The following is a 57,671-nucleotide window of genomic DNA, read 5'->3' as shown; positions in this document are numbered from 1 at the left end:
ATCGAAAAACGTCTGGCCGACCTCAGTGTCGTGCACTTGCACGATGTGCTTGCGCAACGTCTCGAGTTTCGCCGCAGTGCGCGCCAGCACCAGGGTTCTTTTCGAGCGCAGGCATTCAATCAGGGCACTGAGCATGTAGCTCTTGCCGATGCCCGCATAACCCTGAACATGCAGGTCTTCGTCCAGATTGGCACGAAAGGTTTTGAGCAGTTTGTCTTGCGCAGCGCTCAACCAGTGCTCGCGCTCGCGAGGGGTGACCATTTGCTGACTGAACGGATTGTTCTGCTTCTGGTGGCGGATCTTGTAGTCCACATCCCACTGCCCACCGGGCAACAGATACTCCTGCGCCGCCACTTCATCGGCCATCAAAAACCGCAGATTCAGGCGTTTGAGCGCATTGAGCCCGAAATACAACTTGCGCGAATCGAACAGACGCAGCGCCTCTGAAACCAGCCCAGCCGAGCCCGAACGCCGGGATGTGACGGACCAATCGATGAGTCTGGCGAGAATTTTCTCCGCTGCGCTGGCGCTCAGATCCTTTTCCGTGGCCTGAGCCAGGTTCTGAATAACCAGTACCGCTGCCAGTTCCGGGTCGCTCAGATTGCCCAGGGCTGCATCGCCACCGGGCTGCAGCAACGCCGTACACACATCGTGGGTGATGGGCAAAAATACCGGGGTGGCCAAATCAAAATGTTCCGGGTGCATACAACCTCGCCGCCTGGGCTTTGACACATCACCAGATTAGTCCTGGTCATTCTCGTCGTGCATTTCATGGGTGTGCGGCAAGTAGCCCTCATTGCCGGCCTCGGGATTGATACGAAGCTCGAAGGAGTAGTCGCCCAGCGTCCCCGCCATGCCGCCCGGATAGCGTCGATCTGCGTCGCCAGCCATCGAGCCTGTATCAAGCTGCGCCTGCACTTCGTAGAGCGCCATTTCCAGAAGCCTGCGCAGGTGTTCAGGGCTTTTAGCGGTGGCGTGCAGTTGCAGGTCGTACTTGCCGGGCATCGAGGCTGGTTCGTGCGCGACGATGGCCGGTTGAGTCTCTAACGCGTTCGGCTGTTCGGTCTCTTCGGCCGCGTTGAAAACAGCAGATGCCGCCAGAATCGCGGCGTGCTCGTCATCCATCAGGTCGAGCAATCGCGACAGCTCCAGCGTCCGCTCGGGCTGCTCCTGCATCTGCTCTTTGACTTGTAGACGACGTAACTGCCATTCACGCAGTTTTTCCCGGGTCAGATCGTCAATTTCACCCACTTGCCTTACCTCTCGATGCCTGGCGAGGGAGTATGCCACTGTTCAGCTTCGACAGCCGAACGGGCACCGGGACGTGCGCTGCTGATGACGGATCAACGTCAAACGCCAAATCACAGGCATAAAAAAACCGCAGTGGGCGAAACCCATGCAGTTCTGTCTGAAGCCTTCAATGGTTCGTTAAGGTGGTGCCCCCACCAGCCACACCCCGGCACACAATGTTCCCGCTGTGGCTGCTTCCTTCCGGATCTGACCAGGTTCACGGGTAATCGTTGCGGGGGGACCGATGGGGTCACCATAACGACGCTTGCCTGTCGGCGAGCCGCGCCATTGTACCTGTCTGAGATGAAGTTACAACCGTTGGTTGCAGATTAAAAATACCAACAGGTTCAAAGACATGCGGTGACGGCAAAAGATCGCAGCCTGCGGCAGCTCCTACAGGGCCAGGACTTCGTCTGCGCGACCGCCCGCCTGCTGGATCACCAGATGAATGAAGTGCAACTTGGCAATCGCCGCTGCCGGCAGCACGAACGGGTAGAAATCCGGCTGGCCCATGCTGCGCGACAGTTCGTTGAGCATGCCGGCCAGTTCGATCCACGCGTTGACGAATGACAGGAACGCCGTGCCGCCCGGGTGCTCCGGGTCATACAGGGTGCTGGTCGGAAAGGGCTGGTAGTCAAAGTCCATTTCCCGCGCGCTCATGCCGAAACCCAGTGCCGTATCCACTGCATCCATCATGTGCAGGTAATGCGCCCAGGTTTCCGCCCAGTCTTCCCACGGGTGCATGGTGGCGTAGGCACTGACGTAATGCTGCGGCCAGTCCAACGGTGCGCCTTGCCGATAGTGGCGATCCAGCGCGTCGGCGTAACTGGCGCGCTCGTCGCCGAACAGGTTACGGAATGCGTCCAGCCACGGGCCGTTGGCGATCAGTCGATCCCAGTAATAGTGGCCGACCTCGTGGCGAAAATGCCCGAGCAGTGTGCGATAGGGTTCGTGCATCTGCGCCCTGACCTGCTCGCGGTGGGCATCGTCGGCTTCCTGGATGTCGAGGGTGATCAGGCCGTTGGCATGACCGGTCATCGGTGCGTTGCCTTGCAGATCGACACCGATGAAATCGAAAGCCAGGCCGATTTCTTCGTCCGCGGTTTTCGCAATGACCGGCAGTCCGAGGGTGATCAATTGCGCGACCAGTCGGCGCTTGGCGATTTCAACCTTGCGCCAGCGTTCAGGGTTCTCCGGGACAGAAAGATCGGGGATGGTGCGATTGAGGCTGCAGGCGAGGCACAAGGTGTCGTGATCGTTGGCCGGCAGCAGCCAGTTGCACGCGGCGGGCATGTCCAGGTTGGCGCAACGGCGGAACAGTCCGGCGTCGGGGTCGACGTCGAGTGTCCAGGTGCCCTCCTCCGGTCCCGGTTGCAGCGAGGTCAGGCGACTTTCTTGCGGCTGATAGCCGAGCAAGGCGTTACAGGCCAAACACTGACTGTTGCGAAAGAACAGAGACTGGCCGCAACGACACGGCCAGACTTTGCTGTTGCGTGAGGAGCCGGCCACGAACGGCGCGATGATGCGGGAACTGAGCTGCTCGAAAAAGCGGTGCATGGCGATCTCTCCCTGGGACTGGCCAAGACTAGATCATCCCCGCGCGAAGATCGTTCCCACGCTTTTGCGGGGTGCAGAGCAAAAGATCGCAGCCTTCGGCAGCTCCTACAGGAGATCAGAGAACACCCGCGCTATCGTGGTGGAACACTAGCCCTGTAGGAGCTGCCGAAGGCTGCGATCTTTTAATCTTAAACCGTGACGCCATGGGTTTTGAGGAAGGCGATAAACGCCTCTTCATCCATGACTTTCACGCCCAGTTCGTTGGCCTTGGTCAGTTTTGAACCGGCACCCGGGCCGGCGACCACACAATGGGTTTTTGCCGAGACGGAACCGGCAACCTTGGCGCCCAGGCTTTCGAGGTGATCTTTCGCCACATCGCGGCTCATCAATTCGACCTTGCCGGTCAGCACCCAGGTTTCGCCGGACAAAGGCAGACCTTCGACGACTTTCTTCTCGCTCTGCCAGTGCATGCCGAAATCACGCAACTGCTGCTCGGTCTGCTCGGCCAGTTGGCGGTTCTCGGGCACGGCGAAGAACTCGCGCACCGAGTTGGCCTGTTTCTCGGGCAATGCCTGACGCATATCCAGCCAGTCAGCATTCATCACTGCGTCGAGCGAGCCAAACCTGTCAGCCAGTTTCTGTGCGCCACCGGGGCCAACGAACGGGATGTGCAGTTTGTCGAGCAAACCGCCCAGCGTAGTGCTGGCGGCAAACTCGGCGCCCAGTTCGCCCTCATCCTGGATCTGCAAACCATGACCCAGCAGTTGCGTGATCACCTGCCGGTTGTGCGCGTCCTCGAAGAAACTGTGAATCTCGTGCGCCACTTCCAGGCCGACGTCCGGCAGGTAGGTCAGCACATGCGGCAGTGCCTGTTGCACGCGATCGAGCGAACCCAGCGAGCGCGCCAGCACCTTGGCCGTCTCTTCACCGACATCGGGAATGCCGAGGGCGTAGATGAACCGTGCCAGGCTCGGTTGCTTGCTGTCTTCGATGGCTTTCAGAAGCTTGTTGCTCGAGACCTCGGCAAAGCCTTCCAGATCGACGATGTCATCGAACTTCAGCGCATACAGATCGGCGGGTGAGCTGACCAGACCTTCGTCAACCAGTTGCTCGACGCTCTTGTCGCCCAGGCCTTCGATATCCATGGCCCGGCGCGAAACGAAGTGGATGATCGCCTGCTTCAGTTGCGCGCCGCAGGCCAAACGGCCGACGCAGCGGTACACCGCGCCTTCGCTGACGGTTTCCTTGCCCTTGCTGCGCTTGATCAGTTGCGTGCGCTCGACGTGCGAGCCGCACACCGGGCAGCTTTCAGGGATGGCCACCGGGCGCGCGTTATCAGGCCGCCGCTCGGCGACCACTTGCACCACTTGCGGAATCACGTCACCGGCGCGGCGGATGATCACCGTATCGCCGATCATCAGGCCCAGGCGCGCCACTTCGTCCATGTTGTGCAGCGTGGCGTTGGCCACGGTGACGCCGGCGACTTTCACCGGTTTCAGGCGTGCCACCGGGGTAACGGCGCCAGTGCGACCGACCTGAAATTCCACAGCGAGCAACTCGGTAAGTTCTTCCATCGCCGGGAATTTGTGCGCGATCGCCCAGCGCGGTTCGCGGGCGCGGAAGCCCAGCTCACGCTGATCGGCAATGCTGTTAACCTTGAACACCACACCGTCGATTTCATAAGCCAGCGCATTACGCCGTGCGCCGATGTCGCGGTAGTACTCCAGACACTCGTCGATGCCTTTGGCCAGCTTCAGTTCGTGACTGATCGGCATGCCCCACTTCTGCAACTGCTTGAGGTTGCCGATGTGGGTGTCGGCAATATCGTGGGACACCTGGCCGATGCCGTAGCAGCAGAATTCCAGCGGCCGGTTGGCGGTGATTTTCGAATCGAGCTGGCGCAGACTGCCCGCTGCTGCATTGCGCGGGTTGGCGAACGTCTTGCCGCCGATCTCCAGTTGCGAAGCGTTGAGGCGTTCGAAACCGGCCTTGGACATGAACACTTCGCCGCGTACTTCCAGCGTCGCCGGCCAGCCTTCACCGTGCAGCTTCAAGGGAATGTTGCGCACGGTGCGCACGTTGACGCTGATGTCCTCGCCGGTGGTGCCATCGCCACGGGTGGCACCGCGTACCAGCAGACCGTCCTGATACAGCAGGCTGACCGCCAGGCCATCGAGCTTCGGCTCGCAGCTGTACTCCACCGCCGCGCCACCACCGAACAGATCGCCGGCCGGCACGTCGAGACCTTCGTTGACGCGGCGATCGAACTCGCGCATGTCGGCTTCTTCGAAGGCGTTGCCGAGGCTGAGCATCGGGATTTCGTGACGCACCTGAGTGAACGCGGTCAGCGCCATGCTGCCGACGCGCTGGGTGGGCGAGTCGCTGGTGATCAGCTCCGGGTTGGCCGCTTCCAGTGCCTTTAGCTCGTGAAACAAGCGGTCGTACTCGGCATCCGGAATGCTCGGTTCATCCAGTACGTGATAACGGTAGTTGTGCTGATCGAGCTCAGCGCGCAGCTCTAGAATGCGGGTTTTGGCGGCGGTCATGGGTGTTCTCTCATAAAGCAAAAGAGCAGCCGAGGCTGCTCCAGTTTTATTCCATTATCGGCGGCGGGGCCAGAAGATCGCAGCCTCGTTGCACTCGTCAGCTCCTACAGTATCGCGACCCTCTGTAGGAGCTGCCGAAGGCTGCGATCTTTTGATCTGGCCTTAGCGCTTCTGGGTCAATGCGCGGCGTTCGAATTCGACGATGCGCTGACGGTAGTGCTCGATCGTCTGCGCGGTCAGCACGCTGCGCTGGTCATCCTTCAGTTCGCCGTTCAACTCCTGGGACAGCTTGCGTGCTGCCGCCACCATCACGTCGAAGGCCTGCTTCGGATGACGCGGGCCTGGCAGGCCGAGGAAGAAGCTCACCGCCGGGGTACTGAAATGGTCGATGTCGTCCAGATCGAAAATGCCCGGCTTGACCGCATTGGCCATGGAGAACAGTACTTCACCGTTGCCGGCCATGCTTTCGTGGCGATGGAAAATGTCCATTTCGCCAAAGCGCAGGCCGCTTTCCAGAATGTTCTGCAGCAGCGCCGGGCCCTTGAAGCCGGCCGGGTCACGGCAGATCACGCTGATCACCAGCACTTCTTCGGCTTGCGGCTGATCTTTTTCCGCTGCGGCCGGTGCAGGCTTGCTGTCTTCGGCAAAATCGTCGTCACGGCTGCTGAAGCTCGGACCGCCGTCCAGGTCCAGGTCGAGGTTCAGGTCGCCCTGCGCCGGGCCATTACTGCCGCGCTTGCCGCGTTTGGATGCGGTTTCACGCGGCTCGCGGGCTTCGCGGGCCGGCATGCTCACCGACGGCAGATCATGCTCGTCCAGTTGCGGCTCTTTGTGCGTGTCCAGCACGCGGGCCGGGCCCAACAGCTCGGCGCTGGTGTCCTCGTCCGGCAGATTGGAAAGGCTCCGGTCGAGACGGAACTTCAGCTTTCCCTTGCCGCCGCGCATACGGCGCCAGCCATCGAAAAGAATACCGGCTATCACAATGATGCCGATGACGATCAGCCACTCGCGCAGACCGATTTCCATGTAATCCCGTGCCTCTATAAAAAATGCTGAAAAATAAGGGGTTTACACTGCGTAAACCGCTTTAAAACGTGGCGCCAACTCTATGTTCTGACAGGCGTTTTGCCCACGTATACGAAAAATTGACATTAAACTAGCACGACCAAAGACAACTTTACACCGTCTGTCTCATTTGGCTTGCGCGAATATGTCGATTGGCCATTCAGCCGGTGTCTGTAAAAAGTCCTACAGACCTCCAAAACTATTCCGACACCTCACCGACTCAGGCGTCCACCATCGCCATCGCCTCCTCGACATCCACCGCCACCAGTCGCGAACAACCCGGTTCATGCATGGTCACGCCCATCAACTGCTCGGCCATTTCCATGGCGATCTTGTTGTGGGTGATGTAGATGAACTGCACGGTCTGCGACATTTCCTTGACCAAGCGCGCATAGCGTCCAACGTTAGCGTCATCCAGTGGTGCGTCAACCTCATCGAGCATGCAGAACGGTGCCGGATTCAACTTGAAGATGGCAAACACCAGTGCCAGCGCGGTCAGGGCTTTTTCCCCACCGGAGAGCAAATGGATGGTGCTGTTCTTCTTCCCGGGCGGCTGCGCCATGATCGTCACCCCTGTATCGAGTAGATCTTCGCCCGTCAGTTCCAAATACGCCCGTCCGCCACCGAAAACTTTCGGGAAAAGTGCCTGTAAACCGCCGTTGATCTGATCAAAGGTATCCTTGAAGCGATTGCGGGTTTCCCTGTCGATCTTGCGAATGACGTTTTCCAGGGTCTCCAGCGCCTCGACCAGATCGGCGTCCTGCGCATCCAGATAACGTTTACGCTCCGATTGTTGCGTGTATTCGTCGATGGCCGCGAGGTTGATCGCGCCCAAGCGCTGAATCCGCGCGTTGATGCGTTCGAGTTCCTCTTCGGCTTCGCGTTCACTGGCTTGCGCAGTCAGTGTCGCGAGGACGCCGTTGAGATCGTAGCCGTCTTCGAGCAGTTGATCCTGCAAGGCCTTGCGGCGCACGGTCAGGGCCTGCCACTCCATGCGCTGCTGTTCGAGCTGGCCGCGAATCAACTGCGATTGCTGTTCGGCCTGAGTCCGGCGTTTTTCCGCGTCGCGCAGTTCGCGATCGGCATCTTCCAGAGCGATCTGCGCGGTCTTGAGTTCCTCGTCGACGGTCATGCGTTTGTCGAGCAGTTCTTCGAGTTTCAGGCGCAGCTCTTCCAGCGGCGCCTCACCCTCCTCCAGATTCAGACTCAATTGCTCGCGTTTTTCCGTCAGGCGTTCGGCCTGCATTTCCAGGCGCTCCAGCGCCTGACGCGTGGAGTCGTGCTGAGCGCGCAACGAGCCGAGACGCACGGCCAGTTGGTGGGCATGATCCTTGTGCTGCCGCGCTTCCTGGTGCACGCGGTCGAGGCGTTCGCGCAGGCTGTCGCGCTGGGCCAGCAATAGCTCGCGCTGCTCGGTGTCCAGCGCCATGGCATCAAGTGCTTCCTGCAATTGCATGCGCGCTTCGCCGACCTGCTCGTGCTCAAGCTCGCGCTGTTCGCCGAGCTCAACCAGCTCTTCATCGAGGCGGGTTCGACGCAACGTCAGCTGTTCGGCCTTGGCTTTGCCGGCGGACAGCTGCGCTTTCAGTTCACCTTGCTGGCGCGCTTCGTCCTGCAGCAAACGGCGCAGATGTTCACGGCCGTTTTCCTGCTGGCGCTGTTGCGCGCGCAGGGTTTGCAGGCGGTTTTCCATGGCCTCGACCGTGGCTTCGCGTTCTTCGCGTTCAAGCTGCAGGTCTTCGATTTCCTGGCCGCGGGCGAGCATGCCGCTTTCCGCTTCACTGGCACGGCGCACACGCAGAAAGTGCCGGCCGACCCAATAGCCATCGCGACTGATCAGGCTTTGGCCTTCGTTCAACTGACTGCGCAAGGCCAGGGCCTGCTCAAGACTGTCGACCGGTTTGACCTGGCCGAGCCACGGTGACAGATCGATCTGCGCCTCGACTTTATCCAGCAAGCTACCCGCGACGCGCACGCCATCGCCGGCCGGGCTGAGCAGGCGCAGATCGCCCTGGGTGAAACCGGAGAGATCAAAACCGCTGAAATCGTCGACCAGCACCGCTTGCAAATCGGCGCCGAGCACGGTTTCCACCGCCAACTCCCAACCCGCCTCGACCTTTAAACCCTCGGCCAGACGCGGGCGTTCGGCGAGGTTATGCTCGCGCAGCCATTCGGCAGTGCCGGTGCCTGGATCGAGCGCGGCTTGCTGCAAGGCTTCAAGAGAAGCCAGGCGACCGTTGAGCCGCTGCAAATCACCCTGCGCCTGCTGCTGGGCGGTCAACGCCTGCTGCAATTCCTGACGCAGTTGTTCAAGTTTTTCGACCTGCGCTTCTTCGCTGGTCTGCAAATCTTCCAGGGTCGCTTCGGACTCGGCGAGCTGCTCGTTGAGCGCCATGATCGCCGCATCTTCCGGATCGGCTGAAAGCAACGCACGTTCTTCGCCGAGGCGTTTCTGCCGGTCGGCCAAGCGCTCCATACTGCTTTCCAGCTGCTGGATGCGCGACTGCTGGACTTCGGCCTGACGGCGCGGTTCGGCAGCAGTGAGGTTGAAGGCGTCCCACTGCTCCTGCCAGCCGTGCATGGTAGTTTCGGCTTCTTCGAGGGCTGCGGCGGCTTCCTCGGCGGCGGCGCTGGTGACTTCCTGCTCGGGGGTGAGCATGTCCAGCTCTTCGCCGAGGGTCAGCAGCAAGGTGTGGTCGTGACCCAGGTGCGATTCGGTTTCCAGACGCGCCCGCTCGGCTTCTTTCAGATCATCCTGCAACTGGCGCAGGCGCTGCTGGCCGTGCTGGATGCTCTGCTCGACCCGGGCAATGTCGCCGCCGACCGAATAGAAGCGCCCCTGCACCAGATTGAAGCGCTCGGACAGGTCGTGGTGACCGTCGCGCAGGCGTTCGATGGCGGCGTCAGCGTTACGCTGCTCGGCGACCAGGGCTTCGAAACTGACTTCCTGATTGCCGATGATTGACTCGCGCTGACCGACCTGCTCGTTCAGATCCTGCCAGCGCAGGGCCGACAGTTGCGCCTTGAGCTGACGCTCTTCAGCCTTGAGTTCCTGGTACTTTTTCGCAGCCTCGGCCTGGCGGTGCAGGCGTTCGAGCTGGCGTTCGAGCTCTTCACGCAGGTCGGTCAGGCGCGCGAGGTTTTCGTGGGTGCGGCGGATGCGGTTTTCAGTCTCGCGCCGACGCTCCTTGTACTTGGAGATGCCCGCCGCTTCTTCAATGAAGTTGCGCAGATCTTCAGGCTTGGACTCGATCAGCTTGGAGATCATCCCCTGCTCGATGATCGAGTAGCTGCGCGGGCCGAGGCCGGTGCCGAGGAAGATATCGGTGATGTCGCGACGACGGCACTTGGTGCCGTTGAGGTAATAGGTGGTCTGGCTGTCGCGGGTGACTTTACGGCGAATGGAAATCTCCGCGTAGGCGGCATACTCGCCCAGCAGCGTGCCATCGGAGTTGTCGAACACCAGTTCGATGCTTGCCTGACTCACCGGTTTGCGGCTGGTCGAGCCGTTGAAGATGACGTCGGTCATCGACTCGCCACGCAGATTCTTCGCCGAACTTTCGCCCATCACCCAGCGCACGGCGTCGATGATGTTCGACTTGCCGCAACCGTTCGGCCCGACGACCGCCGCCATGTTACTGGGGAAGTTCACCGTGGTCGGGTCGACGAAGGATTTGAACCCCGCCAGTTTGATGCACTTTAGCCGCACGCTCAGGCAACCGTCAGGGCAGACACCACCAGATCGCAACTGCGCTGGGCGTACGCCGTGAGCACGATGCGGATCTGCGGCAAATCACGAGCGAGTACGGCGGCGAGCAAGCGCTCGAACAGATCGAGGAATTCGCTCATTTCCGCCTTGCGCTGTTCGAGGGCCAGAAAGTAGGCGCGACTCATGGCGGGTTGCAGGTTCTCGACGGTTTCTTGCAGGTACGGGTTGTTGGCGAACGGATAGGCGGCGCGCATCACCGCGAAGCTGTCATCGACGAAGCTGCGGATATCGCCGCGTTCGTAGCTGGAGGTCAAGCGCTGCTGGATCTGCACGAACGGCGCCATGTCCGACTGCACCTGCCAGCCGTTGGCCACCGAATTGCCGAGCAGGATGTACAGTTCGCTCATCAGGGTGCACAGACTCTGCACCTTGTGCGGCGTCAGCTCGGTGACGTGGGCGCCACGACGCGGCAGGATCGCGATCAGGTGACGGCGCTCGAGGATCAGCAAGGCTTCGCGAACCGAACCGCGACTGACGTTGAGCGCCAGCGTGACCTTCTGTTCCTGGATGCGCTCTCCCGGCTTCATTTCGCCACGAATGATGCGTTCGGCGAGGTGGTGAGCGATTTGCTCGGCGAGGCTGTCCGGCGCCTTGAACGTCATGGTTGTCCTTCAAACTCTGTCGATGTGCACAAGCGGCGCAGTGTAGCGCAAATGCACGGTCATGGCGGAGTGCCCACTCAGCGGTTTTTGGCACGAATCCCGCAAAAAAGCGCAGTGACCGATGAAGGTCAATACTCAATAGACACGCTGTTGATCGACGCAACAGATTTTCCTGACCTTTAAGTCAGAAAACCATTGACCGAAAAGTCAGACCTGCTAAATTCGGCTCACGTCGGTTAACAACAATAATGAGTCTGCGAGGCCTTCCGTGATCCAGTTTTTACTCAACCAGGAACTCCGTAGCGAGCACGCCCTGGACCCGAATCTGACTGTGCTCAACTACCTGCGTGAACACGTGGGCAAGCCCGGCACCAAAGAAGGCTGCGCCAGCGGTGACTGCGGCGCCTGTACGGTGGTGGTCGGCGAGCTGCAGACGGATGACGATGGCCGCGAGCACATTCGCTACCGCAGCCTCAATTCGTGCCTGACGTTCGTATCGTCACTGCACGGTAAACAACTGATCAGCGTCGAAGACCTCAAGCACAAGGGCGAATTGCACAGCGTGCAGAAAGCCATGGTCGAGTGCCACGGCTCGCAGTGCGGTTTCTGCACCCCCGGTTTCGTCATGTCGCTGTTCGCCCTGCAAAAGAACAGCGATGCACCGGATCAGGCCAAGGCTCACGAAGCGCTGGCCGGCAACCTCTGCCGCTGCACCGGCTACCGGCCGATTCTCGCCGCCGCCGAACAATCCTGCTGCGGCAAGCCAGCGGATCAGTTCGACGCTCGCGAAGCCGAGACCATCGCCCGTCTCAAAGCCATCGCGCCGACCGATATCGGCGAGCTCAACAGCGGCGACAAACGTTGCCTCGTGCCGTTGACCGTTGCTGATCTGGCCGACCTCTACGATGCTTATCCACAGGCGCGCCTGCTCGCCGGCGGCACCGACCTGGCGCTGGAAGTCACCCAGTTTCACCGCACGCTGCCGGTGATGATCTACGTCGGCAACGTCGCCGAGATGAAACGCATTGAAACCTTCGAAGACCGCATCGAAATCGGCGCCGCCACCGCCCTCTCCGACTGCTACGAAGCGTTGAACGCCGAATACCCGGATTTCGGCGAACTGCTGCACCGCTTCGCCTCGTTGCAGATCCGCAATCAGGGCACCCTCGGCGGCAACATCGGCAACGCCTCGCCCATCGGTGACTCGCCGCCGCTGCTGATCGCCCTCGGCGCGCAGATCGTGCTGTGCAAAGGCGCAACCCGCCGCACCCTGAACCTGGAAGATTACTTTATCGACTACCGCGTCACGGCGCGGCAGGAAAGCGAGTTCATCGAAAAAATCATCGTCCCGCGCGCCAGCGCCGAGCAGTTGTTCCGTGCCTATAAAGTGTCCAAGCGTCTGGACGACGACATCTCCGCCGTGTGCGCCGCGTTCAATCTGCGCGTGGAAAACGGTGTGATCAGCGATGCCCGGGTGGCCTTCGGCGGCATGGCGGCGATCCCGAAACGCGCCGCACATTGCGAAGCCGTGCTCAAAGGCGCGACGTTCAGCAACGCCGTGATCGAACGCGCCTGCGCCGCTCTGGCTGAAGACTTCACGCCACTCTCGGACTTCCGCGCCAGCAAGGAATATCGCCTGCTCAGCGCGCAGAACCTGCTGCGCAAATACTTCATCGAACTGCAAACACCGCACATCGAGACTCGGGTGACCGCTTATGTGTAACCATCACGCCGCAGAGAAGACTCAAGCTGAACTGGCCGAACTGTTCGCACGGGAACTGACCACCGGTGTCGGCCGCAGCGTCAAGCACGACAGCGCCGCCAAGCACGTGTCCGGGGAAGCGCAGTACATCGATGATCGTCTGGAATTTCCCAACCAGTTGCATCTGTATGCACGCCTGTCGGACCGCGCCCACGCGAAAATCATCAGCATCGATACCCGGCCGTGCTACGCCTTCGAAGGCGTGCGCATCGTCATTACCCACGAAGACGTGCCGGGGCTGAAAGACATCGGCCCGCTGATGCCGGGCGACCCATTGCTGGCGATTGATGACGTGCAGTTCGTCGGCCAACCGGTGCTGGCGGTCGCGGCGAAAGATCTGGAAACCGCACGCAAAGCGGCGATGGCGGCGATCATCGAATACGAAGATCTCGAGCCAATACTCGATGTGGTCGAAGCCCTGCGCAAACGCCATTTCGTACTCGACAGCCACACCCACCAGCGCGGCGATTCGGCTGGCGCGCTGGCCACGGCGGAGCATCGAATTCAGGGCACGCTGCACATCGGCGGCCAGGAACATTTTTATCTGGAGACGCAGATTTCCTCGGTGATGCCCACTGAAGACGGCGGGATGATCGTCTACTGCTCGACGCAGAACCCGACCGAGGTGCAGAAACTGGTCGCCGAAGTGCTCGACGTGTCGATGAACAAAATCGTCGTCGACATGCGCCGCATGGGCGGTGGTTTCGGCGGCAAGGAAACCCAGGCCGCGAGCCCGGCGTGCCTGTGCGCAGTGGTCGCGCACCTCACCGGCCAGCCAACCAAGATGCGTCTGCCGCGGGTCGAAGACATGCTGATGACCGGCAAGCGTCACCCGTTCTACGTGGAATACGACGTCGGCTTCGACAGCAACGGGCGTCTGCACGGGATCAACATGGAACTGGCCGGCAACTGCGGCTGCTCGCCGGACTTGTCCGCTTCGATCGTTGACCGTGCAATGTTCCACTCGGACAACTCGTACTACCTGGGCGATGCGACCATCAACGGTCATCGCTGCAAGACCAACACCGCGTCGAACACCGCTTATCGCGGCTTCGGTGGCCCGCAGGGCATGGTCGCGATCGAAGAGGTGATGGACGCCATTGCCCGCCACTTGCACCTCGATCCGCTGGCAGTGCGCAAGGCCAACTATTACGGCAAGACCGAGCGCAACGTCACCCACTACTACCAGACCGTCGAGCACAACATGCTCGAAGAGATGACTGCCGAACTGGAAGCAAGCAGCCAGCATGCCGAGCGCCGCGAAGCGATCCGCCGCTACAACGCCAACAGCCCGATCCTGAAAAAAGGCCTGGCGTTGACCCCGGTGAAATTCGGCATTTCCTTCACCGCCAGCTTCCTCAATCAGGCCGGTGCACTGATCCACATCTACACCGACGGGAGCATCCACCTGAACCACGGCGGCACGGAAATGGGCCAGGGCCTGAATACCAAAGTCGCTCAAGTCGTGGCCGAGGTGTTCCAGGTGGAAATCGATCGCGTGCAGATCACCGCGACCAACACCGACAAAGTGCCGAACACCTCGCCAACCGCGGCTTCCAGCGGCGCCGACCTGAACGGTAAGGCCGCGCAGAACGCAGCGCAAACCATCAAGCAACGCTTGGTCGAATTCGCCGCGCGACACTACAAGGTCAGCGAAGAAGACGTCGAATTCCGCAACGGCCACGTGCGGGTGCGCGAACAGATTCTGACCTTCGAAGCGCTGATCCAGCAGGCGTATTTCAATCAGGTCTCGCTGTCGAGCACCGGCTTCTACAAGACCCCGAAAATCTACTACGACCGCAGTCAGGCCCGTGGCCGTCCGTTCTATTACTTCGCTTTCGGCGCAGCCTGCTGCGAAGTGATCGTCGACACGCTGACCGGCGAATACAAGATGCTGCGTACCGACATTCTTCACGACGTCGGTGCCTCGCTGAACCCGTCCATCGACATCGGCCAGGTCGAAGGCGGCTTCGTTCAGGGCATGGGCTGGCTGACCATGGAGGAACTGGTGTGGAACAAGAAGGGCAAGCTGATGACCAGCGGCCCGGCCAGCTACAAGATCCCGGCCGTGGCCGACATGCCGCTGGATCTGCGGGTGAAGCTGGTGGAAAACCGCAAGAACCCGGAAGACACGGTGTTCCACTCCAAAGCCGTCGGCGAACCGCCGTTCATGCTCGGGATCGCCGCGTGGTGCGCGATCAAGGATGCCGTGGCGAGCCTGGGCGATTACCGGCATCAGCCGAAAATCGACGCGCCGGCGACGCCGGAGCGGGTGTTGTGGGGCTGTGAGCAGATGCGCCAGCTGAAAGCTGCGAAAGCCGTCGAAGCTGAAACCGAGCTGGCTCCGCTGTAAAGACCGAGGCGCGGCCATTCGCGAGCAGGCTCGCTCCCACAGGGCCATGCATTGCCAATGTGGGAGCGAGCCTGCTCGCGAAGATGCCGGCACAGACAACGAAGATGTCGAGGTGAACATGTACAACTGGATCGACGCCCTCGCCGACCTGCAGAACCAGGGCGAGCCCTGTGTGCTGGTGACGATTATCGAAGAACTCGGCTCGACACCACGCAATGCCGGCTCGAAAATGGTCGTCAGCGCCAATCGCTGTTTCGACACCATCGGTGGCGGCCACCTGGAATTCAAGGCCATGCAAATCGCTCGCGAAATGCTCGCGAGCGGCAAGCAGGACACACATCTGGAGCGTTTCAGCCTCGGCGCCAGCCTTGGCCAGTGCTGCGGCGGCGCCACGGTGTTGCTGTTCGAACCGATGGGCCAGGTGCAGGCACAGATTGCCGTGTTCGGTGCCGGCCACGTCGGTCGCGCCCTCGTGCCGCTGCTGGCCAGCCTGCCCTGCCGGGTGCGCTGGATCGATTCGCGCGAAGCGGAGTTCCCCGAACACATCCCCCATGGCGTGCGTAAAATCGTCAGCGAAGAGCCGGTGGATGAGGTCAATGACCTGCCCGCCGGCAGTTATTGCATCGTCATGACCCACAACCACCAGCTCGATCTTGAGCTGACCGCCGCGATCCTCAAGCGCAACGACTTCACCTGGTTCGGCCTGATCGGCTCGAAAACCAAACGCGCCAAATTCGAACACCGCCTGCGTGATCGCGGTTTCGACCCCAGCGTCGTGCAACGCATGCGCTGCCCCATGGGCATCGGTGAAGTCAAAGGCAAGCTGCCGGTGGAGATCGCCATCTCCATCGCTGGCGAAATCATCGCCACTTACAACGCCAGTTTCGGCCAGCACACTGCCAGCGCCGAACCGATTGCCCGACTGCTGCCCGTTTCGCGCCGCAGTCAGGCCGCCAAACTCAAAGCCTCAAACTGATTAGAGAACCCTCATGCCTCTGACTCGCAAAGCCTACCGCGCCGCCATCCTGCACAGCATCGCCGACCCCGCCGAAGTCGGCATCGAAGCCTCCTACGAATATTTCGAGGATGGTCTGCTGGTGGTCGATGACGGCAAGATCAGCGCCCTCGGCCACGCCAGCGACCTGTTGCCGACCCTGCCGGCGGAAATCGAGATCAACCATTATCAGGATGCGCTGATTACCCCGGGCTTTATCGACACCCACATTCACCTGCCGCAAACCGGCATGGTCGGCGCCTACGGCGAGCAGCTGCTCGACTGGCTGAACACCTACACCTTTCCATGCGAAAGCCAGTTCGGCGACAAGGCCCATGCCGATGAAGTGGCGGATATTTTCATCAAGGAACTGCTGCGCAACGGCACCACCACGGCGCTGGTATTCGCCAGCGTGCACCCGCAGTCGGCGAATTCGTTTTTCGAAGCCGCTGAAAAGCTCGACCTGCGCATGATCGCCGGCAAGGTGATGATGGACCGCAATGCCCCGGACTACCTGGTCGACACCGCCGAATCAAGCTACATCGACAGCAAGGCGTTGATCGAGCGCTGGCACGGCAAGGGCCGTCTGCACTATGCAGTGACCCCACGTTTCGCACCGACCAGCACCCCGGAGCAATTGACGCTTGCCGGGCAATTGCTGAGCGAATATCCGGATCTGTACATGCAGACCCACATCAGCGAAAACCTCAAGGAAATCGAGTGGGTCAAGGAGCTGTTCCCGGAGCGCAAGGGCTACCTCGACGTCTACGACCACTACCGGTTGCTCGGCGAACGCTCGGTGTTTGCCCACGGCGTACACCTGTGCGATGAAGAGTGCGCGCGGCTGGCGGAAACCGGCTCGGCGGTCTCGTTCTGCCCGACCTCGAACCTGTTCCTCGGCAGCGGCCTGTTCAACCTGCCGATGGCCGAGAAGCACAAGCTCAACGTCGGCCTCGGCACGGACGTAGGCGGCGGCACCAGTTTCTCGTTGCTGCAAACCCTTAACGAAGCCTACAAGGTGATGCAGTTGCAGGGTGCGCGATTGAGCCCGTTCAAGTCGCTGTATCTGGCGACCCTGGGTGGTGCGCGGGCGCTGCGTCTGGAAGATAAAATTGGCAACCTGCAACCGGGTTCCGATGCCGACTTCCTGGTGCTGGATTACCACGCCACGCCGCTGCTGAGCTACCGCTTGAAGCAGTCAAAAGATATTGCCGAGACGTTGTTCGTGCTGATGACCCTGGGAGATGACCGCACGGTGGCACAGACGTATGCGGCGGGGGCGTTGGTGCATCAGCGCTAAGCTTTTTCCAAGGCATAAAAAATCCCCCGGTGGTGTACATCCCGGGGGATTTTTGTTGCCGTCGAATAGATCAAAAGATCGCAGCCTCGTTTCACTCGTCAGCTCCTACAGGGGAATGCGTTCCATGTAGGAGCTGCCGAAGGCTGCGAGCGTTAGAGCTTGGCGCTCGAGCGCCCCGGCTTCTTGGTCTGCAACAAATGCGAGAACACCGCATGCAGGTCATCCGACGCACCTTCCTCGTCGAGGTTGAGCTTGCTGTCGATGTGATCCATGTGATGCATCATCAGATTGACCGCCAGCTCTGCGTCGCGCTTTTCGATCGCGTCGATCAACTGCGTGTGTTCGTCGTACGAGCAATGCGAGCGGTTGCCGCTTTCATACTGGGCGATGATCAGCGAGGTTTGCGAAACGAGGCTGCGCTGGAAGCTGATCAACGGTGCATTCATCGCCGCTTCCGCCAGTTTCAGGTGAAACTCGCCCGACAGACGAATACCGGCGCCACGATCGCCGCGAGAGAAACTGTCGCGCTCGTCGTTGACCATCTGCCGCAATTCGGCAATCTGCTCGGCGGTGGCGTGCTGCACGGCCAATTCAGTGATCGCGCGCTCGACGAGACGCCGGGCGAGAAACACCTGACGCGCTTCTTCAACGCTCGGGCTGGCAACGACAGCGCCACGGTTCGGCCGCAACAGCACCACGCCTTCATGGGCCAGACGCGACAGCGCGCGGCGAATGATGGTGCGGCTGACCCCGAAGATTTCCCCCAGCGCTTCTTCGCTCAACTTGGTGCCGGGCGCCAGACGTTGTTCGAGGATGGCCTCGAAGATATGTGCGTAGACAATATCGTCCTGGGTACCGCTGCGGCCGGCTTTGCCTGCTCGCGGTTGTTTCTTGAGGGGTTGCAACTGTTCGTTCATGGGCACTCGAGTCGGGAAAACTGCGGCGATGAGACCGTGACTGTAATACGGCACAGCAGGTCGCTGGCAAGTATCGCGTAAAAAACAGCGCGATTGTACACAATGAATGGTGGCAACACGACTGTACGGCTGTTTGCGCCTTCGGCTGTATTGCAACGGATGGCAATGTTTGAGTTTAGGCTTGATCGCAGAATCCGCCGCCCGAACACCATCCACTTTGCAGGAGCTGCCGAAGACTGCGATCTCTTGATCTTGCTTCTCCAAATCAAAGTCAAAAGATCGCAGCCTTCGGCAGCCCCTACAGGGATTCGCGTTGAGGCGGACCTCTTCATTGGTATAAGGAACTTCGCCGTCATGTCCGACGCCACCCACGCCCGCCTGCGCCCTCTGGCCGACACCTCTCCCTCCGCCATCGTCGCCGGCTTCATCGCGATGATGACCGGTTACACCAGCTCGCTGGTGTTGATGTTTCAGGCCGGGCAAGCGGCCGGCCTGACCAGCGGGCAGATTTCTTCATGGATCTGGGCCATTTCGATCGGCATGGCGGTGTGTTCGATCGGTCTGTCGCTGCGCTATCGCACGCCGATCACCATCGCCTGGTCGACGCCCGGCGCAGCGCTGCTGATCACCAGCCTGGGCGGCGTCAGTTATGGCGAGGCGATCGGCGCCTACATCACGTGCGCGGTTCTGGTGACGATCTGCGGCATGACCGGCAGCTTCGAACGGTTGGTGAAAAAGATTCCGGCGTCTTTGGCGGCGGCTTTGCTGGCGGGGATTCTGTTCAAGATCGGCAGCGAAATCTTCGTCGCCGCGCAACACCGCACCGGACTGGTGCTGGGAATGTTCTTCACCTATTTAGTGATCAAACGCCTGTCGCCACGCTACGCCGTCCTCGCCGCGCTGCTGATCGGCACCGCGTTGTCGGGCTTCATGGGGCTGCTGGATTTCAGCGGCTTTCATCTGGAAGTAGCAACGCCGGTATGGACCGCGCCGCACTTTTCATTGGCCGCGACCATCAGCATCGGTATTCCGCTGTTCGTGGTGGCGATGACCTCGCAGAACATGCCCGGCATCGCCGTATTACGCGCTGACGGCTACAACGTGCCGGCCTCGCCACTGATCACCACCACCGGCATTGCCTCGTTGCTGCTGGCGCCTTTCGGTTCGCACGGCATCAACCTGGCCGCCATCAGCGCGGCGATCTGCACCGGCCCGCATGCCCATGAGGATCGCAACAAGCGCTACACCGCCGCAGTGTGGTGCGGCGTGTTCTACGGGATTGCCGGGGTGTTCGGGGCGACGCTGGCGGCGCTGTTTGCGGCGTTGCCCAAGGAACTGGTGCTGTCGATTGCCGCGCTGGCGCTGTTTGGCTCGATCATCAACGGTTTGAGCATCGCCATGAGCGAAGCGAAGGAACGCGAGGCAGCGCTGATCACCTTTATGGTCACGGCGTCGGGGTTGACGCTGTTTTCCATTGGTTCGGCGTTCTGGGGAATTGTTGCAGGGGTGGTGACGCTGGTGATTCTGAATGGGCGTAAAGCTTGAAAGCAAATATCGCAGCCTCGTTGCACTCGTCAGCTCCTACAAAAGTTCGCGTCCCCTGTAGGAGCTGTCGAGTGCAACGAGGCTGCGATCTTTTGATCGACGAAAAAAAACGGCGACCCGAAGGTCGCCGTTTTTTTTAGTATCACTTGGCCGCGTTGATCGGCTTTTCCGGATACCACACGTCCAGCAGCGGGCTGACTTCGTACTTGGTCAGCTCGGAACGGTTTTTCAGCCAGGCTTCAACGGCAGCGCGCTGCTCTTCGTTGACCGAGCCACGCTTCTGCAGGCACACCAGACCGAAGTCGTCGCCGCCGACATAGCCCAGACCGTTGGCTTCCATGGCTTCTTTGATGAATGCTTCGAGGAAAGCGTCAATGGCTTCTTCGGACAAGTCTTCTTTGAAGTCCAGGTTCAGTTCGAAACCCAGCTCTTGAAATTCATCAACGCACAGTTTTTTGCGCAGACGCTGGGAACGGTTAGTCGCCATTGGAACAATCCTCTTAAGTAATAACGGCCGGCACTTTACCAGTTTAAGCCGGCGATTGCCCGACTCTCTGGCCGCTGCGGCCGACCGCCGGTAAAAAAATAACCGATCGGCCACCCCTGACACGGCACAAGCTGTTACAGCTTGGGGCATAATGCCGACACTTTCATGACCACTGAGGGCCTTTTCATCCATGCCCTCGTCTTTTTTTCCCCTCTCCAGCAGGGTTTTATTTCATATGATCAAATCGTTGCGTCCACTGCTTCTCGCCGGCCTCCTTCTGCCTCTGGCCCTGCCTGCTTCCGCTGCCACCATCAACACTTCCCTCACCCCGAACGTTGAAAAAGCCCTCAAGGCCAGCAAGCTGCAGCCCACCGCGCTGTCGCTGGTGATGGTGCCGCTCGACGGCCCGGGCACGCCGACCGTGTTCAACGCCGATGTGTCGGTCAACCCGGCCTCGACGATGAAACTGGTCACCACCTACGCGGCGCTGGAAATGCTCGGCCCCAACCATCAGTGGAAAACCGAGTTCTACACCGATGGCGATCTAAGCGGCGGCATTCTCAATGGCAACCTCTACCTCAAGGGCGGCGGTGACCCAAAGCTGAATATGGAAAAACTCTGGCTGCTGATGCGCGACCTGCGCGCCAACGGCGTCACCCAGATCACCGGCGACCTGATTCTCGACCGCAATTTCTTCGTACAACCGCAATTGCCGGAATTCAACGATGACGGCAACGACGACAACAAGCCGTTTCTGGTCAAGCCCGATTCGCTGCTGGTCAACCTCAAAGCCCTGCGCTTCGTGGCCCGCAATGACGGTGGCCGGGTACTGATTTCGGTGGAACCTCCCATTGCCAGCATCCGCATCGAAAACACCGTCAAGGCGCTGCCGTCCAAGCAATGCACTGGCGGCGTACGCTACAACCCGGTGCCGCAGGCCGATGGCAGCGTGACCGTGACCGTCGGTGGCCAGTTGGGTGAAGGCTGCAGTTCGCAGACTTACCTGTCGCTGCTCGACCACGCGACCTACACCGCTGGCGCCGTACGGGCGATCTGGAAGGAACTGGGCGGCAGCATTCAAGGCAAGGATCGTCTGGCGCCAACGCCGAGCAGCGCGAAACTGCTCGCCCGTGCCTACTCGCCGGATCTGGCGGAGATCATCCGCGACATCAACAAATACAGTAACAACACCATGGCCCAGCAGTTGTTCCTAAGCCTCGGCCAGCGTTTCCGCAACGACGCCGACGGTGATGACGCCCGGGCAGCGCAGCGCGTGGTGCGTCAGTGGCTGGCGAAGAAAGGCATCACCGCGCCGCATCTGGTGATGGAAAACGGTTCCGGCCTGTCGCGGGCCGAGCGCGTCAGCGCGCGTGAGATGGCCAACATGTTGCAAGCCGCCTGGCACAGCCCGTATGCCGCCGAATACATCAGCTCGCTGCCGATCGCCGGCACCGACGGGACCATGCGCAAACGCCTGAAGACCACGGCAATGCGCGGCGAAGCCCACGTCAAGACCGGCACCCTGAACACCGTACGCGCGATTGCCGGCTTCAGCCGTGATGTAAACGGCAATACCTGGGCGGTGGTGGCGATCCTCAACGACAAGGCTCCGTTTGGCGCCTCGTCGGTGCTCGATCAGGTGCTGCTGGATCTGTACAAACAGCCGAAACTGCCGCAGACCGCTTCGGTCCTGTAACCCTCAAAAGCAAAAGATCGCAGCCTTCGGCAGCTCCTACAGGAGTCCTCATAACCCTGTAGGAGCTGCCGAAGGCTGCGATCTTTTGATCTAACCTAACTCCCGCTCCACCCGATCCCGGCCATTCTGCTTCGCTGCATAAACCCCGGAATCGGCACGCAACAGCAGAGCATCCGCGCCTTCCCCCGGGCGCCAGCCGGCGATGCCGAAACTGGCGGTGACCACGCCTACCACGTCCACCGGCGCGCTACGCAAGCCTTCCCACAATTCCATCGCGAGCATGTAGGCGTGTTCGCCGTCGATGTCCGGGCACAGCACCATGAACTCTTCGCCGCCCAAGCGGCAGAACACGTCGGTGCGGCGCAGGCGATGGCCAATCCGCTCGCACACCGCTTGCAGCACGCGGTCGCCCACCGCGTGGCCGTAATGATCGTTGATGCGTTTGAAGTGGTCGATGTCGAGCATGATCACCGACAACTCGCCGCCGCCGCGCTCGACCCGGGCCATTTCGGTGGTCAGGCGCTCCTGGAAATAGCGACGGTTGTAAATCCCGGTCAGCGAATCGGTGATCGACAGCGCACGCAATTCTTCCTCCACCCGCTTGAGATCGGAGATATCCGAGATATAGCCGTGCCACAGCACCCCGCCACCGGGCAGCTCTTCCGGTGTCGCTTCACCGCGCACCCAGCGCAGGCCGCGCTCGGGCAATTGCACACGATATTCCTCGCGCCATGGGCTGAGGTTTTCCGCTGACTCGCGGATCGATGCGCGCACGCGAATGGCATCTTGCGGGTGGATGCGACTGAAGATCGCCTCGGCGTCGAACAGCAGCGCGTCCGGCTCCAGTTCGTAGATCTCGCGGATACCGTCGCTGGCGTAGATCACGCTGAAGCGCCCGTCGAACTCCATCCTGAACTGATAAATGCCACCAGGAACATGAGCGCTGAGTTTCTTCAGCAACACATCGCGCGCCGCCAGCACCTCGTGGACACGCTTGCGTTCGGTGATGTCGATGCAGATCGCCAGATGCCCGACCCACAGGCCCTGCTCATCGAGTACCGGCGTGGCGAGCATGTTCACCGGCAGATGACTGCCATCGCTGCGCACGAGCGTCCACTCGCGCGCCTCGTGGCCGCCGACTTCGCCGCCTTCGACCAGCATCGCGTGGCAGGTCGGGATGCTTTTGCCGTAACGCGCACTCAACTCGGCGGCGCGCGCGGCCAGTTCCCGCGGCAAATGCAGGTTCTCCAGGGTCATGCGCCCGACGACTTCGGCGCTGCTGTAGCCAAGCATCTGCTCGGCACCGGGGTTGAAGGTATTGATCACCCCGCGCAGATCGGTGGCGATGATGGCGACCTGGGTGGCGGCATTCAACACGCCGCGCAACTGGCCGTGAGTACCGCGCAGTTCCTGCTCGCGCTCATGCAACTCCTGGGTGCGCACCTGGACCAGACGCACCGCGCGCTGACGCTGACTGACCAGCACGTAAAGCAATGCGCTGAGCAACAGGCTGAGCAATCCGCCGAGGATGATCACGCTGCTGACCGACGAATGGTTGGCCTGCATGAACGCCTCGCTCGGCAGGATATCGACTTGGTAGTCGTGGTCGGCCATGCGCAGCAGTCGCGTCGCCGCCAGATCGCCGGGCACCGCCTCATTGCTCGACTCGAACAGTGCCTCGTGCTGGTCGTGGGTCGACAGATCGAGAATGCGTACCCACAGATAATCGTGCAGGGCATCCGGCAAGCCGTCGGCCAGCAACTGGCGCATGCTGATCACCGCCATCACATAGCCGAACGGCTGCGACTCGCCCGGGCGACTGACCGGCGCCAGCAGCAACACCCCACGCGCGTAGGACGGCTCGATCCCGACCAGATGCATCGGTTGCGACACCACCAGACTGCCGACCCGGTCGGCACGTTGCAGGGTTTCGCGGCGCAAGGGTTGGGCGAGCAAGTCGTAGCCCAGCGGTGGAGCCAGTCGGCTTTGGGTCTGGGTGTACAGCACCGGCACGTATTCATCGCGCGGCGCCGCCAGCTGCAGTTCGCCCTTGGCATCCAGCTCACGAATGGTGAAGGTGCTCAGGCCTTCATCGCGCACTCGTTGTTCGAACGCGGCACGCTCGGCGCCGCTGACCCTTGGGGCAAACGTATAGGCTTGGGTGCGCAGCAACAAAGGACGGGAGTAACCGTCGAATTCGGCACGGGACACCGATTGGGAGTTGGTGAAGAACCGGCGCAGTCCATCGAGGCGTTGCTCCTGATCCTGAAAGCGTTCGGCGATGCGGCTGTAGCGTTCGTTGGCCAGCAGTAGAAAGCGCTGACGCGTTTGTTGCTGGAACTGATTGAAGGTGCCCCACGCCAGCAACCCGGTGAGAATCCCGCCGGCAAGCAATACCAACAGCACCACCAGCCAGGCGGAGACGTCTTCGCTGATGAAACCGAGGATTTTCGGGCGCACGGGGTGCAACGACATAGAGACAACTCGCTACGCCAGATTCACGGGAAAAACCCCATTGGCGGTGTGTGAGTTATAGCTATTAGCCACTAATTTAGCCAGCTCCGCTGGAGCCACCGAGCCTTTGAAAATCAAGGCTCTGTGGATCCAACCGGTGAAAGTGTCAACGAGCCGTGATTTTCCAGGCGCGGTGGATCCTGGTATTGCGGGCGAAATCCGGATCAATGGTCTGTGCGCTGATTTCCTCGACCGCATAGCGCTCGGCGAGGTTTTCTTCCAACTGGAACTTGCGGAAGTTGTTGGAGAAATAGAGCACGCCACCGGGCGCCAGCCGCGCCATCGCCAAGTCGATCAACTGCACCTGATCGCGTTGCACGTCGAAGATGCCTTCCATGCGCTTGGAGTTGGAGAACGTTGGCGGGTCGATAAAGATCAGGTCGTACTCGTCGCGACTGCTTTCCAGCCACGCCATCACATCGCCCTGCTCGAGACGGTTCTTGTCCGAGAAGCCGTTCAGCGACAGGTTGCGACGCGCCCAGTCCAGATAGGTTTTCGACAGGTCGACGCTGGTGGTGCTGCGCGCGCCACCCTTGGCGGCGTGCACGCTGGCGGTCGCGGTGTAGCAGAACAGATTGAGGAAACGCTTGCCGGCGGCCTCTTTCTGAATGCGCATGCGCATCGGCCGGTGATCGAGAAACAGGCCGGTGTCGAGATAGTCGGTGAGATTGACCAGCAACTTCACGCCGCCTTCATTGACCTCGACGAACTTGCCCTGCGCAGCCTGACGCTCGTACTGCTTGGTACCGCTCTGCCGCTCGCGGCGTTTGACCACTACGCGATTCTTGTCGACGTTCAACGCCTGGGGGATTGCCGCCAAGGCGTCGAACATGCGCGCCGAGGCTTTTTCCGGGTCGATGGATTTCGGCGCGGCGTATTCCTGAACATGCACCCAGTCGTGGTACAGGTCGATGGCCATCGCGTATTCCGGCATGTCGGCATCGTACACGCGGTAGCAATCGATGCCTTCGCGCTTGACCCACTTGCTCATCGCCTTGAGATTCTTTTGCAGACGGTTGGCAAACATCTGCCCGCCTTCGCTCAGGCGCGGCTGCTCGATCACTGGCGCCGGGGCTGGCGTCGGCTTGATCGGGTTGCCGTTCTTGTTGAACTTGCGCTCTTGCGGCTCGTCCGGAGTCTGGTCGTAAGCCGCTTGCTCGCGCTCGGCCTGCCGCTGTTCCGGGGTGCGTCGCTCGCCGGTGACGAACTGATCCGGCAGCACCTTGATCAGCAACAGTTTGCACGGCAGCGCGCCGTTCCAGAACGAATACTGTTTGTGGCTGCGAATGCCCATGCGCTTGCCCAGATCCGGGGCACCGGTGAACACCGCCGCTTCCCAGTTCAGGCAGGCCTGACGCAAACGCTCGCCCAGATTCTGGTAGAGATACAGTAGGCTGGCTTCATCGCCGAGACGCTCGCCGTACGGCGGGTTGCAGATCACCATGCCTTTCTGGTTCTGATCCGGGCGCGGCTCGAAGGTCGCGACTTCGCCCTGGTAGATCTTGATCCACTCGCTGAGGCCAGCGCGTTCGACGTTGTTGCGCCCCGGCTGAATCAGCCGTGGGTCGGCTTCGTAACCGCGAATCCACAACGGTGGCTTGGCCAGACCGGCCGCGGCACGCTCGACGGCTTCTTCGTGAAGCTTTTTCCACAGCGCCGGCACGTGACCGAGCCACGCGGTAAAGCCCCACTGCTCGCGACGCAGGTTCGGCGCTATATCGGCGGCGATCATCGCCGCTTCAACGAGGAACGTACCGACACCGCACATCGGGTCAGCCAGCGCGCCGCCCTCGGCGGCAATACGCGGCCAGCCGGAGCGAATCAGGATCGCTGCCGCGAGGTTTTCCTTCAGCGGTGCGGCGCCCTGCTGCAAGCGATAGCCGCGTTGATGCAGGCTGTGGCCAGAAAGGTCGAGGGAGAGAATGGCTTCGCCGCGATCCAGGCGCAGGTGAATGCGCAGATCCGGATTGAGCTTGTCGATCGATGGACGGTCGCCCTGAGGGGTGCGCAACTTATCGACGATGGCGTCTTTGACTTTCAGCGCGCCAAAGTGGGTGTTGTCGATGCCCGAGCCATGGCCACTGAACTCCACCGCCAGGGTGCCGTCGCTGAGCATGTGATCCTGCCAGTCGATGTCGAGCACGCCGTGGTAGAGGTCTTCGGCGTCCTTCATCGGGAAACGCTTGAGCACCATCAACACACGGTTGGCCAGACGCGACCAGAGGCACAGGCGATAGGCGGTTTCCATGGTTGCCATGCCACGCACGGCGGAGGTGTGCTCGCGCGCTTCTTCAAGGCCAAGCCCGACGGCTTCCTCGATGAGCAGGCCTTCAAGGCCTTTGGGGCAAGTGAGGAAGAGTTCGAAACGATCGGACATGGTAGTTCCAGAGCCTTTGGCTAGTGGGCCGGCAACGCATTGCCGACCCGGTTTTCAATCAGGCGCTTTTCTGAAAGAGCGCCCGCGTGGCACGAAGGTGTGCCATTCCATCCCCGCTGCTCGGGTTAAAGGAGCTTAGATGCCGGGACAGATAAAAAAGTTGGTGTAACAAAAAGACTGATAACGACCCTTCGTCGAATAGTACCCAAGCGCAAACGTGGGTCATTCTCACTAACGGGTGAACCCGCTGGATCAGCGGGGCGCCGATCATACCGGGGTTTGCCCAGGGAACGTTGAAGAAATTCTCGGTTACTTATCGCCATAGCATTCTTTACGTTACGTGCTTATGACAAAACGATCATTCCCTCGATGTGACTCATTGGTTAGAACTGAACACAGGTTGACGTCGCAACGGCGTCAACACCTTGGCTCGCCACGCCGGCAGCGAGCCGCACGATGGCAGGTTTTTTCTGCCTGACCTCAATTGAGGTCAAACGCGATACTACAGTCAACAAGTGAGGGAAACACCCTATGAGAAGACTTAAGCGTGATCCGTTGGAAAGAGCATTTTTGCGCGGATATCAATATGGCGTTGGTGGCAAATCCCGTGAGCTTTGCCCATTTACTCTACCGTCGGTACGTCAAGCCTGGATCAACGGCTGGCGAGAAGGACGCGGCGACAACTGGGACGGTATGACCGGCACTGCGGGAATCCACAGACTCAACGAACTTCACGCCGTCGGCTGACACAGGGCATTTATTCCGACACGACAATCTGAATCTGCATTGAATTAACCACGCACGTCCTTCCCGGACGGCGGGCTACGGCCCAGGGGCTCCTTTGAGGAGCCCTTTTTTATCCCTGCATTTCCGTGCCGAGCACATAACCTGTAGGAGCTGCCGAAGGCTGCGATCTTTTGATATTGTCTTTTCAAATCAAGATCAAGATCAAGATCAAAAGATCGCAGCCTTCGGCAGCTCCTACGGGGACCGGTGTTATTTGCGCAGTGCGGCGATGGCATCCACCGATTCGCGAATCAGCGCCGGCCCCTTATAGATGAAGCCGGAATAGATCTGCACCAGACTCGCACCGGCCAGAATCTTCTCCGCCGCGTGCTTGCCTTCGGTAATGCCGCCAGCAGCAATGATCGGTAAACGCCCGGCCAATTCGCCCGCCAGCACTTTCACGGTGTGGGTGCTCTTCTCACGCACCGGCGCACCCGAGAGACCGCCCGCCTCGTCGCCATGTTCCATGCCTTCGACGCCGACACGGCTCAGGGTGGTATTGGTGGCGATTACCGCGTCCATGCCGGTTTCGATCAGCGCCTGGGCGACCTGCGCGGTTTCTTCATCGCTCATGTCCGGCGCGATCTTGATCGCCAGAGGCACATGCTTGCCATGACGCAAGGCCAGTTCGGCGCGGCGCGTGGCCAGGTCCGCCAGCAGCTGCTTGAGCGAGTCGCCGAACTGCAGGCTGCGCAGGCCCGGAGTGTTCGGCGAGCTGACGTTAACGGTGACGTAGCTGGCGTGGGCGTAGACCTTGTCCAGACAGATCAGGTAATCGTCGACCGCGCGCTCGACCGGGGTGTCGAAGTTCTTGCCGATATTGATGCCCAGCACGCCTTGGTATTTCGCTGCAGCGACACGCGCCAACAGGTTATCCACGCCGAGGTTATTGAAGCCCATGCGATTGATGATCGCCTCGGCTTCCGGCAGACGGAAGATCCGTGGTTTCGGATTGCCCGGCTGTGGACGCGGGGTCACGGTGCCGATTTCGACAAAACCGAAACCCAGTTGCACGAAGCCATCGATGGCCGCGCCGTTCTTGTCCAGACCGGCGGCCAGCCCCACCGGATTCGGAAATTCGAGCCCCATGACCGTCACCGGCATCTTCGCCGGCGCCTTGCACAGCAAGCCGTTTAAGCCCAAACGCCCACCCGCGCCGATCAGATCCAGCGACAGGTCGTGGGAGGTTTCCGGGGAAAGTTTGAACAACAGCTGACGGGCCAGGGTGTACATGGGCGGCGATGACTCGGGCGGCGAAAAGAGGCGGCGATTATAGCCGGGCATCGTCCTTTGGCGCGAGGCGCCTGCACGAATCAGGCGACTGGCATATGCCTTGCACCGGCCTGCCTATCAGTCTGCGGACCAATGAAGGCGCGCAGGCCAGGACAATGGCGTCGTCCTCGGGTTTGCCTGCGCAGAATCCGCGACGACGTTTTTTTTGAGGTAGCGTATGAACGAAACGTCCTTGGGGCCTCTGGCCTGGGTCAATGGCAGCGATGCGCCAGAAAAGAGCGCGATCAATCTCGGCTTCATGGCATTGAGCGATTGCGCCTCGGTGGTGGTCGCCGCCACCCAGGGTTTCGCCCAGCCTTATGGCCTGACCCTGAACCTCAAGCGCCAGACGTCATGGGCCAATCTGCGCGACAAACTGGTCTGCGGCGAACTGGACGCCGCGCACAGCCTGTACGGGCTGATTTATGCGGTACACCTGGGCATCGGCGGCATCGCCTCGACCGACATGGCGGTGCTGATGGGTCTGAACCAGAATGGCCAGAGCCTGAACCTGTCCCACACCCTGCAAAACGCTGGCGTGAACAGTCCTGAAGCGCTGGACCGCCACGTGCACCAAAGCCGCGCAAGACTGACCTTCGCCCAGACCTTCCCGACCGGTACCCATGCCATGTGGCTCTATTACTGGCTGGCGAGTCAGGGCATCCATCCGCTGCAGGATGTCGACAGCGTGGTGGTGCCGCCGCCGCAAATGGTTGCGCACCTGCAAGCCGGGCGCATCGACGGCTTTTGCGTCGGCGAACCGTGGGCGGCCAGTGCGGTGCAGCAGGAACTCGGTTTCACCCTGGCGACCAGCCAGAGCATCTGGCCCGACCACCCGGAAAAAGTCCTCGGCTGCACCCGCGAGTTCGTCGAGCAATACCCGAACACCGCGCGGGCGCTGGTCATGGCCATTCTGGAGGCCAGCCGCTTCATCGAAGAAAGCCCAGAAAATCGCCGCAGCACCGCGCAGTTGCTCAGCGCTGCGGAGTACCTCGACACCCCCGCCGCGTGCATCGAGCCGCGTTTTATGGGTGACTATGCCGATGGCCTGGGCAATCGCTGGCAGGATCCTCACGCGCTGCGCTTTCACGGCAATGGCGAGGTCAATCTGCCGTACCTTTGCGACGGCATGTGGTTCGTGACCCAGTTCCGGCGCTGGGGTTTGTTGCGCGAGGATCCGGATTATCTGGCGGTCGCCCGTCAGGTTCAGCATCTGGACTTATACCGCGAGGCCGCCAGCGCCGTCGGTGTTGCCACTGCGCAAGCCGATATGCGCAGCAGCCAGCTGCTCGACGGCAAGGTCTGGGACGGCAGCGATCCGGCGGGCTATGCGCGCAGTTTCAAGCTGCACGCCCTGAACGACACCGCCCTCCTACTCGCCCAGCGCTGACAGGAGACCGCGAACATGTTGCGCATTCTGCTGATCAACGACACCGCGAAAAAAGTCGGACGCCTGAAAGCAGCGCTGACCGAGGCCGGGTTCGATGTCATCGACGAGTCTGGCCTGACCATCGACCTGCCCACGCGCGTCGAAACGGTGCGCCCGGACGTGATCCTGATCGATACCGAGTCACCGGGCCGAGACGTCATGGAGCAAGTGGTGCTGGTCAGCCGCGACCAGCCACGGCCGATCGTGATGTTTACCGACGAGCATGACCCGGGGGTGATGCGTCAGGCGATCAAGTCCGGGGTCAGTGCCTACATCGTCGAAGGCATTCACGCACAGCGCTTGCAGCCGATTCTCGACGTGGCGATGGCGCGCTTCGAAAGCGACCAGGCCTTGCGCGCGCAATTGCAGGCCCGCGACCAGCAACTGGCCGAGCGCAAACGCATTGAGCTGGCCAAGGGCTTGTTGATGAAGATGAAGGACTGCAATGAAGAAGAGGCGTACACCCTGATGCGCCGCCAGGCCATGAGCCGTCAACAGAAACTGATCCAGGTGGCGGAGCAGATCATTGCCATGAGTGAGTTGCTGGGCTGAATGGAGATCAAAAGATCGCAGCCTCGTTGCACTCGTCAGCTCCTACAGGAGGGTGCGTTCATTTGTAGGAGCTGACGAGTGCAACGAGGCTGCGATCTTTTCAAGCCTTGGCACAAATCTCGCTATGTAAAACGCACAGGTAACCAACGGCGGTTGCCCCACCTACGACAAAGACGTCGCTCACCCCGTTCGCCCCCAGGCGAATCAGGTAGCGGCGTTTTTGCGTTTTGGCCCCACAGAGCGGGGCCGGTGGTGCAGCCGTGAGGCGCTCCACCTGCTGTGCATGACTCCTTTCGAGACTCTTTTTCAGCCGAGGTGCGCGATGAATTCAAGCTTCTGGAAATCCGGCCATACCCCGACCCTGTTCGCGGCCTTCCTGTATTTCGACCTGAGTTTCATGGTCTGGTACCTGCTCGGCCCACTGGCCGTGCAGATTGCCGCCGACCTGCACCTGACTACCCAACAACGCGGCCTCGTCGTCGCTACGCCGATTCTGGCCGGCGCAGTGTTGCGCTTCGCCATGGGCATGCTCGCCGATCGCTTGTCGCCGAAGACTGCCGGACTGATCGGCCAGGTCATCGTTATCTGTGCGCTGTTCGGTGCCTGGAAGCTCGGTATTCACAGTTATGAACAGGCGCTGATACTCGGCCTGTTTCTCGGCATGGCCGGTGCGTCGTTCGCCGTGGCCCTGCCACTGGCCTCGCAGTGGTACCCGCCAGAGCATCAGGGCAAAGCCATGGGCATCGCCGGTGCGGGCAACTCCGGCACCGTGTTCGCCGCGCTGCTCGCGCCGGTGATCGCCGCGGCGTTCGGCTGGAGCAATGTCTTTGGGTTCGCCCTGATCCCGCTGGTTTTGACGTTGGTGCTGTTCGCCTTGTTGGCAAAAAATGCTCCACAGCGGCCGAAACCGAAAGCCATGGCGGATTACTTCAAGGCCCTCGGAGACCGTGACAGCTGGTGGTTCATGTTTTTCTACAGCGTCACCTTCGGCGGCTTCATTGGTCTGGCCAGTGCCCTGCCCGGTTACTTCAACGATCAATACGGGTTGAGCCCGGTGACCGCTGGCTACTACACCGCGGCCTGCGTGTTCGGCGGCAGCCTGATGCGCCCGTTGGGTGGCGCGCTGGCCGATCGCTTCGGCGGCATCCGCACCTTGCTGGCGATGTACACCGTCGCCGCCATCTGCATCGCTGCCGTCGGCTTCAACCTGCCAAGTTCCTACGCCGCGCTGGCGCTTTTCGTCTGCACCATGCTCGGTTTGGGCGCGGGCAACGGGGCGGTATTCCAATTGGTGCCACAGCGTTTTCGCCTGGAAATCGGTGTGATGACCGGGTTGATCGGCATGGCCGGTGGTATCGGTGGCTTCGCACTGGCGGCAGGCATGGGCGCGATCAAGCAAAGCACCGGCAGCTATCAACTGGCGCTGTGGTTGTTCGCCAGTCTGGGCGTGCTCGCCTGGTTCGGCTTGCACGGCGTCAAACGTCGCTGGAGAACCACTTGGGGTTCGGCGGCGGTCACGGCGGCGCGGGTCTGAGGCCTCAATGGCCCTGCAACTGAGTTGCGCCGAAGCCAGCGCCACCGGCCCGCGCGCGGAGAATCAGGACGCCCTGCGTTGCGTGACACCGGCGCCAGCACTGGCGGTGAGCAAGGGTTATCTGTTCGCCATCGCCGACGGCGTCAGCCAGTGCGCCGACGGCGGCCTCGCCGCGCGTTCGACCTTGCAGGCCCTGGCACTGGACTACTACGCCACGCCGGAAACCTGGAGCGTGGCCCAGGCGCTGGATCGCCTGCTGCTCGCGCAGAACCGCTGGCTGCAGGTCAATGGCGGCGGGCAACCGCTGCTCACAACCGTCAGCGCGCTGGTCATGCGCGGTCGGCGCTTCACCCTCGCTCACGTCGGCGATTGCCGGGTCTATCGCTGGCATGCCGAGCGCCTGCAGCGCCTCAGCGACGATCACGTCTGGGAGCAACCGGGCATGCAACATGTGCTCAAACGTGCGCTCGGGCTGGATCAACATCTGGTGCTGGATTTCCTCGACGGCGAACTGCGTGAGGGGGAAAGCTTCGTCCTGCTCAGCGACGGCGTCTGGTCGACGTTGGGCGATACCGCGATTGCGGCGATTCTGCGTGATCAGCCGGATCTGCACAGTGCGGCACAGACATTGGTCAACGCTGCTCACCTGGCCGGTAGTCAGGACAATGCCAGCGCCCTGCTGGTGCGGGTCGACGCCCTTGGCGAATCAAACATCGGCGATGCGCTGGTGCACTTGCAGCAATGGCCGCTGCCGCCGCCGCTGAAACCCGGACAAGCATTCGAAGGCTGGCAGGTGCAGAGCATCATCGGTCAGAGCCAGCAATCGCTGCTGTATCGCGTGCTCGATGGCCAGGGCCAGCCATGGTTGCTGAAAACCCTGCCGACGCGTCTGGCCGACGACCCGCAGGCCGGGCAGGCGCTGCTGTCGGAAGAGTGGTTCCTCAAGCGCGTGGCCGGCCGGCATTTTCCGCAAATCCATGCGTGCACTCAGCGTCAGCATTTGTACTACGTGATGCGCGAATATGCCGGGACAACGCTGGCCGAGATATTTCGACACAGCGGCCCACTGCCACTGACGCAATGGCAGGACATCGCCGAGCGTCTGTTACGCGCGGCGGGACTGCTGCATCGGCGACAGATTCTGCATCGCGATATCAAACCGGAAAACCTGCTGCTGGGCGATGACGGCGAATTGCGTCTACTGGATTTCGGCCTGGCCTATTGCCCGGGCTTATCCGAAGACGCGCCGTCAACACTGCCCGGAACGCCAAGCTTCATTGCACCGGAAGCGTTTCGCGGGGAATTGCCGAGTGCGCAGCAGGATTTGTATTCGGTCGGCGTCACTCTTTATTACCTGCTCACCGGGCATTTTCCATACGGCGAGATCGAAGCGTTCCAACGGCCCCGATTCGGCGTGCCAGTGAGTGCCAGTCGCTATCGACCGGACTTGCCGGAGTGGCTCGCACAGAGCCTGGAACGCGGCGTGGCAGCCGACCCGCAGCGACGCTTTGAAACCGCAGAAGAATGGCTGCTGGTGCTGGAACAGGGCGAGCGGCGCAGTTTGAGCGTACGGCCCCGGCCGTTGCTGGAGCGGGAGCCGTTGAGGGTCTGGCGAACCATGGCTTTGGTGGCATTGGTTGGGAATGTCGTGCTGCTGGTTTTGCTGTTTCATCAGCCCTGAAAAGATCGCAGCCTTCGGCAGCTCCTACAGTTGATTGCGTACACCTGTAGGAGCTGCCGAAGGCTGCGATCTGTTGATCCTGCGCTCCAAAAAAGCGCAACACGCCTCCCGAAAGTGCACTGAGACATCGCTATACGCGCAAAAAGCCCAGCAATTCCGGCGCCCACCCAAGTTGGCACAACCACTGCATTACCCTTCCCAACAGACACAAAGCCCAACCTTCAACGATGAAGGCTGCGCTTCCCGAGAGAACGGGACCAGGACAAAGGCGTCCTCGCTAGGCAACTAGCGGGACGCCTTTTTTTGTTTGCGCACAATTTGTCGAGCCAGGCCCGACGGCCCACCAGAGGCCAGCCGCAGCTCCCGGAGAACCTGATGAAAAAACTCAAACTGGTGATGATCGGCAATGGCATGGCCGGGGTGCGTACCCTGGAAGAACTGCTCAAGCTGAGCGACGAGCTCTACGACATCACCGTCTTCGGCGCCGAACCGCACACCAATTACAACCGCATCCTGCTCCCGCCGGTGCTGGCCGGCGAACAGACCTTCGAAGAGATCGTGCTCAACGACCTCGACTGGTACCTGGAAAACAACATCAGATTGCTGCTCAACCGCAAAGTGGTGGAGATCGACCGGGTCAAACGCCGGGTGATCGCCGAGGATGGCACGGAAGCGGAATATGACCGCCTGCTGATCGCCACCGGCTCGACCCCGTTCATTCTGCCGATCCCCGGCAACACCCTGCAGGGTGTGATCGGCTACCGCGATATCGCCGACACTCAGGCGATGATCGACACCGCCAGAACCCACAAGCACGCCGTAGTCATCGGCGGCGGCCTGCTCGGTCTCGAAGCGGCCAATGGTCTGATGCTGCGCGGCATGCACGTCACCGTGGTGCACCTGGGTGAATGGCTGCTGGAGCGGCAGCTGGACAAGACCAGCGGCCAACTCCTGCAATCGGCGCTGGAATCCCGTGGCCTGCACTTCCGCCTGTGCGAACAGACTCAGGCCCTGCACGACGCCGGCAATGGCCGCGTCGGCTCGGTGCAATTCAAGAACGGCGACATCATCCCGGCCGATCTGGTGGTGATGGCCGCCGGCATCCGCCCCAACACCGAACTGGCGGAAAAGGCCGGCATCCCGTGCAATCGCGGGATTCTGGTTAACGACACTCTGCAGACCTACGACCCGCGCATCTACGCCATCGGCGAATGCGCCAGCCATCGCGGCATCGCCTATGGCCTGGTCGCGCCGCTGTTCGAACAGGCCAAGGTCTGCGCCAACCACCTTGCCCAGCTGGGTTTCGCCCGTTATCAGGGCTCGGTGACCTCGACCAAGCTGAAAGTTACCGGCATCGACCTGTTCTCCGCCGGCGACTTCATGGGCGGCGAAGGCACCGAGACCATCACCCTCTCCGACCCGATTGGCGGCGTGTACAAAAAACTGGTGATCAAGGATGACGTGTTGGTCGGCGCCTGTCTGTACGGTGATACGGCAGATGGCGGATGGTATTTCCGGCAGATTCGTGAGAATCACGCCATCGGCGAGATCCGCGATCACCTCATGTTTGGTGAAAATGCGTTAGGCGACGCAGGACATCAGGGCCAGGACAAAGCCATGGTCATGGCCGACAGCGCCGAAGTCTGCGGCTGCAATGGTGTGTGCAAGGGCACCATCGTCAAGGCGATTCAGGAACACGGCCTGTTCAGCGTCGATGAAGTGAAGAAACACACCAAGGCTGCCAGCTCGTGCGGCTCCTGCGCCGGGTTGGTCGAACAGATCCTGATCAACACCGTAGGTGGCGCGGCTGACGTCAAACCGAAAAGCGAAAAAGCCATCTGCGGTTGCAGCGACCTCAACCACGGGCAGATTCGCCAAGCGATTCGCCAGGAACACCTGCTGACCATCGCCAGCACCATGAGCTACCTCAACTGGCGTACGCCCAATGGCTGCGCGACCTGCCGCCCGGCGCTCAACTATTACCTGATCTCCACCTGGCCGGGCGAAGCCAGGGACGATCCGCAATCGCGCCTGATCAACGAACGCGCCCACGCCAACATCCAGAAGGACGGCACCTACTCGGTGGTGCCGCGCATGTGGGGCGGCGTGACCAACCCGTCGGAACTGCGCCGAATCGCCGATGTGGCCGACAAGTACAACGTGCCGATGGTCAAGGTCACCGGCGGTCAGCGCATTGACTTGCTGGGGATCAAAAAGCAGGACTTGCCCGGCGTCTGGAAAGACCTCGACATGCCGTCCGGCCACGCCTATGGCAAATCCATCCGCACCGTTAAAACTTGCGTAGGCAGCGAGTTCTGCCGCTTCGGCACGCAGAATTCGACGCAACTGGGCATCGACCTCGAACACGATCTGTTCAACATGTGGTCGCCGCACAAAGTGAAACTGGCAGTGTCCGGTTGCCCACGCAACTGCTCGGAAGCGGGGATCAAAGACGTAGGAATCATCGGTGTCGATTCCGGCTGGGAGATGTACATCGGCGGTAACGGCGGGATCAAGACCGAAGTCGCCGAGTTCTTCGTCAAGCTCAAGACGGCCGAAGAAGTGCGTGAATACAACGGCGCGTTCCTGCAGTTGTATCGCGAAGAAGCCTTTTACCTCGAACGCACCGTGCACTACCTGCAGCGAGTCGGCATGGAGCACATCAAGAAGAACGTGCTCGAAGACGCCGAGCGGCGCAAAGCCCTGAACGAGCGCCTGCAATTCTCCCTGTCGTTCGAACAGGATCCATGGAAAGAACGCCTGGCGCAGCCGCAACTGAAAAAAGAGTTCGACGTGATTCCTGTGAAACACCTGGAGGTGCCGGCATGAACTGGCTGGATATCTGTGCGCTGGAAGAGATCAACGCCCTCGGTTCGCGGATCATTGCCGGGCCGAAAGGTGATATCGCGATTTTTCGTACAAGCGACGACGAAGTTTTCGCCCTTGACGACCGCTGCCCGCACAAGGGCGGCCCGCTGTCGCAGGGTCTGATCTACGGCAAACGCGTGGCCTGCCCGCTGCACAACTGGCAGATCGACCTCGAAACCGGCGAAGCCCAGGCGCCGGACATCGGCTGTGCGCATCATCATCCGGCGCGGGTCGAGAACGGCCGGGTGCAACTGGCCCTGCGGGACGCCATCTGATGAACCGCCAGACGACCGCCTCGACCTGCTGTTATTGCGGGGTCGGCTGCGGCGTACTGATCGAGCATGACGGCGAGCGCATCCTCGGCGTCAGCGGCGATCCGGCGCACCCGGCCAACTTCGGCAAACTGTGCAGCAAAGGCTCGACGCTGCACCTGACCGGCGACCTCGCCGCCCGCGCCTTGTACCCGGAACTGCGTCTGGGCAAAGGCCTGGCACGCGGGCGCACTGACTGGGACAGCGCACTGGAGCACGCCGCCAACGTGTTCGCCGCAACCATCACCGAACACGGCCCGGACAGCGTGGCGTTTTACATTTCCGGTCAGTTGCTCACAGAGGACTATTACGCCTTCAACAAACTGGCGCGGGCGCTGGTCGGTACCAACAACATCGACAGCAATTCGCGACTGTGCATGTCGTCGGCGGTGGTCGGCTACAAGCGCAGCCTCGGCGCTGACGCACCGCCGTGCAGCTACGAAGATCTGGAGCTGAGCGACTGCGTGATGATCGTTGGCAGTAACATGGCCTACGCCCATCCGGTACTTTTTCGCCGGCTCGAAGAAGCAAAATCCCGCCGCCCGCAAATGAAAGTCATCGTTATCGACCCGCGTCGCACCGACACTTGCGAGCTGGCTGACCTGCATCTGGCGATCCTGCCCGGCACCGACGTCGCGTTGTTCCATGGGATTTTGCATGTGCTGTTGTGGGAAGACTGGGTTGATCGCAACTTCATCCAGGCACATACCGAAGGCCTCGCCGAGCTTAAAACGCTGGTACGCGATTACACCCCGCAGATGGTTTCGCAACTGTGCGGCATCAGTATTGAGCAATTGCAACATTGCGCGGAATGGGTCGGCACGGCACCGAGTTTCCTGTCGCTGTGGTGCATGGGCCTGAATCAGTCCACCGCCGGCAGCGCAAAAAACAGCGCGCTGATTAATTTGCACCTGGCTACCGGGCAAATCGGCCGGCCCGGTGCAGGACCTTTCTCCCTGACCGGTCAGCCGAACGCCATGGGCGGGCGGGAAACCGGCAGTCTGTCCAATCTGCTGCCTGGCCACCGCGATGCTGCCAATCCAGAGCATCGCGCCGAGGTGGCGGCCTATTGGGGCGTGGACAACTTGCCCGAAGCGCCTGGCCTGAGCGCCATCGAGCTGTTCGAAAACCTGCGCAGCGGCAAGATCAAGGCGCTGTGGATCGCCTGTACCAACCCGGCTCAATCGATGCCAGATCAGGGCGCCGTTCGCGCTGCGCTTGAGGCCTGCCCGTTTGTGGTGTTGCAGGAAGCCTTTCGCACCACCGAGACCGCCGCGTTTGCCGACCTGCTGTTGCCCGCCGCCAGTTGGGGCGAGAAGGAAGGTTCGGTGACCAATTCCGAACGACGCATTTCCCACGTGCGCAAGGCCGTTGTCGCACCGGGCGAGGCGCGCGCGGACTGGGCAATCACGGTGGATTTCGCACAACGGCTGGAGAAACGCCTGCGCCCGAAACAGCCGAGCCTGTTCGCTTTCGATCAGCCTTCGCAGTTGTTCGACGAATTCAAATTACTCACCAAGGGGCGAGACCTCGATCTGTGCGGAATCAGTCATGCCCTGCTCGACGAGATCGGCCCGCAACAATGGCCCTTCCCTGCCGGCGCCCGCCAAGGCACGCCACGCTTGTACTGCGACGGCATTTTTCCTACGACCAATGGCCGCGCGCAGTTTATTGCCGAGCCGTATCGCGCCGCCAAGGAACAAAGGGACGCGCGCTTCCCGCTGACGCTGATCACCGGCCGCTTGCGCGACCAGTGGCACGGCATGAGCCGCACCGGCACCGCCGCGCAATTGTTCGGTCATGTCAGCGAAGCCGTACTGAGCCTGCATCCAGACGAAATGCGCCGGCACCGATTGCAACCCGGCGATCTGGTCAACCTGAAAAGCCGTCGTGGCGCCGTAATCGTCGCGGTCGCCAGCGATGACAGCGTGCGTCCGGGGCAGGCGTTTCTGCCGATGCATTGGGGCGACCGCTATCTCAAGGGCGGCGTGAACAACCTGACCCTGCCGGCCTTTGATCCGTTGTCGAAGCAACCCGAACTCAAGCACAGCGGCGTAAGGCTGGAACCGGTAAAACTGCCATGGCACCTGTTCGCGCTGATCGAGGGCAATGTTCAACGGCATTTCGAGACGTTACGACCGCTGTGCGAGGCATTTTCCTACGTCAGCCTCAGCCTTGTCGGTCGTGAGCGACCGGCGCTGCTGATACGTGCTGCCCACGCCGAAGCGCCCGATTCACGCGTGCTGGGGGAAATCGACCAGTGCCTGGCGCTGATCGATGGCCCGGTTCTGGCCTACGACGATCCGCGTCGCGCGATTGGCAAGCGAGTGCGCATCGAAAACGGCCGTATCACCGCCATTCGCCTGGCCGGGGAAACCCTCGCGCAACACTGGCTGCAGAACCTGTGGCTCGAGGGCCGCGCCGACGAACAATTGCGGCGCTGGCTGCTGGCGCCGATGAGCGCGCCGCCGGGCAGTGCCGGGGCCATCGCTAGCGACAAGACTTTGTGCAATTGCGAAAACGTCAGCCTTAGTGCGGTCTGCGCCGGCATTCGCCAGGGCCTGGATCTGCAAGGTCTGAAAAACAGTCTGCGATGCGGCACGCAATGCGGTTCCTGCGTGCCAGAAATCAAGCGCCTGCTGACTGCGCAAGCGCGGCCGGTCGCGGTCATTTAACGAGGGAAACATCATGAATGCGAAAGTCTGGCTGGTGGGCGCAGGCCCTGGCGATCCGGAACTGCTGACAATCAAGGCAGTGCGCGCATTGCGCGAGGCCGATGTAGTGATGATCGATGATCTGGTCAACGACGCGGTGCTGGGACATTGCCCCACGGCGCGGGTGATTGCCGTAGGCAAGCGCGGCGGCTGCCGTTCGACGCCGCAGGCATTCATTCATCGGCTGATGTTGCGTTATGCCCGCCAGGGTAAATGCGTGGTGCGGCTCAAGGGCGGCGATCCATGCATTTTCGGTCGGGGCGGTGAAGAAGCGCAGTGGCTGCGCGAGCGCGGCGTCGAGGTGGAATTGGTCAACGGCATTACCGCCGGGCTGGCCGGTGCGACCCGATGCGATATTCCGCTGACCCTGCGCGGCGTGGCGCGTGGTGTGACGCTGGTCACCGCACATACTCAGGATGACAGCCAATTGAACTGGCAGGCGCTGGCGCAAGGCGGGACGACGCTGGTGGTTTATATGGGCGTGGCCAGGCTGGGCGAAATTCGCGACCAGTTGTTGGCCGGAGGGATGGCGGCGGATACGCCGGTGGCGATGATCGAAAACGCCTCTTTGCCGCATCAGCGTGAGTGCCGCAGTGATTTGAATGCGATGGCTGAGGATGCGACTACTTTCGAGTTGAAGAGCCCGGCGATTCTGGTGATTGGTGCGGTAGCGGCTGTTGTCGAAGATCAAAAGATCGCAGCCTTCGGCAGCGCCTACCGGACGTAAGCAGCTCCAATGTAGGAGCTGCCACAGGCTGCGATCTTTTAAAGCAAAAAAGCCAAATCGCAGACAAAGAAAAGCCCAGCCTGAGCCGGGCTTTTCCATCAGCGGCAGCTAATTACTTAGCTTGAGCTTCAACCTGCGCTTCTACGCGACGGTTTACAGCGCGGCCAGCGTCAGTTTTGTTGTCAGCAACTGGGCGGGATTCGCCGTAGCCAACAGACTGAACGCGGGACGATTCAACACCGTACTGGTTGGTCAGAACCTGCTTAACGGCGTTTGCACGACGCTCGGACAGTTTCTGGTTGTAAGCGTCAGGACCGACGGAGTCAGTGTGACCTTCAACAGTAGTGGTGGTGGATGGGTACTGCTTCATGAAGTCAGCCAGGTTTTTGATGTCGCCGTAGCTGTTAGGCTTGACTACCGACTTGTCGAAGTCGAATTTCACGTCCAGCTCAACACGAACAACTTCAGCAACTGCTGGGCAGCCATCAGCGTCAACGGTTACGTTGGCTGGGGTGTCCGGGCACTTGTCAACGTTGTCGCAAACGCCATCGTTGTCGCTGTCGGAGCAGACTTCAGCAGGTGCTGGAACTGGAGCAGCAGCTGGCTTGGAGCCGCCACCGAAGTTCACACCGATACCGACGCTAGGAGCCCACTCGGTGTCGCCCTGGTCGATGTTGTACTGAGCTTCAACGCCGGCACGGGCGTAGAAGTTCTCGGTGAAGTACAGCTTGGCACCGCCGCCAACGTTGGCGAAGGTGGAACGGTTACGACCGTTCGAACCGTTCTGATCGATGCTCTGGTCAGAGAAACCGGCCGAAACGTATGGACGAATCATGTCGCCTGGGTTGTTGAAGTGGTACAGAGCGTCCAGAGCGGTGTTAGCGCCTTTGACGTTCTTGCCATCGTCGGCACGTACGTTGTGCACTTCGTCGTAGCCCAAACGCAGTTCTACGTCGTCGGTCAGGAAGTAACCGATCGAGCCGCCGAACAGGTTGCCGTTGTTCTTGAAGTTACGAGCGCTGTCGAATTGTTCTTTCTTAGCGAAGCCTTCGATTTCAACTGCGCCTTGGCCTTGTGCCAGAGCGCCGAACGAAGTGGCGGCAATCAGAGAACCAATGGCCAAGCCCAAGGTGTTTTTCAGTTTCATCCGTTAAATCCCCATCTGGTGATTGTGAAGCAGTCCCGCAAACCGGGGGACAACTCGGCGGCAAGTCTATCAGAACTTGCCTACACGTAAGAGATATTTGCGCTGAACTAAGTTTCAGCAATGCCTGCAAATTTCTCACGCAATTTATCTAGAGCGCGTTTGTAACGCATTTTTGTCGCACTCAAACCCATGTGCATGATGTCTGCGATCTCCTGAAACTCCAGCTCTGCGACAAATCGTAGCACCAGAATTTCGCGGTCAATCGGATTCACATACACCAGCCAGCGATCAAGCCCACCCTTCTCCTCCGGCTTCGGCGCCTTTTCTTCAGACGCTTCTTCGAGAGGGTCCAGACTGAGAGCGTCCATCAAGCGACGCTTACGCCGTTCCTTCCGATACTGCGTGATGCATTCGTTGTAAGTGATGCTGTAAAGCCAGGTTTTGAACTTCGATTTCCCCTCGAAGTTCTTCAGGCCGTACAGCACCTTCAGCATCACTTCCTGACAGACATCGTCTGCGTCGCGATCGTTCCCGAGATATCTCGCGCAGACGTTAAATAATGTTCGCTGGTAACGCCGCATCAACTCTTCGTAGGCGCGCGTTACGTGAAACAGCTCGGTATGCGAGCGCGCGACCAACTCCTCATCAGAGAGCTCGCGGGGGTCGTAGCGCGTGGATAGCGGTTGGGCTTTATTCAAAACAAGTCGTGCCGACAGTCAGGTCAATGTCCGCCACAACCAGCCTCGGCTGGCATTTTGCGGCGGCATACATTAGCAGGGTTTGCCGGTTTAGCGGCTACTCACATGCTGTTCCAGCAGGATCCGATTGGAGAGAGAGACTAGCTCACCCTCATCGGTCAGCAATGTGGTTTTAACCGTGCCGATCTCTTCGATCTGGCCTTCGACCTCGCCAACACGCACTTGTTGCCCAACCTCGTACAACTCACGCACATAGATTCCCGCAAGAATCTGACCGGCAATTTCCCGGCTTCCCAAACCCATGGCCAGCGCAACGGCCAGACCAACGGTAATCAATACGATGACAATTACATGGTTCAGCAGGTCAGTCTTGACCTCGAGCTGGCTGATCGCAACCGAGATGCTGATGATGATCACCAGCCCCTGCGCAATCCGTCCCAGCCCGGAAGCATAGTCCAGGCCTACGCCTTCTGCCGCCCCGCGCACCAGCCCGTTGGCCAATTGCGCCAGCAAAACACCGACCAGCAACACCAGTGCGGCGCCGAATACTTTCGGCAGATACAACGCCAGCATGTCCAGCGTAGCTGAAACTCGCTCAAGGCCAAGGGATTCTGCTGCAGAAACCAGAAAGATCAGCAGAACGAACCAGTAAACGATTTTACCGATCAGGGTCGAAATTGGCACCTGCAGCCCGGCCCGCGACATCAACTTGGTCAGCCCGGTGCCGCCCATCAGGCGATCGAGGCCCAATTTGGCCAGCAGTTTGGAGAGCAAAGTGTCGAGCAGCTTCGCTACGACGAAACCCAACAGCAGCACGACCAGTGCGCCGAACAGGTTCGGGATGAAATTGGCGACTTTTGTCCACAACGCAGTCATTGCAGTGACGAGGCTCTGAGTCCAGAGATCAAGTTCCATATTCAATCAGCCTTATCAGCAGTGCGAGCAGTGGTTTTACGAAGACGGGAAACCGGCGAGACGTGAGCCGAGCCGTTGTTCAGGGCAATCATCAGCGCGGGCAGCCAGCGGCCCAGCAGGCTGAACAGATCGCCGGCGCCGACCTGGCGGTTGGCGGTTTTGAGTACGCGGCCCAGGCACGCATCGTCGTCGCGGCTGGACGGCGAAGCGTTGAGCATGTCGCGCAAAGACTGTTCAAACGGGTCGTGCATACGCACCTCTCGTGATGTCTGTGAAAGACGCGGGCAGATTTGCTCGGGTCACATACGCCATGTTCACACCCAGCGCAAACGGCGGAACAACCACCACTGGCCGAACGCCAGGGCGAGCACTGTCATGCAGGCGATCAGGAAACCATACGGGCTGTCGGCGAACGGAATACCGCCGACATTGATACCCAGCAGCCCGGTGATGAAACTCATCGGCAAGAAGATGCAGGTGATGATGCCGAAGCGGTACATGGTGCGATTCATGTGCACGCTCAAACGCCGGTCCTCAGCCTCCAGCACAAGCCCCACGCGCTCCCGGGTCAATTCGAGTTCTTCCAGATAGCGGGTCAGGCTGTTGTTCAATTCGTTCCAGTAGTCGGCGTCGTCTTCGACGAACCACGGCAGTTTTATCCGCGTCAGCTGTCCGAAAATATCCCGCTGCGGTGCGAGAAAACGCTTCAGTCCGGCGGCCCTGCGGCGGATGTGCAAAATGGCGCCGTGCTCGGGAGTATACCGTTCGTCGGCGTCGAGTTTTTCTTCCTCTTCGTCGACCACTTCCGACAGGCACGTAACCAGATCCTGCACCTTGTTGGTGAGAAACTGCGCAAGATACAGCATCAATTCGGAGGACGTTTTCGGCCCTTTGCCCTCGCCAAGCAGTGCCAGCAACTCGTCGGTGGCGCGCAACGGCCGCAAACGCAGGGAAATCACCCGCTGCGCCGAGGCGAAAATCCGCACCGAAACCATGTCTTCCGGCTCGGCACCGGGGTTGAGATTGACCCCGCGCAGAAACAGCAGCAACGCGGAGTCGGGCAATGGCAGCAGCCGCGGTCGGGTGTTCTCTTCCAGCAGCAGATCGCAGGTGAATTCGTTGAGTCCGCTGGATTTGCGCAGCCAGGTCTGGGTCTGCGGATGGCTGCGATCCCAATGCAGCCACAGGCTTTCGTGGCCCTGCAACTGCAAGTCGTCCAGTTCAGTCCGGGCTATCGAACGCGCGCCGCCCTTGCCGTCCAGCACCAGGGCATGCACCAGCCCCCACTGCGCGTTTTCTTCCTCGAACATCCGCATCCCTTGTCGAAATCTTTATTCAGGCATTTTCAGCGGGCTTGGCGAAACGATCACGCCATTGTTGTCCGCATAAATGTACTGCCCGGGGTGAAACGTCACGCCGGCGAAAGTTACCGGAATATTGAGGTCGCCAATCCCGCGCTTGTCGGTTTTCATCGGGTGGCTGGCCAGCGCCTGCACACCCAGATCGGTCTGGGCGATGACGTCGACATCACGGATGCAACCGTAGATCACCAGCCCTTCCCAGCCGTTCTGCGCGGCCCTGGCGGCAATCATGTCGCCCAGCAGCGCGCGGCGCAGCGAGCCGCCGCCATCGACCACCAGCACTTTGCCTTTGCCATTGAGTTCGGCTTGCTCCTTGACCAGCGAGTTGTCTTCGAAGCACTTGATGGTCACGATTTCGCCACCGAACGAATCGCGGCCGCCGAAATTGCTGAACATCGGCTCCAGCACCTGCACCAGCTCCGGGTAGGCGTCGCACAGATCAGGCGTAAGGTAATGTTCCATCGAAAAACTCCTGTAACAAGGAAGACGATCAAGGATGCCGCATTCTGATGAGACGAGTTCCGGCGGTCGCTGTTTACCTTAGACCATGCCATGGTCGCTGAACGAACCTGAACCAGGGCTGAAACGTTATCGCCAAACAGTCACGAAATATGACCAGAACCGCACAACGCGTCATATCTTAGCCGCAAGCCAACCTGAACGGAACGCCCTTTACACCGCAGCGGCCAGATCAGCCGTCTGCGCCAGCAACGGCGTGTGCTGATCGCGCAACCAGCGCGCCACCAATGGCCACACCTCAACCTGCGCCGCTTTGCTGACCAGCATCTCGACATGGCCGAAATCATCCGAAAAACCCTGCTCGCGGCCCAGATTGACGAACTGCCTGTGCTCGGAGCCGATCTGCTCGAACAGCTTGCGACAGGCCCATGCCGGGTCCTGCTGATCGCCCGCCGCCGTCACTGCCAGCACCGGCACCTGAACCTCAGCGAGCCCGGCCCACCAATCCTTGTCCTTGTCGCCGAAGCGGCCGAACAAGCCGTACCAGCGCATGCTTTCGATGGCCAGACCGATCGGCTCGTCTTCCGGGCCGCGCTTGAGACGTGAGCCGGACAACTGCGCGAAACGCTTGAGAATAAAGCGCCCGCCCCACTCCACCGGTGGAATTTTCAATGGCCAATAGGTGCGGCTGACCTGGGTACCGAAAAACGCTGCCGAGGCCACCGCGGGTTCGCCAAGGTATTGGCCACCGAGTGCGGCCGCCAGGGTGATGCCGCCCAGGGAATGGCCAATCCAGTGCGGGATCTGCCCGCTCTGCTCGCGGACAAACGCGGCAATCGCCGGCAGATCGTAACGGGCGTAATCGGCCACGCGGTTGCGCCGGTAATCCTCATTGCGCTGGGACAATCCGTGACCGCGCATTTCCGGAATCCACACGTCAAAGCCCAGCCGCGTCAGATACGCGCCGAGCCCCAGGCCTTTGGGGGAAAACCAGAAACGCCGATTGGAAAAGCTGCCGTGCAGCAGAATCACCGGCACGCCGCGTGGCGCCGCGTCATCGGCCATGCCCAGGCGGGTGACGGCGATTTCCACGGACCAGTCCGGGCTGTTGCCGGGTTTCAATCGATAGACGTCTTCGCTCAGATCGCCGCGCCGCTCAGCGCTGATCAGTGCGACAGGAAACAGGTTGCTGCTGCTTTGCATAATGCTCTTGCACAAAAAAGGGCGGCATCCAACGGAGCCCGCCCTACTTCAATCTCAAGGCTCGCTCCCACACGGTAGAGCCGTCGTTCACATGTTGATCAAGCCTGACCTTCGGCGAGGAAGAACCAGGTCTCCAGCACGGTGTCGGGGTTCAGCGATACGCTTTCGATACCCTGCTCCATCAGCCACTTGGCCAGGTCCGGGTGGTCCGAAGGCCCCTGACCACAGATACCGATGTACTTGCCGGCCTTGTTGCACGCCTGAATGGCGTTGGCCAACAGTTTCTTGACCGCCGGATTACGCTCGTCGAACAGATGGGCGATGATCCCCGAGTCGCGATCCAGACCCAGCGTCAGTTGGGTCAGGTCGTTGGAGCCGATCGAGAAACCGTCGAAGAATTCGAGGAATTCCTCAGCCAGAATCGCGTTGGATGGCAGTTCGCACATCATGATCACGCGCAGGCCATTCTCGCCGCGCTTCAAGCCGTTCTCGGCGAGCAGATCGACCACCTGGCTGGCTTCGCCCAGAGTGCGGACGAACGGCACCATGATTTCCACGTTGGTCAGACCCATCTCGTTGCGCACGCGTTTGAGCGCACGGCACTCGAGCTCGAAGCAGTCGCGGAACGATTCGCTGATGTAACGCGAGGCGCCACGGAAGCCGAGCATCGGGTTTTCTTCTTCCGGCTCGTAGAGTTTGCCGCCGATCAGGTTGGCGTATTCGTTGGACTTGAAGTCCGACAGCCGCACGATGACTTTCTTCGGCGTGAACGCAGCAGCCAGGGTGCTGATGCCTTCCACCAGTTTGTCGACGTAGAAGTCGACCGGGTCGTTGTAACCGGCGATGCGTTTGTCGACGCTATCCTTGATTTCCTGCGGCAGACCGTCGTAGTTCAGCAGCGCTTTGGGGTGCACGCCGATCATGCGGTTGATGATGAATTCCAGACGCGCCAGGCCTACGCCGGCATTCGGCAGTTGTGCGAAGTCGAAAGCGCGATCCGGGTTGCCGACGTTCATCATGATCTTGAACGGCAGCTCCGGCATGGCGTCGACGGAGTTCTTCTTGATGTCGAAACCCAGTTCGCCTTCGAAGATGTAACCGGTGTCGCCTTCGGCGCAGGACACGGTCACGCCCTGGCCATCCTTCAGCAGTTGGGTGGCGTTGCCGCAACCCACCACCGCCGGAATGCCCAGCTCACGGGCGATGATCGCCGCGTGGCAGGTACGCCCGCCACGGTTGGTGACGATGGCACTGGCGCGCTTCATTACCGGTTCCCAGTCCGGGTCGGTCATGTCGGAGACCAGCACGTCGCCCGGCTGGACCTTGTCCATCTCGGAAACGTCTTTGATGATGCGCACTTTGCCGGCGCCGATGCGCTGGCCGATCGCGCGACCTTCCACCAGCACCGTGCCGGTTTCCTTGAGCAGGTAACGTTCCATGACGTTGGCCTGGGTGCGGCTTTTCACGGTTTCAGGGCGCGCCTGCACGATGTACAGCTTGCCGTCATCACCGTCCTTGGCCCACTCGATGTCCATCGGGCAGCCGTAGTGCTTCTCGATGATCATTGCCTGCTTGGCCAGCTCGCTGACTTCGGCGTCGGTCAGGCAGAAACGCGCGCGCTCGGCCTTGTCGACATCGACGGTCTTGACCGAACGACCGGCCTTGGCCTCGTCGCCATAGATCATCTTGATCGCTTTGCTGCCCAGGTTGCGACGCAGGATTGCCGGACGGCCGGCCTCCAGCGTGCCTTTGTGCACATAGAACTCATCCGGGTTGACCGCGCCTTGTACGACGGTTTCGCCCAGGCCGTAGGCGCCGGTGATGAACACCACGTCACGGAAGCCCGATTCGGTATCGAGGGTGAACATCACGCCGGCGGTGCCGGTTTCCGAACGCACCATGCGCTGCACGCCGGCAGACAGGGCGACCAGTTTGTGGTCGAAGCCCTGGTGCACGCGGTAGGAAATCGCACGGTCGTTGAACAGCGATGCGAACACCTCTTTGGCCGCGCGGATCACGTTGTCCACGCCACGGATGTTCAGGAAGGTCTCCTGCTGACCGGCGAACGAAGCGTCGGGCAGATCTTCGGCGGTGGCGGAGGAACGCACGGCCACGGCGACGTCAGGATTGCCGGCCGACAGCGCGGCGAACGCGGTGCGGATCTCGGTGTTGAGTTTTTCCGGGAATTCGGCGTCCATGATCCACTGGCGGATCTGCGCGCCGGTCTTGGCCAGGGCATTGACGTCGTCGACGTCGAGGGCGTCGAGTGCCTTGTGGATCTGATCGTTCAGGCCGCTCAGTTCGAGGAAGTCACGATAGGCCTGAGCCGTCGTGGCGAAGCCGCCGGGGACCGAAACACCGGCGCCTGCCAGGTTACTGATCATCTCGCCCAGGGATGCGTTCTTGCCCCCCACATGCTCAACATCGTGTTTGCCGAGCTTATCGAGGGAAACTACGTACTCTACCAAGGTGATCTCTCCACTAACTGTGTTGGAAAAGCTCAGAAACCGGCAGCCCGGGGGAGCCTTGACCGGTCGTATGGCCTGGACCTGGAAAATAAGTGAGAATGCGGGCCAATCGCGGCCGACAAATCGCGCCTATCATATCCAAGAATCTTCTTTAGTCTAAGGCCCAAGGTGCAAATGAAACGATCTGCTTTCTTCATCTCCGATGGCACCGGCATCACCGCCGAAACCCTGGGTCAAAGCCTTCTGGCGCAGTTCGAAAACATTACCTTCAGCAAGTTCACGCGGCCCTACATCGACAGCGTGGAAAAAGCGCGGGCCATGGTACAACAAATCAACAAAGCCGCTGAAACCGACGGCTTTCGGCCGATCATCTTCGACACCATCGTCAATCAGGACATCCGTGAGATTCTCGCAACGTCCAATGGTTTCATGATCGACATTTTCTCGACCTTCCTCGCGCCGCTCGAACAGGAGCTCACCGAGCATTCTTCCTACACCGTCGGCAAGTCCCACTCCATCGGGCACAACTCCAATTACATGGAGCGCATCGAGGCGGTGAACTTCGCCCTCGATAACGATGACGGCGCGCGCACCCACTATTACGACAAAGCCGATCTGATACTAGTAGGCGTGTCGCGATGCGGCAAAACCCCGACGTGTCTGTACATGGCGATGCAATTCGGCATCCGCGCGGCCAACTATCCGCTGACCGAGGACGATATGGAACGCCTGACCCTGCCGACGGCCCTGCGCGCCCATCAGCACAAGCTGTTCGGCCTGACCATCGACCCTGATCGCCTCACCGCGATCCGCAACGAGCGCAAGCCCAACAGCCGCTATTCGAGCTACGCGCAGTGCGAGTTCGAAGTACGCGAAGTGGAAAACCTGTTCCGCCGCGAGAACATCCCGCACATCAACTCCACGCATTTTTCCGTGGAAGAGATTTCGGCGAAGATTCTCGTGGAGAAAGGGGTTGAGCGGCGGTTCAAGTAGTTCGGCGTCGCCTGAACTGCCGTATTCGCGAGCAGGCTCGCTCCCACAGGAGATCCAGTGTGGGAGCGAGCCTGCTCGCGAAGAACGATGACACGGTCTGTCAGATAACAAACAGGTCGATGAACCGATTCACCGGTGTGGCCTCCAGCCGCGCCTGATCCTCGCATAGCGCAAAAATCTCGGCGCAACGCTGCCCGGCGAACCGCGTGGCCAGGTTGGCCTTGAATTTCTCTTCCAGCAACGGAATGCCCTCTGCCCGGCGACGACGATGGCCGATCGGGTACTCCACCAGCACGTTCTCGGTACTGCTGCCGTCCTTGAAAAACACCTGTACGGCATTGGCAATCGAGCGCTTGTCGGCTTCGAGGTATTCGCGGCTGAAACGTGGCTCTTCGACAATGACCATTTTCTCGCGCAGCACGTCGATGATCGGGTGCGCTTTGTGGAAATCGTCTTCGTAGTGCTCGGCCACCAGATTGCCGAACGCCAGCGGCACGGCGGTCATGTATTGCAGGCAGTGATCGCGGTCGGCGGCGTTGGCCAGCGGGCCAACCTTGGAAATAATGCGGATCGCCGATTCGTGGGTGGTGATGACGATACGATCGATTTCATGCAGGCGATTACGCACCTGCGGATGCAACGTCACCGCCGCCTCACACGCCGTCTGTGCGTGGAATTCAGCCGGGAAGCTGATCTTGAACAGCACGTTCTCCATCACATAGCTGCCGAACGGTCGGGAAAAGCTGAACGCGCGTTTGTTTTCGGGTTTCAGCGACAAATCGTTGTTGGTGTGGCTGAACGACACGTCGTAGAAACCCCACTGCTTCGCACTCAATACTCCTGGAATGCCCATCTCGCCGCGCATGGCGATGTCGGCCAGACGTACGCCGCGACTCGCCGCATCGCCCGCCGCCCAGGATTTGCGCGAGCCGGCGTTTGGCGCATGGCGATAAGTGCGCAGGGCCTGACCGTCGGCGAAGGCATGGGACAGCGCCGACAACAGCTGCTCGCGATTGGCGCCCATCAGTCTGGCGCTGACGGCGGTTGACGCGACTTTCACCAGAATGACGTGATCGAGCCCGACACGATTGAAGGAGTTTTCCAAAGCGATCACGCCTTGAATCTCGTGGGCCATGATCATCGCTTCCAGCACATCGCGGACGGTCAGCGGCGCTTCGCCATTGGCGACACGTTTCTGCGACAGGTGATCGGCGACCGCAAGGATGGCACCAAGGTTATCCGACGGATGCCCCCATTCGGCGGCAAGCCAGGTGTCGTTGTAGTCGAGCCAGCGGACGATGCAGCCGATGTCCCAGGCGGCCTTGACCGGATCGAGACGATAACTGGTGCCCGGCACCCGCGCGCCGAATGGCACAACCGTGCCCTCGACAAGTGGCCCCAGATGCTTGGTGCACTCGGGAAAGCGCAGGGCCAGCAGGCCGCAGCCGAGGGTATCGATCAGGCAGTTGCGGGCAGTGTTCAGCGCTTCGCTGGATTCGGCTTTGAAGGTGAGAACGTAGTCGGCGATGTCCTGCAGCACACGGTCGTAATCGGGGCGGTTGTTCAGGTCGACGTTGGCGCTCATAGTGGTTCCCTCGTGACGTGGTTCGTTGATGGGACCTCGGTTCAGGGCTAACTTTTTATGGTTGGAATGCAATCCCTGTAGGAGCTGCCGAAGGCTGCGATCTTTTGATTTTGTTTTTCAAGATCAAAATCAAGATCAAAAGATCGCAGCCTTCGGCGGCTCCTACAGGGAAATGTGTTATGTCAGTAAGAGTCTGCAGGCACGCGGACGTAACCTTCCATGAGCACCCGTGCACTGCGGCTCATGATGGCTTTCTTCACCATCCACTCGCCGTTCTCCAGCGTCGCCTCAGCGCCCACGCGCAACGTTCCCGACGGATGCCCGAAACGCACGGCATTGCGTTCAACCCCACCCGCAGCAAGATTCACCAGCGTGCCGGAAATCGCCGCCGCCGTGCCGATCGCCACCGCCGCCGTACCCATCATCGCGTGATGCAGCTTGCCCATCGACAACGCGCGCACCAGCAAATCCACGTCACTGGCGGCAATCGCCTTGCCGCTCGACGCGACGTAATCCGCAGGCTTGGCCACGAACGCGACTTTCGGCGTGTGCTGCCGTTTCGCGGCCTCGTCCAGATTGGAAATCAGGCCCATGCGCAACGCACCGTAGGCACGAATTGTCTCGAACATCAGCAGCGCTTTCGGATCACCGTTGATCGCGCCTTGCAGCTCGGTGCCGGAGTAGCCGATGTCTTCGGCATTGACGAAGATCGTCGGAATGCCAGCATTGATCATGGTCGCCTTGAACGTGCCGACGCCCGGCACTTGCAGCTCATCGACGAGATTGCCGGTGGGGAACATCGAGCCACCGCCGCCCTCTTCTTCCGCCGCCGGATCGATGAATTCGACCTGCACTTCGGCCGCCGGAAAAGTCACGCCGTCGAGTTCGAAATCACCGGTTTCCTGGACTTCGCCGTTGGTGATCGGCACATGGGCGATGATGGTCTTGCCGATATTGGCCTGCCACACGCGCACCACCGCCACGCCGTTGTGCGGAATGCGGCTAGCGTCAACCAGACCGTTGCTGATGGCGAACGAACCGACCGCCGCCGAGAGATTGCCGCAGTTGCCGCTCCAGTCGACGAAAGGCTTGTCGATGGATACCTGGCCAAACAGGTAATCAACGTCGTGATCGGCCCGGGTGCTTTTCGACAGGATCACGGTTTTGCTGGTGCTCGACGTCGCGCCGCCCATGCCGTCGATCTGCTTGTCGTACGGGTCGGGGCTGCCGATCACCCGCAGCAGCAACGCGTCGCGAGCCGGGCCGGGAACCTGCGCGGCTTCGGGCAAATCGGTAAGGCTGAAAAACACGCCTTTGCTGGTGCCGCCACGCATGTAGGTGGCGGGGATTTTGATCTGCGGTGCGAAATTAGCTGCGTGAGCCATGATGCTCCTTACCGAAGGCATGGGACATAAAATCCCATGCCCACAAGTTGATTTAAACGGCCACCGCCGCCCCTTCGAGGAAGTCCTGAGCAAAGCGCTGCAACACGCCGCCAGCCTCGTAGATCGACACTTCTTCTGCAGTATCGAGACGGCAGGTCACCGGCACTTCCACACGCTCGCCATTCTTGCGATGGATCACCAAAGTCAGATCCGCGCGCGGTTTGCGCTCACCTGCCACGTCGTAGGTTTCGCTGCCATCGATGGCCAGAGTGTGGCGGTTGGTGCCGGGTTTGAACTCCAGCGGCAACACGCCCATGCCCACCAGGTTGGTGCGGTGAATGCGCTCGAAACCTTCAGCGGCAATCGCCTCGACTCCGGCCAGGCGCACGCCTTTCGCCGCCCAGTCGCGGGACGAACCCTGACCGTAATCGGCACCGGCGATGATGATCAGCGGCTGCTTGCGCTCCATGTAGGTTTCGATGGCTTCCCACATGCGCATCACCTTGCCTTCCGGCTCGACGCGAGCGAGCGAGCCCTGCTTGACCTTGCCGTTTTCCACGACCATTTCGTTGAACAGTTTCGGGTTGGCAAACGTCGCACGCTGTGCGGTCAAGTGGTCGCCACGGTGGGTGGCGTAGGAGTTGAAGTCCTCTTCCGGCAAACCCATTTTCGCCAGGTATTCGCCGGCGGCGCTGTCGAGCATGATCGCGTTGGACGGCGACAGGTGATCGGTGGTGATGTTGTCCGGCAGCACCGCCAGCGGGCGCATGCCCTTGAGCGGACGGGCGCCGGCCAGCGCGCCTTCCCAGTACGGCGGACGGCGGATATAGGTGCTCATCTCGCGCCAGTCGTACAGCGGCGCAACTTTCGGGCCGGTGTCTTCATGCACGGCGAACATCGGAATGTAGACCTGACGGAACTGCTCAGGCTTGACCGACGACTTCACCACCGCATCGATTTCTTCGTCGCTCGGCCAGATGTCTCTCAGGCGGATTTCCCGACCATCGACCACGCCCAGCACATCCTTCTCAATATCGAAACGGATGGTCCCGGCGATGGCGTATGCGACCACCAGCGGCGGCGACGCGAGGAATGCTTGCTTGGCGTACGGGTGAATGCGTCCGTCGAAATTGCGGTTGCCGGACAGCACGGCAGTCGCATACAGATCGCGGTCGATGATTTCCTGCTGGATCGCCGGATCGAGGGCACCGGACATGCCATTGCAAGTGGTGCAGGCAAACGCCACGACGCCAAACCCGAGCTGTTCCAGCTCAGGGGTCAGCCCCGCTTCGTCGAGGTACAGCGCCACGGTTTTCGAACCCGGGGCTAGCGAGGATTTCACCCACGGTTTGCGGGTCAGGCCGAGCTTGTTGGCATTGCGCGCCAAGAGGCCTGCGGCGATGACGTTGCGCGGGTTGCTGGTGTTGGTGCAACTGGTGATCGCTGCGATGATCACTGCGCCATCAGGCATTTGCCCCGGCACGTCATCCCACTGGCCGGAGATGCCATTGGCCGCCAGATCCGAGACCGCGACGCGAGCGTGCGGGTTGCTCGGGCCGGCCATGTTGCGCACTACCGAAGACAAATCGAACGTCAGGCCACGCTCGTATTGCGCACCTTTCAGGCTATCAGCCCACAGACCGGTCAACTTGGCATATTGCTCGACCAATTGAACCTGCTGGTCTTCGCGGCCAGTGAGCTTCAGGTAGTCGATGGTCTGCTGGTCGATATAGAACATCGCCGCCGTGGCGCCGTATTCCGGGGCCATGTTGGAGATGGTCGCACGGTCGCCGAGGGTCAGCGCCGCCGCGCCTTCGCCGAAAAACTCCAGCCAGGCGCCGACGACTTTCTGTTTGCGCAGGTATTCGGTCAGGGCCAGCACCATGTCGGTGGCGGTGATGCCCGGTTGCAGCTTGCCGGTCAGTTCGACGCCGACGCTTTCCGGCAGGCGCATCCACGAGGCGCGGCCGAGCATCACGCTCTCGGCTTCAAGGCCACCGACGCCGATGGCGATCACGCCCAACGCATCGACGTGGGGGGTGTGGCTGTCGGTGCCGACGCAAGTGTCGGGGAACGCCACACCTTCACGCACCTGAATCACCGGCGACATTTTCTCCAGATTGATCTGGTGCATGATGCCGTTGCCCGGAGGGATCACGTCGACGTTCTTGAAGGCCTTTTTGGTCCAGTTGATGAAGTGGAAACGGTCTTCGTTGCGACGGTCTTCGATGGCGCGGTTTTTCTCGAACGCCTGAGCATCGAAACCGCCCGCCTCGACGGCCAGCGAGTGGTCGACGATCAATTGCGTCGGCACCACCGGGTTGACTTGCGCCGGGTCACCGCCCTGCAACGCGATCGCGTCCCGCAGGCCGGCGAGGTCGACCAGCGCGGTCTGACCGAGGATGTCGTGGCAGACCACCCGTGCCGGAAACCATGGGAAATCCAGATCGCGTTTGCGCTCAATCAGTTGCTTGAGCGAATCGGTCAGCGTGGCCGGGTCGCAGCGACGCACAAGGTTTTCCGCCAGCACACGGGAGGTGTACGGCAGGGTGTCGTAGCTGCCAGGCGCAATCGCCTCGACTGCCGCGCGGGTGTCGAAGTAGTCCAGCGGCGTGCCGGGCAGGTTCTTGCGAAATTGTGTGTTCATCGGGTCAGGACTCGGGTCACGGTGGTAGCAAGTGATGGGCGTTACACCGACCTTGAGGTTCACACCGCCCTGCAGGAGCTGCCGAGTGCAACGCGGCTGCGATCTTTTGATCTTGCATTTAAAAAATCAACGTCAAAAGATCGCAGCCTCGTTGCACTCGTCAGCTCCTACAAGGGATTGCGGTGTACTCGGGTCAGCCCACCGGTCAGCGACGTTCGATTGGCACGAACTTACGCTGTTCGACGCCGACATACTCGGCGCTCGGGCGGATGATGCGGTTGTTGGCGCGCTGTTCGAACACGTGCGCAGCCCAGCCGGTCAGGCGCGAGCAGACGAAGATCGGCGTGAACAGCTTGGTCGGAATGCCCATGAAGTGATACGCCGAGGCATGGTAGAAATCGGCATTGGGAAACAGTTTCTTCTGCTCCCACATGGTCTTGTCGATGGCTTCGGAAACCGGGAACAGCACCTTGTCGCCAACCTCGTCAGCGAGTTTTTTCGCCCAGCCCTTGATCACCTCGTTGCGCGGGTCGCTGTCCTTATAGATCGCATGGCCGAAGCCCATGATCTTGTCCTTGCGTTCGAGCATGCCGAGGGTGCCTTTGATCGCCTCTTCGGGCGAGGCGAAGCGCTCGATCATTTCCATCGCCGCCTCGTTGGCGCCGCCGTGCAGCGGGCCGCGCAGCGAACCGATGGCCGCGGTCACGCAGGAATACAGATCCGACAGGGTCGATGCGCAAACGCGGGCGGTGAACGTCGAGGCGTTGAATTCGTGCTCGGCGTAAAGGATCAGCGACACGTTCATCACTTTGACGTGCAGTTCGCTCGGTTTCTTGTCGTGCAGCAAGTGCAGGAAGTGGCCGCCAATGGTCGGTTCATCAGTTACGCAATCGATGCGCTTGCCATCGTGGCTGAAGCGATACCAGTAGCACATGATCGCCGGGAACGCGGCGAGCAAACGGTCGGTCTTGTCGCGTTGCTCGGAGAAGTCTTTCTCCGGCTCGATGTTGCCAAGGAACGAGCAACCGGTGCGCATGACGTCCATTGGGTGGGCGTCGGCCGGGATGCGCTCAAGCACCTCTTTGAGTGCTTGCGGCAGGTCGCGCAGCTTGCTCAGTTTGCTCTGATAGTCGGCCAGTTGCGCCTTGCTCGGCAGTTCGCCGTACAGCAGCAGGTAGGCGACTTCTTCAAACTGCGCGTCGGCGGCCAGTTCACGCACGTCATAGCCGCGATAGGTCAGCCCGGCACCGGCCTGGCCCACGGTGGACAGTGCGGTTTGCCCGGCCACTTGGCCCCGGAGCCCGGCGCCACTGAGTACTTTTGCTTCGGCCATTGTTGTCTCCAGTTTTCTTGAATTTGTAGGGGAAACATGTGGGAGCGAGCCTGCTCGCGAATGCGTTGTGTCATTCACATAGTGATTGCCTGATTCACCGCTTTCGCGAGCAGGCTCGCTCCCACAGGGTTTTGTTCAGCCTTTTTTCTGTGCAAACAACGCATCGAGCTTCTGCTCGAACGTGTGGTAATCGATACGCTCGTAAAGCTCCATGCGAGTCTGCATGGTGTCGATGACATTCTGTTGCGTGCCGTCGCGGCGGATCGCGGTGTAAACGTTTTCCGCCGCCTTGTTCATCGCGCGGAACGCCGACAGCGGATAGAGCACCAGCGACACATCGGCAGCGGCCAGTTGCTCGGTGGTGTACAGCGGCGTCGCGCCGAACTCGGTGATGTTGGCCAGGATCGGCGCTTTCACTCGATTGGCGAACAATTTGTACATGTCCAGTTCCGTAATCGCTTCCGGGAAGATCATGTCAGCGCCGGCCTCGATGCACGCTGCCGCACGATCCAGTGCCGACTCCAGCCCTTCCACCGCCAGCGCATCGGTGCGCGCCATGATCACGAAGCTGTCGTCGGTGCGCGCATCGACGGCGGCCTTGATGCGATCGACCATTTCCTGCTGGCTGACGATCTCTTTATTGGGACGGTGGCCACAACGCTTGGCGCCAACCTGATCCTCAATGTGAATCGCCGCCGCGCCGAACTTGATCATCGACTTGACGGTGCGTGCCACGTTGAACGCCGACGAACCGAAACCGGTGTCGACATCGACCAGCAGCGGCAGATCGCAGACATCGGTGATGCGGCGCACGTCGGTCAGCACGTCG

At 60.7% G+C, this 57,671-nt stretch carries 41 protein-coding genes and 1 other RNA gene (2 of these 42 running past the window's edge); 16 read left to right on the top strand and 26 right to left on the bottom strand.

Features of this window, described 5'->3' with window-relative positions; genetic code table 11:
- The 8 genes from VNV36_RS00750 to VNV36_RS00715 all read right to left on the bottom strand — a co-directional run.
- Nucleotides 1–705 carry the 5' end (the start) of a hypothetical protein gene (locus VNV36_RS00750; protein ID WP_325715291.1) on the bottom strand. Its footprint begins 1,257 nt before the window's first position, so only the first 705 of its 1,962 coding nucleotides appear in the window; its start codon is at nucleotides 703–705; its stop codon lies beyond the left edge, outside the window.
- Between the two features lie 36 nt (nucleotides 706–741).
- Nucleotides 742–1,251, bottom strand: a complete 510-nt coding sequence (locus tag VNV36_RS00745; RefSeq protein WP_325715289.1) for a hypothetical protein — start codon at nucleotides 1,249–1,251, stop codon at nucleotides 742–744.
- Between the two features lie 189 nt (nucleotides 1,252–1,440).
- An RNA gene (ffs, locus tag VNV36_RS00740) (signal recognition particle sRNA small type) lies at nucleotides 1,441–1,537 on the bottom strand.
- A gap of 146 nt (nucleotides 1,538–1,683) precedes the next feature.
- Nucleotides 1,684–2,847, bottom strand: coding sequence for a zinc-binding metallopeptidase family protein (locus VNV36_RS00735; RefSeq protein WP_325715287.1), 1,164 nt, complete (start codon nucleotides 2,845–2,847; stop codon nucleotides 1,684–1,686).
- 188 nt (nucleotides 2,848–3,035) lie between these two features.
- Nucleotides 3,036–5,393 carry an NAD-dependent DNA ligase LigA gene (ligA, locus tag VNV36_RS00730; protein ID WP_325715285.1) on the bottom strand — a complete coding sequence of 786 codons (2,358 nt, stop codon included), beginning with the start codon at nucleotides 5,391–5,393 and terminating at the stop codon, nucleotides 3,036–3,038.
- Nucleotides 5,394–5,555: 162 nt separating this feature from the next.
- Complete coding sequence (gene zipA / locus VNV36_RS00725; protein ID WP_325715283.1) at nucleotides 5,556–6,419, bottom strand: cell division protein ZipA; 864 nt, start codon at nucleotides 6,417–6,419, stop codon at nucleotides 5,556–5,558.
- 259 nt (nucleotides 6,420–6,678) lie between these two features.
- The gene (gene smc, locus VNV36_RS00720; protein ID WP_325715281.1) at nucleotides 6,679–10,167 is read right to left on the bottom strand and encodes a chromosome segregation protein SMC; all 3,489 of its coding nucleotides are present in this window, start codon (nucleotides 10,165–10,167) and stop codon (nucleotides 6,679–6,681) included.
- A 2-nt stretch (nucleotides 10,168–10,169) separates the two neighbouring features.
- Nucleotides 10,170–10,829: a GntR family transcriptional regulator gene (locus VNV36_RS00715; protein WP_126361780.1), complete on the bottom strand. Its 660-nt coding sequence runs from the start codon at nucleotides 10,827–10,829 to the stop codon at nucleotides 10,170–10,172.
- A 268-nt stretch (nucleotides 10,830–11,097) separates the two neighbouring features.
- On the opposite strand from VNV36_RS00715, the gene xdhA reads away from it, so the two are divergent.
- The 4 genes from xdhA to guaD all read left to right on the top strand — a co-directional run bounded on the left by xdhA (nucleotide 11,098) and on the right by guaD (nucleotide 17,238).
- Entirely contained in the window at nucleotides 11,098–12,552 is a 1,455-nt protein-coding gene (gene xdhA / locus VNV36_RS00710) for a xanthine dehydrogenase small subunit (protein WP_325715277.1), read from the top strand.
- Nucleotides 12,545–14,944 carry a xanthine dehydrogenase molybdopterin binding subunit gene (xdhB, locus tag VNV36_RS00705; RefSeq protein WP_325715275.1) on the top strand — a complete coding sequence of 800 codons (2,400 nt, stop codon included), beginning with the start codon at nucleotides 12,545–12,547 and terminating at the stop codon, nucleotides 14,942–14,944. Before xdhA ends, xdhB begins: the two co-directional genes overlap by 8 nt.
- Before the next feature lie 118 nt (nucleotides 14,945–15,062).
- Entirely contained in the window at nucleotides 15,063–15,920 is an 858-nt protein-coding gene (gene xdhC / locus VNV36_RS00700) for a xanthine dehydrogenase accessory protein XdhC (RefSeq protein WP_325715273.1), read from the top strand.
- Nucleotides 15,921–15,933: 13 nt separating this feature from the next.
- Nucleotides 15,934–17,238, top strand: coding sequence for a guanine deaminase (gene guaD / locus VNV36_RS00695; protein WP_325715271.1), 1,305 nt, complete (start codon nucleotides 15,934–15,936; stop codon nucleotides 17,236–17,238).
- Between the two features lie 152 nt (nucleotides 17,239–17,390).
- On the opposite strand, the gene VNV36_RS00690 is transcribed toward guaD, so the two are convergent.
- Entirely contained in the window at nucleotides 17,391–18,155 is a 765-nt protein-coding gene (locus VNV36_RS00690) for a GntR family transcriptional regulator (protein WP_325715269.1), read from the bottom strand.
- A 354-nt stretch (nucleotides 18,156–18,509) separates the two neighbouring features.
- On the opposite strand from VNV36_RS00690, the gene VNV36_RS00685 reads away from it, so the two are divergent.
- Nucleotides 18,510–19,700, top strand: a complete 1,191-nt coding sequence (locus VNV36_RS00685; protein ID WP_325715267.1) for a benzoate/H(+) symporter BenE family transporter — start codon at nucleotides 18,510–18,512, stop codon at nucleotides 19,698–19,700.
- Nucleotides 19,701–19,842: 142 nt separating this feature from the next.
- Here VNV36_RS00685 and VNV36_RS00680 read toward each other — a convergent pair whose 3' ends face one another.
- Entirely contained in the window at nucleotides 19,843–20,187 is a 345-nt protein-coding gene (locus VNV36_RS00680; protein ID WP_016773843.1) for a YggL family protein, read from the bottom strand.
- Nucleotides 20,188–20,422: 235 nt separating this feature from the next.
- Here VNV36_RS00680 and dacB point away from each other — a divergent pair, with 235 nt between their 5' ends.
- Nucleotides 20,423–21,883, top strand: coding sequence for a D-alanyl-D-alanine carboxypeptidase/D-alanyl-D-alanine endopeptidase (dacB, locus tag VNV36_RS00675; RefSeq protein ID WP_325715264.1), 1,461 nt, complete (start codon nucleotides 20,423–20,425; stop codon nucleotides 21,881–21,883).
- A gap of 90 nt (nucleotides 21,884–21,973) precedes the next feature.
- Here the strand turns inward: dacB and VNV36_RS00670 are convergent, their stop codons facing one another.
- Complete coding sequence (locus tag VNV36_RS00670) at nucleotides 21,974–24,358, bottom strand: sensor domain-containing diguanylate cyclase (RefSeq protein WP_325715262.1); 2,385 nt, start codon at nucleotides 24,356–24,358, stop codon at nucleotides 21,974–21,976.
- A gap of 145 nt (nucleotides 24,359–24,503) precedes the next feature.
- Complete coding sequence (gene rlmKL, locus VNV36_RS00665; RefSeq protein ID WP_325715260.1) at nucleotides 24,504–26,774, bottom strand: bifunctional 23S rRNA (guanine(2069)-N(7))-methyltransferase RlmK/23S rRNA (guanine(2445)-N(2))-methyltransferase RlmL; 2,271 nt, start codon at nucleotides 26,772–26,774, stop codon at nucleotides 24,504–24,506.
- A gap of 531 nt (nucleotides 26,775–27,305) precedes the next feature.
- On the opposite strand from rlmKL, the gene batR reads away from it, so the two are divergent.
- Nucleotides 27,306–27,521, top strand: a complete 216-nt coding sequence (batR, locus tag VNV36_RS00660) for a BatR family protein (protein ID WP_003223300.1) — start codon at nucleotides 27,306–27,308, stop codon at nucleotides 27,519–27,521.
- Between the two features lie 249 nt (nucleotides 27,522–27,770).
- Here the strand turns inward: batR and VNV36_RS00655 are convergent, their stop codons facing one another.
- Nucleotides 27,771–28,793, bottom strand: a complete 1,023-nt coding sequence (locus VNV36_RS00655) for a quinone-dependent dihydroorotate dehydrogenase (protein ID WP_325715258.1) — start codon at nucleotides 28,791–28,793, stop codon at nucleotides 27,771–27,773.
- A gap of 217 nt (nucleotides 28,794–29,010) precedes the next feature.
- Here VNV36_RS00655 and VNV36_RS00650 point away from each other — a divergent pair, with 217 nt between their 5' ends.
- From VNV36_RS00650 to cobA, 8 genes are all read left to right on the top strand, one after another.
- Nucleotides 29,011–30,222 (top strand): CmpA/NrtA family ABC transporter substrate-binding protein, encoded by a 1,212-nt coding sequence (locus tag VNV36_RS00650; protein WP_325715256.1) that lies wholly within the window; start codon nucleotides 29,011–29,013, stop codon nucleotides 30,220–30,222.
- Nucleotides 30,223–30,237: 15 nt separating this feature from the next.
- Nucleotides 30,238–30,813 carry an ANTAR domain-containing response regulator gene (locus tag VNV36_RS00645; protein ID WP_325715255.1) on the top strand — a complete coding sequence of 192 codons (576 nt, stop codon included), beginning with the start codon at nucleotides 30,238–30,240 and terminating at the stop codon, nucleotides 30,811–30,813.
- A 322-nt stretch (nucleotides 30,814–31,135) separates the two neighbouring features.
- Nucleotides 31,136–32,347, top strand: coding sequence for a nitrate/nitrite transporter (locus tag VNV36_RS00640; protein WP_016773839.1), 1,212 nt, complete (start codon nucleotides 31,136–31,138; stop codon nucleotides 32,345–32,347).
- 7 nt (nucleotides 32,348–32,354) lie between these two features.
- Nucleotides 32,355–34,028 (top strand): bifunctional protein-serine/threonine kinase/phosphatase, encoded by a 1,674-nt coding sequence (locus tag VNV36_RS00635; protein WP_325715254.1) that lies wholly within the window; start codon nucleotides 32,355–32,357, stop codon nucleotides 34,026–34,028.
- Nucleotides 34,029–34,403: 375 nt separating this feature from the next.
- Nucleotides 34,404–36,857, top strand: a complete 2,454-nt coding sequence (gene nirB, locus VNV36_RS00630) for a nitrite reductase large subunit NirB (RefSeq protein WP_325715252.1) — start codon at nucleotides 34,404–34,406, stop codon at nucleotides 36,855–36,857.
- Nucleotides 36,854–37,171 carry a nitrite reductase small subunit NirD gene (gene nirD / locus VNV36_RS00625; protein ID WP_016773836.1) on the top strand — a complete coding sequence of 106 codons (318 nt, stop codon included), beginning with the start codon at nucleotides 36,854–36,856 and terminating at the stop codon, nucleotides 37,169–37,171. Before nirB ends, nirD begins: the two co-directional genes overlap by 4 nt.
- Nucleotides 37,171–39,882, top strand: a complete 2,712-nt coding sequence (locus VNV36_RS00620) for a nitrate reductase (RefSeq protein ID WP_325715248.1) — start codon at nucleotides 37,171–37,173, stop codon at nucleotides 39,880–39,882. Before nirD ends, VNV36_RS00620 begins: the two co-directional genes overlap by 1 nt.
- 13 nt (nucleotides 39,883–39,895) lie before the next feature.
- Nucleotides 39,896–40,648: a uroporphyrinogen-III C-methyltransferase gene (gene cobA / locus VNV36_RS00615; protein WP_325715246.1), complete on the top strand. Its 753-nt coding sequence runs from the start codon at nucleotides 39,896–39,898 to the stop codon at nucleotides 40,646–40,648.
- A 112-nt stretch (nucleotides 40,649–40,760) separates the two neighbouring features.
- Here the strand turns inward: cobA and VNV36_RS00610 are convergent, their stop codons facing one another.
- The 8 genes from VNV36_RS00610 to ppsA all read right to left on the bottom strand — a co-directional run bounded on the left by VNV36_RS00610 (nucleotide 40,761) and on the right by ppsA (nucleotide 48,899).
- On the bottom strand, nucleotides 40,761–41,795 hold the full coding sequence (locus tag VNV36_RS00610; protein WP_016773833.1) for an OmpA family protein: 1,035 nt from the start codon (nucleotides 41,793–41,795) through the stop codon (nucleotides 40,761–40,763).
- 107 nt (nucleotides 41,796–41,902) lie between these two features.
- The gene (gene sigX, locus VNV36_RS00605) at nucleotides 41,903–42,493 is read right to left on the bottom strand and encodes an RNA polymerase sigma factor SigX (protein ID WP_016773832.1); all 591 of its coding nucleotides are present in this window, start codon (nucleotides 42,491–42,493) and stop codon (nucleotides 41,903–41,905) included.
- Between the two features lie 90 nt (nucleotides 42,494–42,583).
- Complete coding sequence (locus VNV36_RS00600; RefSeq protein ID WP_016773831.1) at nucleotides 42,584–43,408, bottom strand: mechanosensitive ion channel family protein; 825 nt, start codon at nucleotides 43,406–43,408, stop codon at nucleotides 42,584–42,586.
- Between the two features lie 2 nt (nucleotides 43,409–43,410).
- Nucleotides 43,411–43,659 carry a hypothetical protein gene (locus tag VNV36_RS00595; RefSeq protein ID WP_003223293.1) on the bottom strand — a complete coding sequence of 83 codons (249 nt, stop codon included), beginning with the start codon at nucleotides 43,657–43,659 and terminating at the stop codon, nucleotides 43,411–43,413.
- 63 nt (nucleotides 43,660–43,722) lie between these two features.
- Nucleotides 43,723–44,718 (bottom strand): divalent cation transporter CmaX, encoded by a 996-nt coding sequence (gene cmaX, locus VNV36_RS00590; RefSeq protein ID WP_325715241.1) that lies wholly within the window; start codon nucleotides 44,716–44,718, stop codon nucleotides 43,723–43,725.
- Between the two features lie 21 nt (nucleotides 44,719–44,739).
- Nucleotides 44,740–45,231 (bottom strand): ribonuclease E activity regulator RraA, encoded by a 492-nt coding sequence (gene rraA / locus VNV36_RS00585; RefSeq protein ID WP_325715239.1) that lies wholly within the window; start codon nucleotides 45,229–45,231, stop codon nucleotides 44,740–44,742.
- A 210-nt stretch (nucleotides 45,232–45,441) separates the two neighbouring features.
- Nucleotides 45,442–46,431 carry an alpha/beta fold hydrolase gene (locus VNV36_RS00580; protein WP_325715237.1) on the bottom strand — a complete coding sequence of 330 codons (990 nt, stop codon included), beginning with the start codon at nucleotides 46,429–46,431 and terminating at the stop codon, nucleotides 45,442–45,444.
- Between the two features lie 98 nt (nucleotides 46,432–46,529).
- Entirely contained in the window at nucleotides 46,530–48,899 is a 2,370-nt protein-coding gene (gene ppsA, locus VNV36_RS00575; protein WP_325715235.1) for a phosphoenolpyruvate synthase, read from the bottom strand.
- A 174-nt stretch (nucleotides 48,900–49,073) separates the two neighbouring features.
- Between ppsA and ppsR the strand changes: the two genes are divergently transcribed.
- Nucleotides 49,074–49,892, top strand: coding sequence for a posphoenolpyruvate synthetase regulatory kinase/phosphorylase PpsR (gene ppsR / locus VNV36_RS00570; RefSeq protein ID WP_016773826.1), 819 nt, complete (start codon nucleotides 49,074–49,076; stop codon nucleotides 49,890–49,892).
- A 100-nt stretch (nucleotides 49,893–49,992) separates the two neighbouring features.
- Here the strand turns inward: ppsR and prpD are convergent, their stop codons facing one another.
- The 5 genes from prpD to prpB form a co-directional block, all read right to left on the bottom strand.
- Nucleotides 49,993–51,477 carry a 2-methylcitrate dehydratase gene (gene prpD / locus VNV36_RS00565; protein ID WP_325715233.1) on the bottom strand — a complete coding sequence of 495 codons (1,485 nt, stop codon included), beginning with the start codon at nucleotides 51,475–51,477 and terminating at the stop codon, nucleotides 49,993–49,995.
- Nucleotides 51,478–51,659: 182 nt separating this feature from the next.
- Nucleotides 51,660–52,862 (bottom strand): 2-methylaconitate cis-trans isomerase PrpF, encoded by a 1,203-nt coding sequence (gene prpF / locus VNV36_RS00560; RefSeq protein WP_325715231.1) that lies wholly within the window; start codon nucleotides 52,860–52,862, stop codon nucleotides 51,660–51,662.
- A gap of 52 nt (nucleotides 52,863–52,914) precedes the next feature.
- A complete protein-coding gene (acnD, locus tag VNV36_RS00555; RefSeq protein ID WP_325715229.1) occupies nucleotides 52,915–55,509 on the bottom strand; it encodes a Fe/S-dependent 2-methylisocitrate dehydratase AcnD in 2,595 nt (864 codons plus the stop codon).
- A gap of 205 nt (nucleotides 55,510–55,714) precedes the next feature.
- Entirely contained in the window at nucleotides 55,715–56,842 is a 1,128-nt protein-coding gene (prpC, locus tag VNV36_RS00550) for a bifunctional 2-methylcitrate synthase/citrate synthase (RefSeq protein ID WP_325715227.1), read from the bottom strand.
- A gap of 135 nt (nucleotides 56,843–56,977) precedes the next feature.
- Nucleotides 56,978–57,671, bottom strand: the 3' portion of a protein-coding gene (gene prpB / locus VNV36_RS00545) for a methylisocitrate lyase (protein WP_325715225.1). The gene runs 200 nt beyond the window's last position; the window shows 694 of its 894 coding nt (coding positions 201–894); its start codon lies off the right edge, out of view; it ends in the stop codon at nucleotides 56,978–56,980.

Source organism: Pseudomonas sp. (assembly GCF_035554175.1).
Classification (GTDB): Bacteria; Pseudomonadota; Gammaproteobacteria; order Pseudomonadales; family Pseudomonadaceae; genus Aquipseudomonas.
Note: the sequence above shows the minus strand (reverse complement) of the source record. Positions and strands in the feature narration are given on the sequence as shown.

Bases quoted from the DNA above. Each gene is read 5' to 3' on its own strand.
- nirD (WP_016773836.1), top strand. From the start codon at position 36,854: ATGAACTGGCTGGATATCTGTGCGCTGGAAGAGATCAACGCCCTCGGT.
- VNV36_RS00600 (WP_016773831.1), bottom strand. From the start codon at position 43,408: ATGGAACTTGATCTCTGGACTCAGAGCCTCGTCACTGCAATGACTGCG.
- VNV36_RS00635 (WP_325715254.1), top strand. From the start codon at position 32,355: ATGGCCCTGCAACTGAGTTGCGCCGAAGCCAGCGCCACCGGCCCGCGC.
- VNV36_RS00655 (WP_325715258.1), bottom strand. From the start codon at position 28,793: ATGTACACCCTGGCCCGTCAGCTGTTGTTCAAACTTTCCCCGGAAACC.
- VNV36_RS00680 (WP_016773843.1), bottom strand. From the start codon at position 20,187: ATGGCGACTAACCGTTCCCAGCGTCTGCGCAAAAAACTGTGCGTTGAT.
- xdhC (WP_325715273.1), top strand. From the start codon at position 15,063: ATGTACAACTGGATCGACGCCCTCGCCGACCTGCAGAACCAGGGCGAG.
- VNV36_RS00610 (WP_016773833.1), bottom strand. From the start codon at position 41,795: ATGAAACTGAAAAACACCTTGGGCTTGGCCATTGGTTCTCTGATTGCC.
- VNV36_RS00650 (WP_325715256.1), top strand. From the start codon at position 29,011: ATGAACGAAACGTCCTTGGGGCCTCTGGCCTGGGTCAATGGCAGCGAT.
- acnD (WP_325715229.1), bottom strand. From the start codon at position 55,509: ATGAACACACAATTTCGCAAGAACCTGCCCGGCACGCCGCTGGACTAC.
- guaD (WP_325715271.1), top strand. From the start codon at position 15,934: ATGCCTCTGACTCGCAAAGCCTACCGCGCCGCCATCCTGCACAGCATC.
- cobA (WP_325715246.1), top strand. From the start codon at position 39,896: ATGAATGCGAAAGTCTGGCTGGTGGGCGCAGGCCCTGGCGATCCGGAA.
- ligA (WP_325715285.1), bottom strand. From the start codon at position 5,393: ATGACCGCCGCCAAAACCCGCATTCTAGAGCTGCGCGCTGAGCTCGAT.
- batR (WP_003223300.1), top strand. From the start codon at position 27,306: ATGAGAAGACTTAAGCGTGATCCGTTGGAAAGAGCATTTTTGCGCGGA.
- prpC (WP_325715227.1), bottom strand. From the start codon at position 56,842: ATGGCCGAAGCAAAAGTACTCAGTGGCGCCGGGCTCCGGGGCCAAGTG.
- VNV36_RS00620 (WP_325715248.1), top strand. From the start codon at position 37,171: ATGAACCGCCAGACGACCGCCTCGACCTGCTGTTATTGCGGGGTCGGC.
- xdhB (WP_325715275.1), top strand. From the start codon at position 12,545: ATGTGTAACCATCACGCCGCAGAGAAGACTCAAGCTGAACTGGCCGAA.
- ppsR (WP_016773826.1), top strand. From the start codon at position 49,074: ATGAAACGATCTGCTTTCTTCATCTCCGATGGCACCGGCATCACCGCC.
- zipA (WP_325715283.1), bottom strand. From the start codon at position 6,419: ATGGAAATCGGTCTGCGCGAGTGGCTGATCGTCATCGGCATCATTGTG.
- cmaX (WP_325715241.1), bottom strand. From the start codon at position 44,718: ATGTTCGAGGAAGAAAACGCGCAGTGGGGGCTGGTGCATGCCCTGGTG.
- dacB (WP_325715264.1), top strand. From the start codon at position 20,423: ATGATCAAATCGTTGCGTCCACTGCTTCTCGCCGGCCTCCTTCTGCCT.
- prpF (WP_325715231.1), bottom strand. From the start codon at position 52,862: ATGGCTCACGCAGCTAATTTCGCACCGCAGATCAAAATCCCCGCCACC.
- rlmKL (WP_325715260.1), bottom strand. From the start codon at position 26,774: ATGTCCGATCGTTTCGAACTCTTCCTCACTTGCCCCAAAGGCCTTGAA.
- VNV36_RS00735 (WP_325715287.1), bottom strand. From the start codon at position 2,847: ATGCACCGCTTTTTCGAGCAGCTCAGTTCCCGCATCATCGCGCCGTTC.
- VNV36_RS00670 (WP_325715262.1), bottom strand. From the start codon at position 24,358: ATGTCGTTGCACCCCGTGCGCCCGAAAATCCTCGGTTTCATCAGCGAA.
- VNV36_RS00580 (WP_325715237.1), bottom strand. From the start codon at position 46,431: ATGCAAAGCAGCAGCAACCTGTTTCCTGTCGCACTGATCAGCGCTGAG.
- VNV36_RS00595 (WP_003223293.1), bottom strand. From the start codon at position 43,659: ATGCACGACCCGTTTGAACAGTCTTTGCGCGACATGCTCAACGCTTCG.
- VNV36_RS00690 (WP_325715269.1), bottom strand. From the start codon at position 18,155: ATGAACGAACAGTTGCAACCCCTCAAGAAACAACCGCGAGCAGGCAAA.
- nirB (WP_325715252.1), top strand. From the start codon at position 34,404: ATGAAAAAACTCAAACTGGTGATGATCGGCAATGGCATGGCCGGGGTG.
- VNV36_RS00715 (WP_126361780.1), bottom strand. From the start codon at position 10,829: ATGACGTTCAAGGCGCCGGACAGCCTCGCCGAGCAAATCGCTCACCAC.
- rraA (WP_325715239.1), bottom strand. From the start codon at position 45,231: ATGGAACATTACCTTACGCCTGATCTGTGCGACGCCTACCCGGAGCTG.
- VNV36_RS00645 (WP_325715255.1), top strand. From the start codon at position 30,238: ATGTTGCGCATTCTGCTGATCAACGACACCGCGAAAAAAGTCGGACGC.
- VNV36_RS00685 (WP_325715267.1), top strand. From the start codon at position 18,510: ATGTCCGACGCCACCCACGCCCGCCTGCGCCCTCTGGCCGACACCTCT.
- prpD (WP_325715233.1), bottom strand. From the start codon at position 51,477: ATGAGCGCCAACGTCGACCTGAACAACCGCCCCGATTACGACCGTGTG.
- VNV36_RS00640 (WP_016773839.1), top strand. From the start codon at position 31,136: ATGAATTCAAGCTTCTGGAAATCCGGCCATACCCCGACCCTGTTCGCG.